The 55205-nt window shown below is 65.2% G+C and carries 55 protein-coding genes (2 of these 55 only partly in view); 32 read left to right on the top strand and 23 right to left on the bottom strand.

Annotated elements, in window-relative coordinates; translation table 11 throughout:
- Positions 1-717 carry the 5' portion of a type III pantothenate kinase gene (locus GO999_RS15175; protein WP_019717456.1) on the bottom strand. It extends 171 nt beyond the left edge of the window, so only the first 717 of its 888 coding nucleotides appear in the window; it begins with the start codon at positions 715-717; its stop codon lies off the left edge, out of view.
- Positions 714-1589 (bottom strand): biotin--[acetyl-CoA-carboxylase] ligase, encoded by an 876-nt coding sequence (locus tag GO999_RS15170; RefSeq protein ID WP_197368818.1) that lies wholly within the window; start codon positions 1587-1589, stop codon positions 714-716. Before GO999_RS15170 ends, GO999_RS15175 begins: the two co-directional genes overlap by 4 nt.
- A gap of 163 nt (positions 1590-1752) precedes the next feature.
- Between GO999_RS15170 and GO999_RS15165 the strand changes: the two genes are divergently transcribed.
- The 8 genes from GO999_RS15165 (at position 1753) to GO999_RS15130 (ending at position 9842) form a co-directional block, all read left to right on the top strand.
- Positions 1753-2877 (top strand): MlaE family ABC transporter permease, encoded by a 1125-nt coding sequence (locus GO999_RS15165; RefSeq protein WP_019717458.1) that lies wholly within the window; start codon positions 1753-1755, stop codon positions 2875-2877.
- Positions 2874-3770 (top strand): ABC transporter ATP-binding protein, encoded by an 897-nt coding sequence (locus tag GO999_RS15160; protein WP_011000278.1) that lies wholly within the window; start codon positions 2874-2876, stop codon positions 3768-3770. The genes GO999_RS15165 and GO999_RS15160 overlap by 4 nt, the downstream gene beginning before the upstream one ends.
- Complete coding sequence (locus GO999_RS15155) at positions 3770-4762, top strand: MlaD family protein (RefSeq protein WP_011000279.1); 993 nt, start codon at positions 3770-3772, stop codon at positions 4760-4762. The genes GO999_RS15160 and GO999_RS15155 overlap by 1 nt, the downstream gene beginning before the upstream one ends.
- A gap of 9 nt (positions 4763-4771) precedes the next feature.
- The gene (locus tag GO999_RS15150; RefSeq protein ID WP_011000280.1) at positions 4772-5407 is read left to right on the top strand and encodes an ABC-type transport auxiliary lipoprotein family protein; all 636 of its coding nucleotides are present in this window, start codon (positions 4772-4774) and stop codon (positions 5405-5407) included.
- Positions 5408-5456: 49 nt separating this feature from the next.
- A complete protein-coding gene (locus GO999_RS15145; protein WP_011000281.1) occupies positions 5457-6683 on the top strand; it encodes a VanZ family protein in 1227 nt (408 codons plus the stop codon).
- Positions 6684-6910: 227 nt separating this feature from the next.
- The gene (locus GO999_RS15140) at positions 6911-7141 is read left to right on the top strand and encodes a hypothetical protein (RefSeq protein WP_019717462.1); all 231 of its coding nucleotides are present in this window, start codon (positions 6911-6913) and stop codon (positions 7139-7141) included.
- Positions 7142-7187: 46 nt separating this feature from the next.
- Positions 7188-9290, top strand: coding sequence for a phosphocholine-specific phospholipase C (locus GO999_RS15135; protein ID WP_211906357.1), 2103 nt, complete (start codon positions 7188-7190; stop codon positions 9288-9290).
- Positions 9291-9527: 237 nt separating this feature from the next.
- Complete coding sequence (locus GO999_RS15130; RefSeq protein ID WP_011000284.1) at positions 9528-9842, top strand: hypothetical protein; 315 nt, start codon at positions 9528-9530, stop codon at positions 9840-9842.
- 151 nt (positions 9843-9993) lie between these two features.
- On the opposite strand, the gene ripAE is transcribed toward GO999_RS15130, so the two are convergent.
- The 4 genes from ripAE to GO999_RS15110 form a co-directional block, all read right to left on the bottom strand.
- The gene (gene ripAE, locus GO999_RS15125) at positions 9994-11925 is read right to left on the bottom strand and encodes a YopJ family acetyltransferase (RefSeq protein ID WP_211906790.1); all 1932 of its coding nucleotides are present in this window, start codon (positions 11923-11925) and stop codon (positions 9994-9996) included.
- Positions 11926-12142: 217 nt separating this feature from the next.
- Positions 12143-13144: a lipoyl synthase gene (lipA, locus tag GO999_RS15120; protein WP_011000286.1), complete on the bottom strand. Its 1002-nt coding sequence runs from the start codon at positions 13142-13144 to the stop codon at positions 12143-12145.
- Positions 13145-13200: 56 nt separating this feature from the next.
- On the bottom strand, positions 13201-13890 hold the full coding sequence (gene lipB, locus GO999_RS15115) for a lipoyl(octanoyl) transferase LipB (protein ID WP_016724220.1): 690 nt from the start codon (positions 13888-13890) through the stop codon (positions 13201-13203).
- A gap of 183 nt (positions 13891-14073) precedes the next feature.
- Positions 14074-14433 carry a DUF2917 domain-containing protein gene (locus GO999_RS15110; RefSeq protein WP_011000288.1) on the bottom strand — a complete coding sequence of 120 codons (360 nt, stop codon included), beginning with the start codon at positions 14431-14433 and terminating at the stop codon, positions 14074-14076.
- Positions 14434-14571: 138 nt separating this feature from the next.
- On the opposite strand from GO999_RS15110, the gene gcvA reads away from it, so the two are divergent.
- Complete coding sequence (gene gcvA / locus GO999_RS15105; protein ID WP_011000289.1) at positions 14572-15534, top strand: transcriptional regulator GcvA; 963 nt, start codon at positions 14572-14574, stop codon at positions 15532-15534.
- Between the two features lie 80 nt (positions 15535-15614).
- Here gcvA and GO999_RS15100 read toward each other — a convergent pair whose 3' ends face one another.
- From GO999_RS15100 to GO999_RS15085, 4 genes are all read right to left on the bottom strand, one after another.
- Positions 15615-15908 (bottom strand): YbeD family protein, encoded by a 294-nt coding sequence (locus tag GO999_RS15100; RefSeq protein ID WP_016724222.1) that lies wholly within the window; start codon positions 15906-15908, stop codon positions 15615-15617.
- A gap of 19 nt (positions 15909-15927) precedes the next feature.
- On the bottom strand, positions 15928-17121 hold the full coding sequence (locus GO999_RS15095; protein WP_211906356.1) for a D-alanyl-D-alanine carboxypeptidase family protein: 1194 nt from the start codon (positions 17119-17121) through the stop codon (positions 15928-15930).
- Positions 17122-17203: 82 nt separating this feature from the next.
- Positions 17204-17851, bottom strand: coding sequence for an alpha/beta hydrolase (locus GO999_RS15090; protein WP_211906355.1), 648 nt, complete (start codon positions 17849-17851; stop codon positions 17204-17206).
- 23 nt (positions 17852-17874) lie between these two features.
- Entirely contained in the window at positions 17875-18201 is a 327-nt protein-coding gene (locus GO999_RS15085; protein ID WP_011000293.1) for a (2Fe-2S) ferredoxin domain-containing protein, read from the bottom strand.
- Between the two features lie 415 nt (positions 18202-18616).
- On the opposite strand from GO999_RS15085, the gene GO999_RS15080 reads away from it, so the two are divergent.
- From GO999_RS15080 to GO999_RS15065, 4 genes are all read left to right on the top strand, one after another.
- Entirely contained in the window at positions 18617-19903 is a 1287-nt protein-coding gene (locus tag GO999_RS15080) for a dicarboxylate/amino acid:cation symporter (RefSeq protein ID WP_011000294.1), read from the top strand.
- Positions 19904-20006: 103 nt separating this feature from the next.
- Positions 20007-22004: a sensor histidine kinase gene (locus tag GO999_RS15075; protein ID WP_019717467.1), complete on the top strand. Its 1998-nt coding sequence runs from the start codon at positions 20007-20009 to the stop codon at positions 22002-22004.
- 25 nt (positions 22005-22029) lie between these two features.
- The gene (locus GO999_RS15070) at positions 22030-23346 is read left to right on the top strand and encodes a sigma-54-dependent transcriptional regulator (protein ID WP_011000296.1); all 1317 of its coding nucleotides are present in this window, start codon (positions 22030-22032) and stop codon (positions 23344-23346) included.
- A gap of 239 nt (positions 23347-23585) precedes the next feature.
- On the top strand, positions 23586-24113 hold the full coding sequence (locus GO999_RS15065) for a hypothetical protein (protein ID WP_211906354.1): 528 nt from the start codon (positions 23586-23588) through the stop codon (positions 24111-24113).
- A gap of 12 nt (positions 24114-24125) precedes the next feature.
- On the opposite strand, the gene GO999_RS15060 is transcribed toward GO999_RS15065, so the two are convergent.
- Positions 24126-25403 carry an IS1595 family transposase gene (locus tag GO999_RS15060; protein WP_211906353.1) on the bottom strand — a complete coding sequence of 426 codons (1278 nt, stop codon included), beginning with the start codon at positions 25401-25403 and terminating at the stop codon, positions 24126-24128.
- A 724-nt stretch (positions 25404-26127) separates the two neighbouring features.
- Between GO999_RS15060 and GO999_RS15055 the strand changes: the two genes are divergently transcribed.
- From GO999_RS15055 to GO999_RS15040, 4 genes are all read left to right on the top strand, one after another.
- Positions 26128-27048 carry a retron St85 family effector protein gene (locus tag GO999_RS15055; protein WP_211906352.1) on the top strand — a complete coding sequence of 307 codons (921 nt, stop codon included), beginning with the start codon at positions 26128-26130 and terminating at the stop codon, positions 27046-27048.
- Complete coding sequence (locus GO999_RS15050; RefSeq protein ID WP_211906351.1) at positions 27041-27979, top strand: retron St85 family RNA-directed DNA polymerase; 939 nt, start codon at positions 27041-27043, stop codon at positions 27977-27979. The genes GO999_RS15055 and GO999_RS15050 overlap by 8 nt, the downstream gene beginning before the upstream one ends.
- A gap of 127 nt (positions 27980-28106) precedes the next feature.
- Positions 28107-29975 carry an ATP-dependent nuclease gene (locus GO999_RS15045; RefSeq protein ID WP_211906350.1) on the top strand — a complete coding sequence of 623 codons (1869 nt, stop codon included), beginning with the start codon at positions 28107-28109 and terminating at the stop codon, positions 29973-29975.
- 110 nt (positions 29976-30085) lie between these two features.
- Positions 30086-30859, top strand: a complete 774-nt coding sequence (locus tag GO999_RS15040) for a hypothetical protein (protein WP_211906349.1) — start codon at positions 30086-30088, stop codon at positions 30857-30859.
- Here GO999_RS15040 and GO999_RS15035 read toward each other — a convergent pair.
- Positions 30849-31145, bottom strand: coding sequence for a hypothetical protein (locus GO999_RS15035; RefSeq protein WP_211906348.1), 297 nt, complete (start codon positions 31143-31145; stop codon positions 30849-30851). The genes GO999_RS15040 and GO999_RS15035 overlap by 11 nt on opposite strands.
- A gap of 23 nt (positions 31146-31168) precedes the next feature.
- On the opposite strand from GO999_RS15035, the gene GO999_RS15030 reads away from it, so the two are divergent.
- Entirely contained in the window at positions 31169-31906 is a 738-nt protein-coding gene (locus GO999_RS15030) for a DUF2971 domain-containing protein (protein WP_211906347.1), read from the top strand.
- 1266 nt (positions 31907-33172) lie between these two features.
- Here the strand turns inward: GO999_RS15030 and GO999_RS15025 are convergent.
- Complete coding sequence (locus tag GO999_RS15025; RefSeq protein WP_211906346.1) at positions 33173-33688, bottom strand: HAD domain-containing protein; 516 nt, start codon at positions 33686-33688, stop codon at positions 33173-33175.
- A gap of 214 nt (positions 33689-33902) precedes the next feature.
- Between GO999_RS15025 and relB the strand changes: the two genes are divergently transcribed.
- Positions 33903-34148 (top strand): type II toxin-antitoxin system RelB family anti-toxin, encoded by a 246-nt coding sequence (gene relB / locus GO999_RS15020; RefSeq protein WP_211906345.1) that lies wholly within the window; start codon positions 33903-33905, stop codon positions 34146-34148.
- A gap of 188 nt (positions 34149-34336) precedes the next feature.
- Here relB and GO999_RS15015 read toward each other — a convergent pair whose 3' ends face one another.
- Both GO999_RS15015 and GO999_RS15010 read right to left on the bottom strand, forming a co-directional pair.
- Positions 34337-34888 carry a TlpA disulfide reductase family protein gene (locus tag GO999_RS15015; protein ID WP_029240201.1) on the bottom strand — a complete coding sequence of 184 codons (552 nt, stop codon included), beginning with the start codon at positions 34886-34888 and terminating at the stop codon, positions 34337-34339.
- A 103-nt stretch (positions 34889-34991) separates the two neighbouring features.
- Positions 34992-35507 (bottom strand): O-acetyl-ADP-ribose deacetylase, encoded by a 516-nt coding sequence (locus tag GO999_RS15010; protein WP_011000298.1) that lies wholly within the window; start codon positions 35505-35507, stop codon positions 34992-34994.
- A 99-nt stretch (positions 35508-35606) separates the two neighbouring features.
- On the opposite strand from GO999_RS15010, the gene GO999_RS15005 reads away from it, so the two are divergent.
- Entirely contained in the window at positions 35607-36167 is a 561-nt protein-coding gene (locus tag GO999_RS15005) for a hypothetical protein (protein WP_020371576.1), read from the top strand.
- A gap of 141 nt (positions 36168-36308) precedes the next feature.
- Here GO999_RS15005 and GO999_RS15000 read toward each other — a convergent pair whose 3' ends face one another.
- From GO999_RS15000 to GO999_RS14980, 5 genes are all read right to left on the bottom strand, one after another.
- Entirely contained in the window at positions 36309-36785 is a 477-nt protein-coding gene (locus GO999_RS15000) for a hypothetical protein (RefSeq protein WP_028860143.1), read from the bottom strand.
- A gap of 46 nt (positions 36786-36831) precedes the next feature.
- Complete coding sequence (locus GO999_RS14995) at positions 36832-38322, bottom strand: tyrosinase family protein (RefSeq protein WP_011000301.1); 1491 nt, start codon at positions 38320-38322, stop codon at positions 36832-36834.
- Between the two features lie 143 nt (positions 38323-38465).
- Positions 38466-39998, bottom strand: coding sequence for a YifB family Mg chelatase-like AAA ATPase (locus GO999_RS14990; RefSeq protein ID WP_011000302.1), 1533 nt, complete (start codon positions 39996-39998; stop codon positions 38466-38468).
- A 209-nt stretch (positions 39999-40207) separates the two neighbouring features.
- A complete protein-coding gene (locus GO999_RS14985) occupies positions 40208-40723 on the bottom strand; it encodes a hypothetical protein (protein WP_011000303.1) in 516 nt (171 codons plus the stop codon).
- A gap of 279 nt (positions 40724-41002) precedes the next feature.
- Complete coding sequence (locus GO999_RS14980; protein ID WP_011000304.1) at positions 41003-41266, bottom strand: accessory factor UbiK family protein; 264 nt, start codon at positions 41264-41266, stop codon at positions 41003-41005.
- A 550-nt stretch (positions 41267-41816) separates the two neighbouring features.
- Between GO999_RS14980 and GO999_RS14975 the strand changes: the two genes are divergently transcribed.
- The 10 genes from GO999_RS14975 (at position 41817) to bfr (ending at position 51045) form a co-directional block, all read left to right on the top strand.
- Positions 41817-42623, top strand: a complete 807-nt coding sequence (locus GO999_RS14975) for a TorF family putative porin (protein ID WP_011000305.1) — start codon at positions 41817-41819, stop codon at positions 42621-42623.
- A 47-nt stretch (positions 42624-42670) separates the two neighbouring features.
- Positions 42671-43009 (top strand): P-II family nitrogen regulator, encoded by a 339-nt coding sequence (locus GO999_RS14970; protein WP_011000306.1) that lies wholly within the window; start codon positions 42671-42673, stop codon positions 43007-43009.
- Positions 43010-43041: 32 nt separating this feature from the next.
- On the top strand, positions 43042-44592 hold the full coding sequence (locus tag GO999_RS14965) for an ammonium transporter (protein ID WP_020831101.1): 1551 nt from the start codon (positions 43042-43044) through the stop codon (positions 44590-44592).
- Between the two features lie 432 nt (positions 44593-45024).
- Positions 45025-46320, top strand: a complete 1296-nt coding sequence (gene gshA / locus GO999_RS14960; protein ID WP_016724233.1) for a glutamate--cysteine ligase — start codon at positions 45025-45027, stop codon at positions 46318-46320.
- A 28-nt stretch (positions 46321-46348) separates the two neighbouring features.
- Positions 46349-47323: a glutathione synthase gene (gshB, locus tag GO999_RS14955; protein WP_011000309.1), complete on the top strand. Its 975-nt coding sequence runs from the start codon at positions 46349-46351 to the stop codon at positions 47321-47323.
- Positions 47324-47433: 110 nt separating this feature from the next.
- Positions 47434-47889, top strand: coding sequence for a PTS sugar transporter subunit IIA (locus GO999_RS14950; RefSeq protein ID WP_016724234.1), 456 nt, complete (start codon positions 47434-47436; stop codon positions 47887-47889).
- Positions 47858-48127: an HPr family phosphocarrier protein gene (locus GO999_RS14945; RefSeq protein ID WP_011000311.1), complete on the top strand. Its 270-nt coding sequence runs from the start codon at positions 47858-47860 to the stop codon at positions 48125-48127. Before GO999_RS14950 ends, GO999_RS14945 begins: the two co-directional genes overlap by 32 nt.
- A gap of 50 nt (positions 48128-48177) precedes the next feature.
- Entirely contained in the window at positions 48178-49938 is a 1761-nt protein-coding gene (gene ptsP / locus GO999_RS14940; protein ID WP_016724235.1) for a phosphoenolpyruvate--protein phosphotransferase, read from the top strand.
- A gap of 212 nt (positions 49939-50150) precedes the next feature.
- Positions 50151-50426 (top strand): (2Fe-2S)-binding protein, encoded by a 276-nt coding sequence (locus tag GO999_RS14935; protein WP_003278631.1) that lies wholly within the window; start codon positions 50151-50153, stop codon positions 50424-50426.
- A gap of 139 nt (positions 50427-50565) precedes the next feature.
- The gene (gene bfr / locus GO999_RS14930) at positions 50566-51045 is read left to right on the top strand and encodes a bacterioferritin (protein WP_019717472.1); all 480 of its coding nucleotides are present in this window, start codon (positions 50566-50568) and stop codon (positions 51043-51045) included.
- A gap of 64 nt (positions 51046-51109) precedes the next feature.
- Here the strand turns inward: bfr and GO999_RS14925 are convergent, their stop codons facing one another.
- The 3 genes from GO999_RS14925 to gpmA form a co-directional block, all read right to left on the bottom strand.
- The gene (locus tag GO999_RS14925; RefSeq protein WP_016724237.1) at positions 51110-51859 is read right to left on the bottom strand and encodes a HesA/MoeB/ThiF family protein; all 750 of its coding nucleotides are present in this window, start codon (positions 51857-51859) and stop codon (positions 51110-51112) included.
- A 70-nt stretch (positions 51860-51929) separates the two neighbouring features.
- The gene (locus GO999_RS14920; protein ID WP_020831106.1) at positions 51930-53537 is read right to left on the bottom strand and encodes a S41 family peptidase; all 1608 of its coding nucleotides are present in this window, start codon (positions 53535-53537) and stop codon (positions 51930-51932) included.
- Positions 53538-53672: 135 nt separating this feature from the next.
- Entirely contained in the window at positions 53673-54419 is a 747-nt protein-coding gene (gpmA, locus tag GO999_RS14915; protein ID WP_028852550.1) for a 2,3-diphosphoglycerate-dependent phosphoglycerate mutase, read from the bottom strand.
- A gap of 177 nt (positions 54420-54596) precedes the next feature.
- On the opposite strand from gpmA, the gene GO999_RS14910 reads away from it, so the two are divergent.
- Positions 54597-55019, top strand: a complete 423-nt coding sequence (locus tag GO999_RS14910; protein ID WP_016724238.1) for a rhodanese-like domain-containing protein — start codon at positions 54597-54599, stop codon at positions 55017-55019.
- 12 nt (positions 55020-55031) lie between these two features.
- On the top strand, positions 55032-55205 hold the 5' portion of the coding sequence (gene grxC / locus GO999_RS14905; protein ID WP_028852551.1) for a glutaredoxin 3. 84 nt of this gene lie beyond the right edge of the window; only the first 174 of its 258 coding nucleotides appear in the window; the start codon lies at positions 55032-55034; its stop codon lies beyond the right edge, outside the window.

Here is a 55205-nt window from a genome sequence, read left to right as displayed (position 1 = left end):
CTGCAGGGCCTGCCAGGTCTGGGCAATGGCGCCCGCCTGGGCGGTCACGCAGCCCAGCGCGATCGCATCCTGTGTGTTGTCGGCCCAGGACGGCACGTCGGTGCGGGCCTGGGCGTCGTCACGCGCGGCCAGGTAGCCGATGTCGATCTCGGGCAGCTGCGCCGTGTTGCGCGACAGCGCGCGCATCATCAGCGTGAGTCCGGGCAGGATGAGCCCGCCGGCGAAGCGGCCGTCGGGCGCGACGATGTCGAGCGTGGTGGCGGTGCCGGCCGTGACCAGCAGCAGCGCCGTGTCCGGCCACGCGTGGCGGGCCCCGACGGCGCCCACCCAGCGGTCGGTGCCGAGCTGGGCGGGGTCCCGATAGCCGTTGCGCAACCCGGCGGCGGCGGCCTCGGAGGCGACGATGCGCAGGCGCGCGCCATCGAAGACGCGGGCGATGCGGGCGCACAGCGCATCGCGCAGGGCCGGGCCGGCGACCACGCTGATCCACACGTCGGGCGGTGCCATGCCCGCGCCGGCGTGGCAGTCGCGCCAGTCTTCCACCAGTTCGGCCAGCTGGTCGTGCGGTCGCGCGCCGGCATGCTGCCAGGGCGTGCCGCCGGGGGCGACGGCCGGCGGGGCGACGTCGGCGGCAGTCCAGGCCCATTTGATGCGCGTATTGCCGGCGTCGATCAGCAGCAGCGGCCGCTCGGGGGTGGGGGCCTTGAGGCGGATCATGGCTGCTCCGCGTCGGCCGCGCGCAAGGACACCTCGCCGCTGTGGATCCACTGCACGCGTCCGCCGGATTCGATGGCCAGGCGTCCCTGGGCATCGATGCCGTGCGCCACGCCTTCGAGCACCACGGCGCCGTCCTGCCACAGCCGCACGGGCCGGCCGGCAAAGGCATCGCGCGCGGCGAACGGCGCGACGAACGGCGCCAGGCCGTGGGAGCCGAAGCGCTGCAGGTGCTCGCCCAGCGCGCTCAGCAGCGCGGCCAGCACCGCGTTCGGCTCGGGCCGCTCGACCAGTTCTTCCACGCCCGACAGCGACCGGCCCAGCGCCGCCTCCAGCGCATGCGGGCGCTCCAGGTTCAGGCCGATGCCGATCACGGCCCAGGTCTGCCCAGGGGCCGCGCGCATCGTCTCGACCAGGATGCCGGCGAGCTTGCGCCCGGCGATCTGCACATCGTTGGGCCATTTGAGCGCCAGGGCCTGCGCGTTGCCGCCGTGCGTCTGCGCATAGGCAGCCACGGCTTCGGCCACGGCCACGCCCACCGCCAGGCTCAGGCCGGCCAGTTGCGCGGGTTCGGCGGCAAAGGCGCAGGCGACGGAAAAGGTCAGGCCGTGATCGCCATCCCACGGGCGGCCCTGGCGGCCGCGGCCGGCGGTCTGCCGCAGCGCCGCCAGCACACGCCCGCCCACCAGCGGCGCCGTGCCGGCCGGCGCGCCGGCGGCCACGGGCCAGGCGGCGTCGCGCACGGCGGCCATCAGGTCCGCATTGGTGGAGCCGGTGGACTCGACCACCTCGACCGGCCAGCCGGCGGCGATGCCGGTTGGCCGGATGCGGTCGCGGGTCAGGCGCCAGCGCGCAGGGATGGGGGCGGAAGACATGAGCTGGGCAAACACATGGGAATGGCTGGATGATGGCGCATTGTAGCGAGGACATCACGGACACCGCGCATGCAGTGGGCGGCCGGTACGTCTCATGGCAGAGAGTGCCACGGCATCCGCGTTGGCTACAATTCGACCAGCGTTCCCCTCAGGAGACCCGCGCTTGATCACCTGCCGTCCCCCTCAGCTCGAGGTCCGCGTCGTCGACGGACGGTCGGTCGCCTACCTGTCAGGCGACTGGACCACGCTCGCGCTGGCCGAACGGGCGGGCGTGCGCAGCGCGCGCCGGCAGATCCGCGCGGGGTTGAACACCGCCAATGCCTGGTGCCTGACGGAAGTGGGACGCATCGACCATTTCGGCGCGCAACTGCTGTGGCGCGCGTGGGGCAACCGCTGGCCCGAGCTGCTGGACGCGCGCCCCGACCAGCGCCGCATGATCGACCGCGTCGCCCGGCTGGACCCGGGCGGCTGGAAGAAGCGCATCGCGCCGCGCATCAACCCGGTGACGGTGCTGGGCAATGCCATGCTGGACTTCGCCCGCCACCTGCGGATCGGCGTGGCGATGGTCGGCCAGCTGATGTTCGACCTGCTGCGCTTCGTGCGCGCGCCGCACCGCGGGCCGTGGCGCGAGATCTCCGCCAACATCTACAGCACCGGCTACAAGGCGCTCGGCATCACCGCGCTGGTGGGCTTCCTGATCGGCATCGTGCTGAGCTACCTGTCGGCCAACCAGTTGCGCGTGTTCGGCGCCAGCATCTTCATCGTCAACATCCTGGGCATGGCCATCATCCGCGAGCTGGGGCCGGTGCTGGCGGCCATCCTGGTGGCCGGGCGCTCGGGCTCTGCCATCACCGCGCAGATCGGCGTGATGCGCGTGACCGAAGAGCTCGACGCGATGCGCGTGATGGGCATCTCGCACGGCTTCCGGCTGATCCTGCCCAAGGTGATCGCGCTGGCGATCGCCATGCCGCTGCTGGTGGCGTGGACGGATCTGCTGGCGCTGGGCGGCGGCATCCTGGCGGCGAAGTTCCAGCTCGACATCAGCCCGACGTATTTCATCACCTCGCTGCCCGATGCGGTGCCGGTGGCCAACCTGTGGCTCGGCATCGGCAAGGGCGTGGTGTTCGGCATGCTGATCGCGCTGACGGCGTGCCACTTCGGCCTGCGCATCCAGCCGAACACGCAGAGCCTGGGCGAGGGCACGACCACCTCGGTGGTGGTGTCGATCACCATCGTGATCCTGGCCGATGCCGTGTTCGCCATCCTCTTCAAGGACGTCGGGATATGACACGGCCGCGCCATCCGCATGTCGAGCCTTCGCGCGCCGGCGTGACCGGCCCCGCGGCCGGGCCGCTCACGCCGGCGCGCGAACGCGTGATCCAGGTGCGCAGCGTCACCAAGCGCTACGGCGACGTGACGGTGCTCGACAACATCGACCTGGACGTGTTCCGGGGCGAGGTGCTGTCGATCGTGGGCGGCTCGGGCAGCGGCAAGACGACCCTGCTGCGGCAGGTGGTCGGGCTGGAGAAGCCGACGTCGGGCACCATCCACATCTTCGGCGAGGAGCTGACCTGCCAGGTGGGCAACGAGCTGCAGTCGATGCGCAACCGCTGGGGCATGCAGTTCCAGCACGGCGCGCTGTTCTCGGCGCTGTCGGTGATCGACAACGTGGCGCTGCCGATGCGCGAGCTGCGCACGCTGCCCGATGCCTTCGTCGCGCGCGTGGCCATGCTCAAGCTGCAGATGGTGGGCCTGAAGGCGAGCGATGCCGACAAGATGCCCGCCGACCTGTCGGGCGGCATGATCAAGCGGGTGGCGCTGGCGCGCGCGCTGTCGCTCGAGCCGGAGCTGGTCTTCCTCGACGAGCCGACCGCCGGGCTGGACCCGCGCGCCTCCGACGACTATGTCGCGCTGATCCGCGAGCTGCGCCGCGAGCTCGGCCTGACCGTGGTGATGGTGACGCACGACCTCGACACGCTGGTGGCGCTGTCCGACCGCATTGCCGTGCTGGCCGACCGCAAGGTGCTGGCCGCCAAGCCGGTCGACCAGATCATCCAGATCGACCACCCGTTCATCAAGGAATACTTCCTGGGCGAGCGGGGCAAGCGGGCCCTGATGGCGCTGGGCCCCGAGATGACGGAAGCGGTGGCCGCGGCCAGCCTTTCGATGCAGGAGGACTGATGGAAAACCGTGCCCACGCGTTCCTCGCCGGGCTGTTCACGATCGGGCTGGCGATCTTCATCGCGCTGGCGGTGGTGTGGTTCAACCGCGACCAGACCGTGCGCGTGCCCTACGAGGTGGTGACGCGCTCCACCGTCAACGGGCTGAGCCCGCAGGCGGCCGTCAAGTACCGCGGGCTGGACGTCGGCAAGGTGGACAGCATCCGCTTTGACGACAGGGTCCCGGGCCAGATCATCGTGCGGGTGCTGGTCGACAAGGACGCGCCCATCACCACCACCACCTACGGCCGGCTGGCCTACCAGGGCGTGACCGGCCTGGCCTACGTGCAGCTCGATGACCGCGGCTACGACGGCGGCAAGCGGGCGGCCAACCCGACCCGTCTCGAAACCTCCGACAGGCGTCCGGCGCGCATCGCCATGGAGGCCGGCTTTCTCGACGAGCTCGACAAGCGCGGCGACCAGATGCTGGCCCGGATCGACCAGACGCTGAGCTCGCTCTCCGCGTTGTTCGACGATGAGCACCGGCAGGCGCTGATGGCGGCGATGCAGTCGTTCCAGGGCACGATGGACAGCTACAACGCGCTCGCCCGCCAGGCCGAGCCGACGATGCGCAGGCTGCCGCAGATCGCCGACAACCTCGACGCCACCCTGTCCGCCACGCGCCGGCTGTCGCAATCGCTGTCCGACCCGAAGGGGCCGCTGATGGGGACGCTGGCCAGCGCCGGCAATGACCTGAGCTCGGCCTCGCAGTCGATGCAGGCGGCCACCAACGTGCTCGCCAACGAGACCCTGCCGCAGCTCAACGGCTTCGCCCGCGAGGCCCGCCAGGCCGTGCGCAGCTTCGACCATGCGGTGACCGATTTCAACACCCGCCCGCAGAGCGTGCTGTTCGGCCCCGCGCCCGCCACGCCCGGCCCCGGCGAGACCGGTTTCGCCGCGCCGCAGGTGTCGGCGGCCCCGTCGGTGGCCGTTCCCGCGACGGCCCGGCCCTGAGGAGATTCCATGCTGATCCTGCCGACCGTGTTGCGCCGCGCGCTGGTGCTGTCCGCCCTGGCCGCGCTGGCGGCCTGTTCCAGTACGCCGACCGCGCCCGCCGCGGTCTACGACTTCGGCCTGGCGCCCGCTGCCGCCGGCGGTCCTCGCCTGCCGACCGCGCTGCGGGTGACCGAGGTGGTCGGCCCGGGCTGGATGGACGGCAACGCCATCTACTACCGCCTGGCCTATGCCCAGGGGCAGCGCACCGAGCTGTATGCCAACAGCCGCTGGGTGGAGTCGCCCGTCAACCTGTTCGATGCGCGCCTGCGCAACGCGGTGGCCGCGCGCGGCCAGGTGGTCGGCTATGGCCTGCCGGAGGTGCCGACACTGCGGGTCGAACTGGTCGACTTTTCGCAGGTGTTCGACCGGCCGGACGCCAGCCGCGGCGTGGTGCGGCTGCGCGCCTCGGTGTTCATGGCGCGCGGGCTGGTCGCACAGCGCGTGGTGCAGGCCGACGTGCCGGCACCGAGCGCTGACGCGGCGGGCGGCGTCAGCGCGCTGGCGCAGGCTTCCGACCGCGCCATCGGCGAGGTGCTGGACTGGGTGGCGGGGCTGGCGCTGCCGGCGGCGGCCCAGTCCGTGGTGCCGACGCGCGCGCCGTGACCGCCCGGCGCCGGCGCCGCAGCCTTTCCATGCGGCGACCGGCAGTATCATGGGCATCCCCTCGGCTTTTCCGCAGCTTCCGCCGGTGACGGACCTCCACGCTCTTCCCGCCGCGCCTTCGACGCATCGCCACTCGCCGCTTGCCCGGGCCGGGCTGGCCTGGTTCGTGCTGCTGGTGGTGTACGCGAGCCTGTACCCGTTCTCGGGCTGGATCGACACCGGCGTGTCGCCGTTCGCTTACCTGAGCGCGCCGCTGCCGCGCTACAACACGCGCTTCGATCTGCTGACCAACATCTGGGGCTACCTGCCGCTGGGCATGCTGGTGGTGCTGTCGCTGCATCCGCGCGTCACCGGCTGGCGCGCGGTGGCGCTCGCGATGCTGGCGGGCTTGCTGCTGTCCGGCGCGATGGAGGCCGCGCAGACCTACCTGCCGACGCGCATCTCGTCCAACGTCGATCTGGCGGCCAACACGGTCGGGGCGCTGCTGGGCGGCATCGTCATGGTGCCGTTCGCGGCCCGGCTGATCGACCGCGGCAGCCTGCGGCGGCTGCGCTGGCGATGGTTCGAGCCGCACGCCACCTTTGCCATCCCGCTGCTGCTGCTGTGGCCGTTCGCGCAGATCTTCCCGCAGGAGTTTCTCTTCAGCATGGGCGGCGTGGTGCGCAGCATCCTGCTGGACCCGTCGCCGGATGCGTTTCTCACCGGCATCATCCACAGCCTGTTTCCGGGGCTGTTCGACTGGCACGACCGCCTGCAGGCTCACCCCGAAGGGCTGCAGCGCCAGGAGTTGCTGGAAGCCCTGATCACCGCGTGCAGCTGGGTCGGCACCGGCCTGCTGGCCACCGTGGCGATGCGGCGCGGCGCCCCGGTGCTGCGCCTGCTGGTGGCGCTGCTCGCGAGCGGGCTGCTGGTCAAGGCCGGGGCGACGCTGCTGCAGTTCCCGGCGGCCGGCGCGTGGGACTGGCTGTCGTCCGGCGGGCGCTTCGGGCTGGTGGTCGGGTCGCTGGTGCTGGTGCTGCTGGTGCGCCTGCCGCGCTGGCTGCGCGGCGCGCTGGCGATGCTGCTGCTGCTGGCCCTGATCGTGCTGTCGAACGTGCTGCCGCCCGGGCCGTATTCGTGGGTGTCGGCGCAGGCCTGGCGGCTCGGGCGCTTCGTGCACTTCAACAGCCTGTCGCAATGGATCGGCTGGGTTTGGCCCTTCCTCGGCGTGGGCTATCTCGCCTGGCGCGCCGAGCTGGCCCAGCTGCAGCGGCGCGCCCGTCGCCGCGACGCCTAGGGCCGGTTCCCATATGGGCGCTCGCTTCCTGCTGGCGCCCGGCTGGCACCTCCCTCTGATGTGTCGATGCGTCCGTCGGCTTTTTGCGGGCGCCTTCATGCCGTCGACACGAAGCCTCCCTAACTTGACGTGACACGCTACGCCGATCGCGACGCCCGCGCTTCGCGATCGGCCGCCTTGGGAGGATTGCCGTGTCCGTAAGCCACCGTCGTGCCCGCGCGTGTCGCTTGCGCGCGCGACATGCCCTGCTGCGCGCCTTGTCGATGCTGGCTCCCGTCGGCATGGGCGCGGGCCTGGGCGCTTGCGGCGAAGCGGCGGACACGCATGTCCCCGCGGTGGTGCGCGGCGCGCAGCCGATCACGGCCGGCCCGGCCACGCTGCCCGCGGCCGCCGCTCCCGATGCCCATCTGCCCGCCCGCGACGGCCTGGCGCCGCCCGTGATGCATACCGTGGACTGATCCCGTCCGCCTGCCGGTTTCCCCCCCCGCACAAGAGGTGCTCAGCATGACGTCAAACAGCCGCCGTGGTTTTCTCCATTCCGCTGCCCAGTTGGCCGCCGCCGCCGCCGCGATGGGCGCGATGCCCGCCGGTATCCGGCAGGCGCTCGCGATTCCGGCCTACAACGCCCGCCGCAGCATTGAAGACGTCCAGCACATCGTGATCCTGATGCAGGAAAACCGCGCGTTCGACCACTACTTCGGCACGCTGCGCGGCGTGCGCGGGTATGGCGACACGCGCACCATCACGCTGCCCTCGGGCAAGCCGGTCTGGCACCAGCCGCTGGCCGGCGGCGTGGGCGAAGTCCTGCCGTTCCGCCCGGGTGCGCCGGACCTCGGCCTGCAGTTCCTGCAAGACCTGCCGCACGGCTGGAACGACACGCACGCCGCCGTCAACGGCGGCCGCTACGACGGCTGGGTGCCGCACAAGGGCACCACCACCATGGCCTACCTGACGCGCCAGGACATCCCGTTCCACTACGCGCTGGCCGACGCCTTCACCCTCTGCGACGCCTACCATTGCTCGACGCCGACCTCGACCGATCCCAACCGCTACTACATGTGGACCGGCTACGTCGGCAACGACGGCGCGGGCGGCGGGCCGGTCATCGACAATGCCGAGCTGGGCTACGGCTGGTCCACCTATCCCGAGGTGCTGGAGCGCGCCGGCATCTCGTGGAAGATCTACCAGGACGTCGGCACCGGCCTCGACGCCAATGGCGTGTGGGGCTGGACCAGCGATGCCTACATCGGCAACTACGGCGACAACTCGCTGCTCTACTTCAAGCAGTACCAGAACGCGCAACCGGGCAACCCGCTGTACGACAAGGCGCGCACCGGCACCAACGTGTCGGCCGGTGACGGCTACTTCGACATCCTCAAGCGCGACGTGCAGAACGGCGCGCTGCCGCAGGTGTCGTGGATCGCCGCGCCCGAGGCCTTCTCCGAGCACCCGAACTGGCCGGCCAACTACGGCGCGTGGTACATCGACCAGGTCCTGCAGATCCTCACGTCCAACCCCGAGGTGTGGAGCAAGACGGTGCTGCTGGTCACCTACGACGAGAACGACGGCTTCTTCGACCATCTCGTTCCGCCGTTTGCCGCGTCGGGCGGCAACGGCCTGTCGACGGTCGATACCGGCGGTGAATCGTTCCCCGGCAGCAGCCAGTACGTGCCGGGCAGCTATGGCCTGGGTCAGCGCGTGCCGATGCTGGTGGTCTCGCCGTGGTCGAAGGGCGGCTGGGTGTGCTCGCAGACCTTCGACCACACCTCGATCATCCGCTTCATCGAGCAGCGCTTTGCCCGCACGCACGACGTGGTCTTACCGAACATCTCGAAGTGGCGGCGCACGGTGTGCGGCGATCTCACCGCCGCGTTCAACTTCGCCGACCCGAACGGCGCGGTGCCCGCGCTGCCGGGCACGTCCGCGTATGCGCCCGGGGACCGCCAGCGCCATCCCGACTACATCCCGCTGCCGCCGCTGGTGCAGTCGGTGCCGAAGCAGGAAGCCGGCGTGCGCCCGGCACGCGCACTGCCGTACGAACTGTTCGTGCGCGGCCGCCATGACGAAGCCGCCGGCCGGTTCCAGATCGACTTCGTCAACACCGGCGAGGCCGGCGCAGCCTTCCTCGTCTACGTGGCCGGCAGCCCGGATGCGCCGCGCAGCTACACGGTCGAGGCCGGCAAGCGCCTGTCCGACAAGCTGCCGGTCAATGCCGGCGGCACGTACGATTTCACCGTGCACGGGCCGAACGGCTTCCTGCGCCGCTTTGTCGGCAAGCTGTCGCTGTCCGGCCTGCTGCATCCGCATGGCCAAGCGCTGGAGGTCAAAGAAAGCTACGACGTCGCCAACGGCAACCTGGAACTGCGCCTGATCAACCACGGGCGCGCGCCGAGCACCGTCACCCTCAAGAGCGCTTACACGGGGGCCGCGGTGCAGCGCGTAGTGCGCGGCGGCGACGATGCATCGGTGTACCTGGACCTGCGCGGCGAGCACGGCTGGTATGACCTGACCGTCACCGCCAGCACCGATGCCGGCTTCCGGCGCCGCCTGGCCGGACACGTCGAGACCGGCCGCGCCAGTATGTCGGACCCCGCACTCGGTGCGTGAGATGGTTTAAAGGGTCGTAGGCGGCACTCGGCAGGTCCGCTGGCGGATGACGTCGGCGGACCTTTCTTTTTTTTCTTGCCGCATCGCTGCAGGGCGCATGCGGCGGATGGGTTATTGTTCTTTTCGGGTGAACAGTCTTTTCGTTGCTCTATCATTTATCTGTAAGTGGCAACGATCTATTCTGGCTTCAAGCGCAAGAACACGAGCGCAACCGGACACCAGGCAAAGGAGCCGATCATGAACACCCGTCTCGCCACCGCTTTCTCCCGTCATACCCTGCTGGCCGCCGTGGCCATGCTGTCCGCCTCGGCCGCGCTGCTGTCGGCCCAGCCGGCCGCCGCCGCGCAAGGCAGCGTCGATCCGTACACGCAAGGGGCAGTTGCCAAGGCCGATCCCTACACCGACGGCGCGGCCAAGTTCGATGTCTACACCCAGGGCGCCGCCGCCAAGGCCGATCCGTACACGCAGGGCGCGGACCGCCAGGCCGATACCTACGGTTATCTGTCGTGGAACGGCGACATGTCCTATCCGGGCGACGCCTCGCGTGCCTGATCTGTTTGCCCGATCCATCAGGGCAAACGCAAAAGGGCCCTGGGTTTGACCCAGGGCCCTTTTTCCATGGGGCATTTGAGGCGTCGGCACTGACCGATGCCTGGCGCCAGCCCGACAGGCCCGGCGCGTCCGCTCGCACGGGCCGGCAGATTCAGTGCCTTTCCGGTGCCGGTTCCTTTGCCCGCTCGAAATGGCGGATGGCATGCTTGTACATCTTGATGTGCTCTTGCCTCAGGATGCCGTCGAGCGAATACCTGTCCGCGCCGCCACCTGTGCCGTACTCGGGGTCGAGCGGAGCCGGTCCGCCGTACTTGCCCAGGGAAACCGCTGTCTGCGCACTGCGAGCCAGGTTCAGCGCGTTCTTGTGCATCTGGTCGATGAGACCGTCGTGCTGCAGACCGCTCTCCTTCATTTCCTTGGTGGCCCGCAGTGCGAACAGGGCGCTGTTGGAGGTAGTCGCCTGGCTGGACGCGTCCACATAGGTCAGCCAGACCTTGCCGGTGCGTCCGTTGCCGGCCGCGTCCAGGCATTTGGCGACCGTGCTGGCCAGGTCTCTCCAGTTCGCCGGTGAGAACGGCGAGCCGGCGCCGTCGAGCACCGCCAGGGAAACGTGCGTCGGATGCGCGGCGTCGTGGCGCGCGGCAACCGCGACATGGTGCCCGTCGCCGATATCGAGCGTCGCATGCCAGTCACCGCCGCCGCGCACCCCGTCGGCCACGACCGGCGCCAGGCTTGCGATCGCACCGGGATCCCGCACCGCCAGTCTCGGAGCATCGATCTTGTGCGCGGACAGCCGCAGTTGCGGATCCAGCTTGTTTTCCACTTCGACCAGCAGGTCGAGAAACTCGGCATCGCGCGGCGCCGGCATGTCGGCTTTGCCCTTGCGGGCGCGTCGTAGCGCGTCCAGGTGGTCGGTCAGGGCCTCCACGCGCGCCGACGCCAGATGCGTGATGGCGCGTTCGTACAACTGCAGCCGCTTGTCCTCGTAGGACGTGCTCGAGGTTTCCCTGACATGCTGCAGCAGCCGATGCGGGCGCAGGTGCTGGGACTGGTATTGGGCCAGCGGCAGTCCGGTCTTCTTGTTGACCGGCGCCGTTCTGAGGTCCGGCCGGTTCGTCAGCATCCGTTCGAGGCCGAATGCGTGCGTCATGTGCTTGAAGAAACGCGGCCCGAGCAGGGGCGTTTCATCAATGACATGGACGTCGACGGCATCCGCATGCTTGCCGGCTTCGGACAGCGCGTGGGCGTGCAGCTTGCCGATGTCCTCGTCGCCCGGCATGGCCTTGACGGCGGACAGCGCGAAGATGGCGCCACCGTGGTTGGTCTTCTGTATCCCGGTGTTCAGGCAGTGCAGCACGATCCTGACCCCCTTGGGATCGCCCGCCTGCTCCAGCTTATGGTTCAGGTGCCCCGCAAGCAGCGTCGCCATCAGATTCCATTCGGGGACCGACAGATGCTCCCCCGCGCTGTTCACCACGATCATCGAGATCTGTTTCGGCTGCTCCGGATGATGCCGGACCGACAGCGCCATCGCGTGCCCGCCGATGTCGACGACGGCGTGCCACGGCTCCCGGCTGCGCATGCTCGTCTCGAGATTGCGTGCGAGACTGGCGACGGCGGCGGGGTTGGTTGTGTTCAGCGCGTTGAGGCTGATGGTGTGTGCGCTGAGCGCGAGCTTCGGATGCCGGGCGTTCTCCACCGCGACGAGCAGATCGAGGAATTCCGCATCGCGGTGGCCGGGGGTCTCCACGCGCAGGTTGGGGTCGGCATGGGCGGCGGTCTTCAGCTCCGCCAGATACTGCCGCATCGACTCCAGGCGCGCGCTCAGCCCGGGCTGGATCGCCGCCGCGGCAAGCGCGCGCGTGTCCACCTTCGACGCCGCCCGGGTCAGCTTGACCGGCTGTTTCAAGGCCCGGGCGCCCGCGTGCCGGGTGGGCAGGTTGGTGAAGTTCCTATCCGCCGTCCGGGCCCGGGGGCCGGAAACCTGGGGGGGCTGCGTCTGGCTTCCCGTCGCGCCATCGGGATGGGCAACGGTGGAGGTGCTGGCCGGTTGCGTGGCCGGCGTAATACGCGTTTTCAGCAAGATCGGCTCCAGTATCGGGGGCGGAGGGGCATCACTGAACCACGCACGTCGGCGCGCCGGCCGGCCGTCGGGCGAAAACATGGCGCGGAAACCGCGCGCTCGCCTGAAAAGCGACGGAGGCCGCGCCGGGCCGTCCGTCCCGGTCACCGGCAAAGAAAAAGGGCCTTGGGTTTGATCCCAAGGCCCTTGCTGTCCGGGGCGGATACCGCTGCGCCGATCAGGCGAAGCCGGCTTCGTGCGCCTGCTGATCCGCGTGGTACGAGCTGCGCACCATGGCGCCGACAGCGGCGTGCGTGAAGCCCATCTCGTAGGCCTTCTCCTCGAACATCTTGAAGGTGTCCGGGTGCACGTAGCGCAGCACCGGCAGATGGTGGCCCGACGGAGCGAGATACTGGCCGATGGTCAGCATGTCGATGTCGTGCTCGCGCATGTCGCGCATCACCTCCAGGATTTCCTCGTCGGTCTCGCCCAGGCCGACCATCAGGCCGGACTTGGTCGGGAGGTTCGGGTTGCGCGCCTTGAAGTCCTTGAGCAGCTTCAGCGAGTGCGCGTAGTCGGCGCCCGGGCGGGCCTGCTTGTACAGGCGCGGCACGGTTTCCATGTTGTGGTTCATCACGTCCGGCGGGCAGGCCTGGAGGATGTCCAGCGCCTTTTCCAGCCGGCCGCGGAAGTCCGGCACCAGCACCTCGATGCGCGTGGCCGGCGACAGCTCGCGCGTGCGCGAGATGCAATCGACATAGTGCTGGGCACCGCCGTCGCGCAGGTCGTCGCGGTCCACGCTGGTGATGACCACGTAGTTCAGCCTGAGCTGGGCGATGGTCTTGGCCAGGTTCTCGGGCTCGTTCGCATCGAGCGGGTCGGGTCGGCCGTGGCCGACGTCGCAGAACGGGCAGCGGCGCGTGCACTTGTCGCCCATGATCATGAAGGTGGCCGTGCCCTTGCCGAAGCACTCGCCGATGTTCGGGCAGCTCGCCTCCTCGCACACCGTCACGAGGTTGTTGGCGCGCAGGATGTCCTTGATCTCGTAGAAGCGCGAGTTGCCGGTGGCGGCCTTGACGCGGATCCACTCCGGCTTCTTCAGCTTCTCGGCCGGCACGATCTTGATGGGGATGCGCGCTGTCTTGTCGAGCGACTTCTGCTTGCGGGTCGCGTCGTACGGCTCGTTCGACGGGGTGGCGATGTTGGCGACTGCGGAGGCGCCGGAGGCGGAATCGGTCATCGTGTTCTCCGCACGGCCTGTGGCACGTGCATTCATTCGGTCCTGCTTGCCGGCTGCTACGCGGTAGCGGCTTCGGCGGGGTGCGCATTTGCGCGGTGCTGCAATTGGGCAACCAGCCGGTCGGCCAGCACGTGCGACACGCGCTGCCAGTCGGCGGCATCGACCGCGCGCCCGCTTGCGTCGCGGGCACCGGCGGTCACCATGTCGACGGTTTCCAGGCCGGCATAGCCGCAGGGGTTGATCTGCGTGAAGGGCGACAGGTCCATCGCCAGGTTCAGGCTGACGCCGTGGTAGCTGCAGCCGTTGCGGATCTTCAGCCCCAGCGCGGCGATCTTGGCGCCCTGGTGCGGCCCGGCCGACAAGTAGATGCCGGGCGCGCCGGCCTTCCGTTCGGAGGCCACATTATACGTGGCGAGCGTATCGATGACGGCCGCCTCGATGGCGTCGACCAGTGCTTTCACGAACAGCCCGCGGCGGCGCAGATCCAGCAGGAGGTAAGCCACCACTTGGCCGGGGCCGTGATAGGTGATCTGTCCACCACGGTCGACCTTTACCAGCGGAATGTTGCCCGGCGCCAACAGGTGGGCCGGATCGCCGGCCAGTCCGAGCGTGAACACCGGCGGGTGCTCGACCAGCCAGATCGTGTCGGGGGTGTCGGGACCGCGCTGGGCGGTGAAGGTCTGCATCGCGTCGAAGCAGGCAGCGTAGTCCTGCTGGCCGCGCTCGACGATGTCGATCGGAATCATGCCCGCGAGTGTAGCGCAGGGCCGGCAACGGCGCGGGCCGCCTTTGTCCTGGAAGGCAGCAGGGTCGGACGTTGCCGCGCGGAAAAGACGATACCGGCGCGGTGAGCATCCGCGCCGGCATCGGGCGCCGCGGCACATGGCGCGGCGCGGGCTGGAAGGGGAGAGCGGCGGGTTACGGCCTGCTCAGGCGGCGGCGACCGGCGTTTCGACGTGCTCGTTCCAGCCGAGCGCGGCGAGCATGTGGCGCCAGCCATCCGCGACGTGCCAGGATTTGCGCGGGATATGGCCATTCTGCGCTTCCACGGCCAGCGAGGCCGGGCCTGCCGCCTTGGGGTCGACCGACACGACGATTTCTTCGCCGCGCTTGACGGCGATGCTGGCGCCGGCGTGCAGCCATTCGTCGGCGGCCTTGTGCTCGTGCGTGACCCACACATCGCGTCCGAAGGCTTCTTCGACGCGCAGATTCTGGTCGGCCGGCATGCGCAGCGCCATCACCTCGCCGGGCTGTAGAGTGAATACAATTTTTGTTAGTACAGTTTTCATGATCGGCTCCTTCACGACATCCGCACGGGCCTGCCGTTGGAACCAGTCTAGGCGCTTGGTATCGGTGCACCAAACGATATATATTGATTTCTTTGATAAAAGAACTCACATAAAACGGCACAAAATCCAGGAGGAAACATGGCGGAAATCCGTGAGCCGATGCGGCTGCCGCCGCTGGGGGCGTTGCGCGTATTCGAGGCGGCCGCGCGTTACGAGAGCTTCTCGCGCGCGGCCATTGAGCTGTTCGTCACGCACGGCGCGGTCAGCCACCAGATGCGCACACTGGAGGAGGAACTGGGCGTGCCGCTGTTCGAGCGGCGCGGCAAGCGCGTCACCCTGACCCACGCCGGGCGCACCTACGCCGAGCGCGTGCGCGACGCGCTCGACCAGATCGCCCAGGCCACGCACCAGCTGCGCGCGGGCAACCGCGACAATCGCCTGACCATCAGCACCATGCCGTCGTTCGCGGCGCGCTGGCTGACCCCGCACATCGGCACCTTCATCGAGCGGCATCCGGAGCTGGAGGTGGAGCTGTTCTCCAGCCCGGCGCTGGTCGACTTCGCGCGCGAGGAGGTGGACGTGGCGCTGCGCATGGGCTCGGGCAACTATCCCGGCCTGTACGTGGAGACGCTGCTCGACGACGTGTTCTTCCCGATCTGCAGCCCGACGTTCAACGGCGGCCGGCTGCCGCGCACGCCTGCCGAGATGGCCGGCATGACGCTGCTGCGCAGCGAGGGCGAGCAATGGAAGCCGTGGTTCGACGCGGCCGGCGTGGAGGGCTTTCCCGAGCCGCGCGCCGGGCTGATGTTCCAGGACTCGTCGCTGCTGCTGCAGGCGGCGGCGGCCGGGCAGGGCATTGCGCTGATCCGCCCGACGCTGGCGTTCAACGACCTGATGGCCGGCCGTGTCGTGCGCCTGTTCGACGTGACGATCCCCTGTCCGTGGAACTACTACTTCGTCTGTCCGCACGGCGCGCTGCAGACGCCCAAGATGCAGGCTTTCCGCGCGTGGCTGCTGCCGGAGATCGCCGCCTTCAAGCTCAAGCTGGACCGGCTGATGAGCGACACCACGGTGAGCCTAGGGCACGTCGCGAAGGGATAAGCCGCCGCGGCCCGCGATAAAAGAAACGCCCCGGTCATGCCGGGGCGTTTGCGTTGGCCGGGTGCCTTGCCGGCGAGCGGCTACAGCACGACCTTGACCATCGGGTGCGCGGTCAGCGCGCGGTACAGCGCGTCGAGCTGCTCGCGGCTGGTGGCGCGCACGATCACGGTCAGGCCGAGGTAGTTGCCTCCGGACGATGGGCGCATCTCCATGCGGCCGGTGTGGAACTCCGGATCGAACTGCTGCACCAGCTGCACGATGGTCTCGGCAAAGTTGTCCTGCATCTTGCCCATCACCTTGATGGGGAAGTCGCTCGGATACTCGATCAGCGATTCGCGCGGCGGGGTGGCGGGGGTGTCGTTGGCGTCGGTCATGGGGTCTGTCGCGGGGGGCTTACTTCTTCTTGAACCACAGCTTGATCGAATCGATGGTGCGGCCGATGAATCCGGCCTCGGGCACGGCTTCCAGCGCCACCACCGGGAACTCCTGCACCACGGTCGCGCCGTCCATCACCTTGACCGTGCCCAGCTGCTGGCCCTGCGTGATCGGGGCGATCAGCGGCTCCTTGCGCTCGAGCACCGGCTTGAGGCGGCCGCCCGAGCCCTTGGGCACCGTGATCCATTTGTCTTCCGCCACGCCGAGCTTGACGGTCTTGGCCTGGCCCTTGTAGACGTCGGGCGTCTGCAGCGCCTGCTTGGCTTCATACAGGCGCAGGGTGTCGAAGAACTGGTAGCCGTAGTTGAGCACCTTCAGGCTCTCCTGCGTGCGGACCTGTTCGCTCTTGGTGCCGATCATCACCGATAGCAGGCGGCGGCTCGCGTTCGGCATGTCGGGCAGTGGGCGCTTGGCCGAGGTGATCAGGCAATAGCCCGCCGACTTGGTGTGGCCGGTCTTGACGCCGTCGACCGTCGGGTCGATCCACAGCAGCCGGTTGCGGTTGGGCTGCTTGATGTTGTTATAGGTGAATTCCTTCTGCGAATAGAACTTGTAGTCCTCGGGGAAATCGCGGATCAGCGCCGCGGTCAGGATCGACAGGTCGCGCGCCGTGGTGTAGTGGTTCGGGTCGGGCAGGCCGGCGGCGTTCATGAAGTGCGTGCCCTTCATGCCCAGGCGTTCGGCCTCGCGGTTCATCAGCATCACGAAGTTGGTCTCGGTGCCGCCCACGGCCTCGGCCAGCACCAGCGCCGCGTCATTGCCCGACTGCACGATCAGGCCCTGCAGCAGGTCGCGTACCGAGACGGGCTTGCCGGGCTGCAGGAACATGCGCGACTCGTCGGTCTTGACGCTGCGCACGGTCTCGGTCGGGGTGAGCACCTGGTCGTACTTGAGCTTGCCGTCGCGCACGGCCTCGACGGCGAGGTACGCGGTCATCAGCTTGGTCAGCGAGGCGGGCTCGATGCGCTCGTCTACGTTGCTGCCGCCCAGCACCTGGCCGCTCGTCACATCGGTCAGCATCCATGCGCGGGCTGCGACCTGCGGCGCCGGGACGGGCTGCGCCAGTGCCGGCGCTGCCGCGGCAAGCACGGCTGCCGCGACGAGCGTCACGGCGGCGGAGGGAAGGGCTCGGGAGGGGATACGGGTCTGCATGGCGGGTCCTGCGATCTGCTTGGTAGACAACGACGCTGCGGCCGGGGGGAGCCCAGCGTCCGGGAAAACGGTAATAACGGGGCTACGGGCGCGGCGTCCAGGCGCCCGCGATCTGCTGCCGGATCAGGTGAAGCTTGCGGTGAAAGAAATGATCCGCGCCGGGTATGACAATCACCGGCAGTTCCTGCGGCCGCGCCCAGTCGAGCACGGCGGCAAGCGGCACCGTATCGTCCAGCTCGCCGTGGATGACGATGGTGTCCGCGGGCACCGGCGCCACATCCCAGCGCGAGGTGGCGGTGCCGACCAGCGCCAGGCGTTCCGCGGGCGTGCCCGCCTCGGCCAGGCGGCGCGCCACCTGCGAGACGACGAAGCTGCCGAACGAGAAGCCGCCGAGCGCCAGCGGCAGCGTGGCGACCTCGGGCGACCATTCGGCCTGCGTGCGCATCCAGTCGAGCACGGCTAGCATGTCGTCCTGCTCGCCGATGCCGTTGTCGTGCGTGCCCTCGGTCTTGCCCACGCTGCGGAAGTTCGGCCGCACCGTCGCATAGCCCAGGCCGACGAAGGTGCGGGCCAGGGTCTGCGCGACCTTGTTGTCCTTGGTGCCGCCGAACAGCGGATGCGGATGGCCGACCAGGGCCAGGCCGCGCGGCGCGGCGTCCGGCAGGTCGACGGAGACGTCGATGTTCCCGACCGGGCCGGGAATCAGGCGTTCTGCGGTATGCACGTTCATGGAAAAGCGATGGGCTGGCGGGTTCAGGCGGCGGGCGGATCGACCATCAGCCGCGCGACCGGCTTGCCTTCGATCAGGTGGCTCTGGATGATCTCGTCGATGTCCTCGCGGTCGACGAAGGTGTACCAGACGGCCTCGGGGTAGACCACCAGCACCGGACCGAGTTCGCAGCGGTCCAGGCAGCCGGCCTTGTTGATGCGCACCCGGCCCTCGCCGTTGATGCCGAGTTCCTTGCAGCGCTTCTTGGCGTATTCCTGCATGGCCTTGGCGCCGAAGTCGGCGCAGCAGCGTGCGCCGTCCTCGCGCTCGTTGAGGCAGAAGAAAACGTGGTGCTGGTAGTGGCTGCTCATGGGTGGGCGCGGTGCCGGGCGCGAGGCGCGGTCTCGGCACGGGTGTGGAGTTGCATGACGAGCCGGCATTATACGGCCCGCCGCCGGGGCGGCCGGGAATGCGATGGCAGTCGTGCTGCGCTGCAGCATGCTTTCCGGATGTCTGGACGCCGGTCTTCGTGAATTCCGGAATTGACGACGTCGGAGCCGGGTGCCATCGTACGCACGTCAAGCTGGCATCAGGGCTGGCGGGCCGTCGCCGTGGCCGTGGGAGCTGGCATGGCCCTTGCAATAGGGAACGCCCTGCCGCGGAAGGACCGCGGGGACCGGCCGTCAGGCCATCCCCGGCGCCGCGGCGGGGAGAGAAACCACATCAGGGCGGGTCGGACCGGGCGGGCAATGAACGCGCGGCCGGTCTGTGACACTCGAGGAAGACATGAAAAAACCGTTCTACAAAATCCTGTACGTACAGGTGCTGGCGGCCATCGTCATCGGTGTGCTGCTGGGCCATTTCGAGCCCAAGCTGGCCGTCAACATGAAGCCGCTGGGCGATGGCTTCATTCAGCTGATCAAGATGGTGATCGGGCCGATCATCTTCTGTACGGTCGTCTCCGGCATCGCCGGCATGCGCGACATGAAGAAGGTGGGCCGCGTGGGCGGCAAGGCGCTGCTCTACTTCGAGGTCGTCTCGACCTTCGCGCTGGTGATTGGTCTGGTTGCCGGCCACATCTTCAACCCGGGCTCGGGCTTCAACGTCGACGTCAACTCGATCGACGCCAAGGCCGTGGCCCAGTACGCCGCCAAGGCGCAATCGTCGAGCACGGTCGACTTCCTGCTGAACATCATCCCGAGCACGGTGGTGGATGCCTTTGCCAAGGGCGACATCCTGCAGATCCTGCTGATTGCGCTGCTGTTCGGCGGGGCGCTCTCCGCAATGGGTGAGCGCGCGCAGATGGTGACGGACTTCATTGACCAGATCGCCCACGTGTTCTTCCGCATCGTGCACGTCATCACGCGCGTGGCCCCGATCGGCGCGTTCGGCGCGATGGCCTTCACCATCGGCAAGTACGGTGTGGTGTCGCTGGTGCCGCTGCTCAAGCTGATCGGCACGTTCTACCTGACGGCCATCATCTTCGTGGTGGTGGTGCTGGGCATCATCGCCCGCCTGACCGGCTTCAGCATCTTCCGCTTCGTGGCGTACATCAAGGAAGAGCTGCTGATCGTGCTGGGCACCAGCTCGTCGGAGTCGGCGCTGCCGCACCTGATGGAAAAGATGGAGAAGCTGGGCTGCTCGAAGTCGGTGGTGGGCCTCGTTGTCCCGACCGGCTATTCGTTCAACCTGGACGGCACCAACATCTACATGACGATGGCGGTGATCTTCATCTCGCAGGCGCTGAACATCGAACTGACCTTGACCCAGCAGCTGACCATCCTGGCGGTGGCGATGCTGACCTCCAAGGGCGCCTCGGGCATCACCGGCGCGGGCTTCATCACGCTGGCCGCCACGCTGGCCGTGGTGCCGACCATTCCGGTGGCGGGCATGGTGCTGATCCTCGGCATCGACCGCTTCATGAGCGAGTGCCGCGCGCTGACCAACATCACCGGCAACGGCGTGGCCTGCGTGGTGATCTCCGCCTGGGAACGCGAGCTCGACCGCACCAAGCTGGCCCGCGTGATGTCGGGCGATCGCGGCGAGACCGTGTCGGCCACCCCGGCAGCCTGATGGGCCAGAGCCGGCGGTGCCCCACCGGGGCGTCGCCGGATGGCAAGCGTATGATGGCGGGGCCGCTCCTTCCGGACGGCCCCGCTTTCTTTTGGAAAGTGTGATGCGCCACGGCACCGAGCGGCTGATGGCCGGCGCGGCCCCGGAAGGCACGGCGAGCCCGTCCGCCGTTCACCACCCGCCGATGTCCGAGCCCGATTTCCCGTTTTCCTCCGCCAGCCCGCGCCGCGGCTTCGGGTGGCTGGTGGCGGCCGCTCTGGTGGCGGTGATGGCGCTGGTGTGCGCGACGACCTTCGTGGTGACCTGGAACCGCGGCCTGTCGCAGGCCCAGCAGGCCGCCGGCGCCCGCGTCGACCGCTACGCCGCCAACCTCAAGAGCACGCTCGACCGCTACGAGTACCTGCCGGCGCTGGTCGCGCTGCATCCGTTCATCCACGACCTGCTGGCCCACCCGACGCCCGACAACGTCGCGCGCGCCAACCGCTACCTGCGCGAGGTCAACGACCGCGCCCGCGCCACCGCCACCTACGTGATCGCCCCGACCGGCCTGGCCCTGGCGGCATCCAACTACAACCTGCCCGACAGCTTCGTCGGCGCCGAATACCTGTTCCGGCCGTATTTCCAGCAGGCGGCCGCCGGACACGTCGGGCGCTTCTACGGCATCGGCATCACGCGCGAGGAACCCGGCTACTACATCTCGCAGCCGGTGATGCAGAATGGCAGCGTGATCGGCGTGACGGTGGTCAAGCTCAACCTGGAGTGGTTCGGCCGCGCCAGCCATGATGCCTCCGAGCCGGTGATGGTGGCAGACGAGAACGGCGTGATCTTCCTGTCGTCGGTGCCGGCGTGGCAGTACCGCACGGTCGAGCCGCTCACGCCTGAGCTGCAGGCGCAGCTGCAGGCGACCCGCCAGTACTTCCGCAAGCAGATCACGCCGCTGCCGCTGCAGCCCGAGATGCCGGCCTTCCTGAAGCTGGTCGGGCGCATGCCCGACGGCGCGCGTCTGGTGCGCGTCGGCGACCGCATCAACGCGCCGCGCTACCTGCTGGTATCGCGCGAGCTGGTCGAGCCCGACTGGCAGCTGATGTACCTGACGCCCATCGATCCGGTGATGGGCGCGGCGCGCAGCGCGACGGTTGCCGCGGCCTTCGCCTTCGCCTTCGTCTGCCTGCTGCTGTTCTATTGGCGCCAGCGCCGGCTGCGCCTGAGGGAGATGCTGCGCGGCCGCCGCCTGCTCGAAGCGGCCTATGACCAGCTGGAGCGCCGCGTCGAAGACCGCACCGCCGACCTGATGGCAACCAACGAGCAACTGCAGCACGAGATCGTCGACCGCACCCGCGCCGAAGCCGAGCTGCGCGCCACGCAGGACGAACTCGTGCAGGCCAGCAAGCTTGCCGCCCTGGGGCAGATGGCGGCCGGCATCACGCACGAGCTCAACCAGCCGCTGGCTGCGCTGCGCACCTTCTCCGACAACACGCGCATCCTGCTGGAGCGTGGCCAGCACGGCGCCGCCGCCGACAACCTGCGCGCCATCGCCGACCTGACCGAACGCATGGGCAAGATCACCGCGCAGCTCAAGCTGTTTGCCGGCCGCTCGCGCCGCAGGCTTGCCGATGTGCAGGTGCGCGTGGCGCTCGACCACGTGCTGGCGCTGCTGCGCCCGCGCTTGGCCGAGGTGGAGACCGCGCTGCACTGGCGCCTGCCCGAGGCCGCATGCGTGGTCCGCGCGGATGAGCTCAAGCTGGAGCAGGTGCTGATCAACCTGATCGGCAACGCGCTCGACGCCATCGCCGCCAACGATCTGCCGCGCCCCGGCCGCATCGACATCGACATCGGCCCGGCCGACGGCGCGCCCGCGCAGCTGTGCATCGTCGTGCGCGACAATGGCCCCGGCATTGCGGCCGATGCCATGCCGCACCTGTTCGAACCGTTCTTCACCACCAAGGAGATCGGCCAGGGCCTCGGCCTGGGGCTGGCGATTTCCACCAGCATCGCGCGCGACTTCGGCGGCTCGCTGTCGGCGGCCAATGTGCCGGGCGGCGGCGCCCAGTTCACGCTGTCGCTGGTCCGCGCCGAGGTGGTGCCGGCCGCGACGTCCTGACCCATTCCTTTCACCCAAACGATCCATGTCCGAAGGCTTGAACGTTCTCTTCATCGAAGACGATCCGCCCGTCCGCCAGGCCACCGCGCAGAGCCTGGAGCTTGCCGGCTTCCAGGTCCAGGCCTACGCCAGCGCCGAGGAGGCGGTCGGCCGGATCGACGCCGATTTCTACGGCGTGGTCGTCAGCGACCTGCGCCTGCCGGGCGCCAGCGGGCTCGACGTGCTGGCGCATTGCCAGTCGTTCGGCACCGGCATTCCGGTGGTGCTCGTGACCGGCCACGGCGATATCACGATGGCCGTGCAGGCGATGCGCGACGGCGCGTTCGATTTTATCGAGAAGCCGTTCCCCGCCGAGCGCCTGACCGAGACCGTGCGCCGCGCCGTCGAGCGCCGCGCGCTGGAGCTGGAAAACCGCGCCCTGCGCCGCGAGCTGGCGGGGCCGGCGGCGGGCACGCGCATCATCGGCCGCTCCCAGGCGATGGCCTCGGTGCGCGCGCTGATCGACAACGTGGCCGCCACCGACGCGCCGGTGCTCATCAACGGCGAGACCGGCACCGGCAAGGAACTGGTCGCGCGCAGCCTGCACACGCTGTCGCCGCGCCACGACAAGCCGTTCATCGCGCTGAACTGCGGCGCGGTGCCCGAGCAGATCTTCGAGAGCGAGATGTTCGGCCATGAGGCCGGCGCTTTCACCGGCGCGGGCAAGCGGCGCATCGGCAAGATCGAGCACGCCTCGGGCGGCACGCTCTTCCTCGACGAGATCGAGAGCATGCCGCTGGCGCTGCAGGTCAAGCTGCTGCGCGTGCTGCAGGAGGGCATGCTCGAGCGCCTGGGCTCCAACGCCTCGGTGCGCATCGACGTGCGCATCGTCGCCGCCGCCAAGGGCGACATGGAGGCGCTGATCGAGGCCGGCGGCTTCCGGCGCGACCTGTACTATCGCCTGAACGTCGTCGCCATCGACCTGCCGCCGCTGCGCGAGCGCCGCGAAGACATCATCCCGCTGTTCGAGCACTTCCTGCTGGAGGCCGCCGTGCGCTATCAGCGTCCGTTGCCGATGCTGTCCGAGCGCCAACGGCACGAACTGATGCAATCGAACTGGCCCGGCAACGTGCGCGAGCTGCGCAATGCCGCCGATCGCCTGGTGCTGGGCGTCGGCCGCACGCCCGTCGTCTCCGATGCGGCGGAAGACGGCATGCCGCTCAAGGAGCGGGTCGAGCGCTACGAGCGCACGGTGATCGCGGAGACGCTGGCGCGCACCGGTGGCTCCGTCCACCAGGCCGCCGACATCCTGCAGGTCGGGCGCGCGACGCTGTACGACAAGATCAAGCGCTACGGCCTCTGACCGGCCGTTGCCGATCCGAATGAAAAACGCCCGGCATCGACCGGGCGTTTCTGTTTCGGCGGCGCCATTATGACGGAGTTACCCCTTGAGCCACGCCCCAGCTTCAGGGGATGATGAAGAGCGCCCTGCGAGGCGCTTTTTCATTACCTAGCAAGGAAAAATCGTAGCCGGTGGCCGCTCGCATCCCGAGCCGGCGGGATAAGTCCCCTGCGTTTACGAAATTTGCGCAGGAGAACGCGATGGGGATTCAAGTATTCAAAGGGGTAGCGCAACAACGGGCGAGGCTGCTTGGTCAAATCAAGCGGCTGGATGAGCGTATGCGAGCTGACCAAGCGAAGCGAGACGAGCTTCAGCGCAAAGTGGCCGCATTCGACGAGGTGCTACGGGAGCAAGGCATCGATATTGACCCGGACATGTATGCGCCAGTTAAGCCGACGCCTCGCAGAACGTACTTCGCCCATGGTGAGCTGCTTGGCCTTTGCTTTGATGCTATGCGGCTCAGGAAATGTCCTGTGACGACGCCAGAGCTTCTGGATTACGTTGTCGCACAGACTGGCGTCCGCTGGAAAACACCAGAAGACCGCTACGAAACTCGGCGCTCTATCAAGAACGCGATGCGTGTGCAGGCCAAGAAGGGGCTTGTTGTGCGTGTTGGTTCGACGGGGCTCCGGCACGATGACATAGCTATTTGGGCGCTACCGGAATACGCGGCTGTCGAGCGTGACGACCTGCAAGTTCACACCACACACGACGTTGAGGCTGCGTGATACCCGGGGACCTCAGGCGGCGAGTGCTAGCGCCGGTGCCGACAATTGAGCGAAGGCGTCTAATGCCTGCGAAACCGGGGCTTCCAGTTTCAGCAGTTTGGACAGGCGCCGGACATCTGACGGTGAGGTCTGGCCCACCGGCCGCAGGTCAATGTGACGGGGCGCGGGCGTGAACGGCTCGCCCATCAATTTCGTGCGTGGCTTCTGATACTTCTGGAGGTCCTTGCAAGGCCCCACAGTTGCCAGACGGCGTAACGAGTCCGCCAGCCGTTGTGCAGGCGAGCGCCGACGAAACGTTTCCCGCCACGCGCATTCGGCAAAGTAGAGGTGCAAACGGGGCTTGCTCATGCGGTGATACGTGCCGATTTCCATTCGGCGCCATCGGGAGAACGCGCTCTCGACGTAGTTTGTATGCCACCCTTCCGGGCTCTTGTAGTGGGTATCGTGGTTGACGCGCCGGACCTCGTAGTGGGCCCGCAGTGCGGCCGTTGCGCCGGCGTTGTCCGAATAGAGGATGGAGCCCTTGGCCACGTACCGGTCCAACGCTTGACGGATGAGCTCGTAGTTTTCCGTGGGGAGCGGGATGCCCATGACAAAGTCGGAGCCGCCACCCTCTGGGTTGCGCCGCACGATACCCAGAATGCACTGCTTCTTGGGATTGCTTCGGCGGGGTTCGCTCGTGAGAGGGTACTCCTTGGCAGCGGCTTTGGTCGCGTCGGCCTCTGCAATGCCTTGAGCCAGAAGTCGCTTGACCATTCGTTCTCGGCGTTTTGTTTGCCGTTCTGCCTTGGCTTCCAGAGTCCGGTCATTGGGCTTGCGCAACCCTTTCAACACCCAGACGACATCAATATCGAATTCGCCGGTCATCGGCTTGGCCGGCGGCGTAGCCCAGAAAGCCCAACGAATCTTGTGAAGCAGCAGGTAGGCCGCGCGGTAGCTGATATTCAGCTTGTGGCTCATTTCGATGGCGGAGCGACCCTTTGCGTTCGTCACGAACAGGTAGATGCCTTTGATGATGGTCCAGAGCGGTAGCTTCGTTCCATCGAACACACTGCCGGACTTCAGAGAGAAGTCGTGACCGCAGCTGCGGCAGCGCCACTGCTTGTGGCGCAGCCGAGGCATGTGACTGCAAACCAAACCACACCGTGGGCAAATCTGTTCGGTGAAGGAGCTCCAGCGGTAAAACATGAACAGGGCATGCGCCAGCGGTTCGTTCCGGGTAATGAGCGAGTTGAACTCGTCGTCCTGTAGCGAACGTGCCATCGGGGATAGCAGGAAGTGCTGCGCCATATCGTGTGCGAGATGGCCTTATAGAAGGCGCAGCGTCCTGACGAACGAAATCAGCCACAGCGGGTTCTGCTTCCCGTTCTTCTTGAAATGGGAACGCGGTACGCGGACAGACGTGATGCCCGCCACATTGGATAGGTTTGCTGATTTCTGGAACACGAATTCCCCCGGGCATCTCGGTGAAGACCGAGGCGCCATTGCTTTTTGAACCTTGTTTTGGGTCAGGCAGAAAGTTGCCTGGTGAGGTCGGAGGGAATTTGTGTTTGGCTGTGGCGATTGCAGATTGCTCTGCGAGTATCTCCGTGGTCTAACGAGCAGCCGACTCGTTTGCCGGACGAGGGGTCCTGGCACGACTACGAAGTCAGTTTGACCTCGAGCGTGAGGCTACCACAGGTCGCGTGGTTTCATTTCCAACGGTGGGCACGATGTCACAAAATTACCACGGGCAAGGTGTGCGCTCCCGCGTTGGAAGCTGACGGCTGATTATCGGGCGCGAGCGTGGAGCAATCCATCGGGGCACATATTTGCCTAGGCATTCATTTGGTTGTGCTTGACAAGGTACGTGGCCTGAATAGAATTTAGCTGCCTAGCATTATTCGGCGAAAGCCGAATCGGGTAGTGAGTCACTATCCGCCTGGGATTTCCTGTCGTCGGCGAGGGATTCGGACACGTCTCCCCGCCAGTCGGCGGGGGTCCGTGTCCGAATCCCTCGCTGCATCCAGTAGGCATGTTAAAAGACTATATAGCGTTGCCGAAACCCAAGCTCGGGGACGCATTGAAACGCTTCTCAACGGCCCTTAATGCGGGCCGTTTTTCTATTCGTCGGGAACTCTCCTTAATTTTCCTGTGCGGTGCAAATCAGTCCGATTTGGTCCCCTCCGCACGGCGACAGTATTTAAAGAAAACGATTGAAGCAGCTCTGCCCCATGCACGAATTGTTTACGCAGAACTCGTCATGGAGGAGCTAGCGAAACACGGGAAAGTAAAAAATCTTCTCGACATTGAACACAAGATATCAAACATTGCAGATTGGATTCTAATCGTTCTGGAGAGCTACAGCTCTTTTTGTGAGTTGGGCGCTTTTGCACATCAGGGCTTGCGGAAAAAGCTTCTTGTCGTTAACGACTCAAAGTTTAGAGCACAACCCTCCTTCATAAATCACGGCCCCCTTCAGGCAATCAAAGAGGACGTGGCCGAAGACCGCATAATATGGTATCCAATGGGCGCGACTGGCATTCAAGAGTTGGACGCCATTGGTCTGACAGTGCCAGGCATACTCAAGCACCTCAGCCCTTTGAGGAAAAGGACTAGCCTAGATAGAGACGCTCTCTTGCCAAGCGCGGGAAATCAAGCCTCATTGTTCTTCTTGCACGATATCATATATTTGTGCGGCCCTATTACTCATCAGGAAACAATCGAAATATACAAAAGCATATTTGGTTCGCAACCATTTGAAGACGTAAAATCCCTTCGGGGAATACTGCACGCATCGAAACTGATAACCCCGATAGCTAACGCAGGGGAGTCTTCATACATATCAACCGCAACCGAGACTTTTATTAGTTTTGGAGGAAGTGCTGATAGTCTTATTTCAGCTTTTCGCCGATTCCATTTGAAGCACAACCCAGGGCGACTGGTTCATGCCTAGTCTAATAACTTTAGCCGCCACGGAGTGCTTCGTTCCAGAAATCTGGGTTCGCGATGTCATCCGTCTAGGGCCCAGCAGAGTTAAGCGTCTCCGCATAAGAAAGAAAAGCTCCGCCTCATATAGAGTAATTAAAAGACCTTCGGCTGAGTTGGAAATTTTGCAGCGCTGGCTCACTCTAAAATTCTTTGAAAATCTTGAGATGCACGACGCAGCCATGGCATTTAGGCGCGGACGCTCAATATTGACAAACGCACAGCACCACGTCGATTCAAAGTATTTTTTGAGAATAGATTTCACCAACTTCTTCCCTTCAATAAAGTATGATGACCTGAAAAAGTCGGTAGATAAGTCAAGCAAAAACAAAGGCACCTTCGATGCATATCATGATGCAGACCTATTCATCAAAAGGGTTTGCTTTGACGAAAATGAGCGGCTGCCGATTGGTTACATATCGTCGCCGGCCATATCCAACGCGGTAATGCTTGAATTTGATGAGAAAGTCCATCGTCTCATTGAAAGTAATGAGGAGAAGTTGGGGGCTGGCAAGTTTACGCGATATGCCGATGATGTTGTTTTCTCCACCGACAAGAAAGGTGGCTGCACCGAGTTTTTGAAAATATTTAGTTCGCTAGTGGATGGCACCACGTCTCCGAAACTTTCCATCAATGAAAAGAAGACTATCTTTTCTAGCAAACTTGGGGGCAGCGCTATTGTCACGGGACTTAGGGTTTGCCGCGACAGCCACATAACGGTCAATAGAGAATACAAAGACCAGATAAGGCTCATGCTTTCCCTTTATGAGAAGGGGAAGTTAGACAAAGAGGAACACAAGAACTTGAAGGGGCACTTGAGCTACGTGAGAAGTGTTGCTCCTGCTTTCTTCTCTCGTCTTTGTGCAAAATACTTCAAGTCGATTGAGGAATTTATGTGACGTGATTCGCGTTAAGCCTGTGGCGAAGGTTTCGTATTATATTGGCCAGTTCGTGCAAGAAATTTGAGCGCATACCAGCTGATTACCATCAAAGAGAAATTCGCTGGTTGCAAAGAAGGGAGATGAGATGCGACTCCGCCGTTTCGAAATTCGCAATTTCAAGGCCATTGCTCATGCCAGCATCGAATGGAGCGACCTTCTCGTTCTGATTGGCGAGAACAATTGCGGGAAGTCGAGCGTGCTGGCAGCGCTTACGTGTTTTTTGAGCGGTAGTGGCATCAAGGATTCGTCGCTGTTTCGCCGGCACCTTACCGATGCACAGAACGCAATTGAACTTACTGGATATTTCGACGAACTTACGCCGGCCGAAGAGCAGCAGGTCGCCGTGCGCGGGCGCATGACGAATGGCGAATGGGTGCTCAAGAAGAAGTACTGGTTTGAGGCGGGAGGTGATGGTGACGATGCTGAACGTGGTGGTTGGAAGGAGCAACTTTTCTCCTATTCGTCCACGGACACGTTCGCCGGATGGCCCGACCCCGACACCGCATGGGGAGCCTTTCCTGCCGATTACGAGCCGCTGATTCAGCAGCTTGCCAATCGAGGAGCGCGTCCCTCCAATGCGTCACGTGAGGCTCTTCGAGAGCTAGTGCGGGCACAAAGGCCGGACCTTGTTGTTGCTGGTGAGCCCGATTGGGTACCAAACCCAGGAGGAGGTGGAAACTGGAAGTCAAACGCGAACTCCATCATTCCGCGAGTCATCTTTGTTCGAGCCGTTCATGAGGCGTCCGATGAGACGAATGCGAAAGATGCCTCGACTTACGGGAAGCTCGTAAATCTCATCGTCGAACGGCAGCTTTCGCAACGACAGGAGATGACGGACCTGAAGCGAGCGCTTGACGCGGTGTTAGAGCTGTTTCGGCCAGATGAGCAGCATCCCGAGCGACAAGCGGACGAGATACGCGACTTGCAAGCACGTATTAATCAAGGGCTTAGCGACGTTATCGGCGGTCAGGCACTCATCAGAACCGAGCCGCCCGAGCTACGTGAGCTTGTAATGCCAAGCACGTCGCTCGTAATTCGAGACCCGCTTGCAGGTATTGAGACGGAAGTTGGGCATCAGGGGCACGGTCTACAAAGAACGTTGGTCATGACGCTGCTGCAATTGCTGGCTGAGGCCCAAACGGAGCCACCGGCAGGAAACGGTGAAGGATTTGCCCGAGCCACGGTCCTGCTGGTTGAGGAGCCCGAACTGTACCTGCATCCGCAGATGGAACGACTCATGCGGGACGTGCTTTACAGGCTGTCCTCGCAGCAGGGCATGCAAGTGGCATGTTGCACGCACTCGCCGGTGTTTCTCGATATAGCTGAGAGGTATAAGAGCATCGTCCGCCTGACCAAGCAAGCCAACGGCGACTCAGCAGGTCATCAGGTCACTCAAGACCTTTTCCCTGCGGTTGGTGACCGAGCGGAAAAAGAGAAGCTGCAAACCGTTGCGCGATTTCACCCTACAGTCAACGAGCTGTTCTTCGCGAAGCAGGTCGTACTGTTCGAGGAATTTAGTGCAATCGCTGCCTTCGAGCGTGCTGCTGACCTTTGTGGGCTGTTCGAAAGGCATCGGCGTTTGCGACGCGAGGTCTCACTCGTGGACTGTGATGGAAAGAAGAATATCACCGCCTTCCAGCGCGTCTTGAACGCATTCCACATCCCATACCGGGTTCTGCACGACGAGGACGCAAACAATCCTGCCGCATTTGCCGAGAATGCGCGTATTGCGGCAGCCCTTCCGCCGGGCGCGGTGAACGCTGTACACGCAATCAGCCCTAACGATTTGGAGGGGCTATTGGGCTATGTCGCCTCCAAGGGTACGAGCAAGCCATTTGCGGCAGTGAAGAAGGTGGAGGAGCTGCACACCACAGCAGCATTTCCTGTGGCGTTTACGGAGGCCATGAATATGGTGTACTTCGGCCAAGCCACCGAGCCGGCTCCAGCAGCATAGGTTGGCACAAAAAAAGGGGCAGTCGCACGCCGCGCCATGCGAGTCACTCAAGTCTTACGACTTTGCTGCCGATAATGAGATTCCCACAATGAATAACAAGGGATGAGCTCATGGCGACCGAACTCGAGCATCCTGAGGCATATTACATTGATGCCAACGGTGTTCAGCAAAAAATCCGCGCTGAGGAATTATTCGACGTATCCAAGCGCGCGCTGGCGGCTGAGCACCACCTGACAGATAAAACTGGCCAAATTGACTTACACCCTCGAGCACGAGATGGCGCGACTCCTCATTTCGTGGCGACCGGTGTGCGAGGAACACGGAGTGTGTTTGAGGGCGAGAAAGACCCCACTCATGACGCGCGTGTCGAAACACTACTTCGCAAACTCGAAGGCGCCCGAACTTGGCGGCTAGGGCTTGGCAATTGGGTAAACAGACCAAATGGCCAGTTCAACTGGGAGGTAAAAAACCCTATCGCCCTACAGTTCTACAAATGGGGGAACGAAGTTTATCGCATCGTCACCCGGAATGCGATTGTCCGTCACGACTTGTTTGGCCAAGCCCTCAGACTAGACATGTCGGTGAATCAGCCGTGGGTTGCCATTGAAGTCATTCACACGCACTTCCCGGAGGAAGAGGCGTTCGCTGCTATGCTCGAGATGAGCGAACGCGTGCCGTTCTACGTGTTGTTCGATTTTACTGTCATGGAGGACAAGTTTGTTCGTGTCGAACCCAAGGCGAACGCCATCATTTACCGGGAATGGACTTACCTCATTCATGACGGACACGTCTGGAGAGGGGAGCAAAAGCAGGACATCAGGACATCCGCTGCACTGAGGACTCACGTCTTGGCTTTGTTCAGAAAATGGAACATCAAATTCTGACGGAGGCTAGCTCCTCTTGCACGATGCTTAGACCAAGATGCCACGGATTGTGATATTGCCCCGGCATAGCTGCTGCGCCGTACCAAAGGGCGTCGACGTCAAGCCGCTCAACCTCTTGGTCGCCCCAGCTCGCTATGCAATGAGCAATGGCGCTGGCATCCTCTTGGAGTTGTAGCGCATTTTGCCTGCAATGGAGCTTCTCTTCATAACCCTGTGCTGCCTCAGCAGCAAGTCCCCACTGTTTGGCCAGTTCAAGCCTGCTTCGATAAATTTCGCCGAGCTTCATCGGATTCCTCCTTTTAGGAAACCTTGTATAGCAAGTCGTCACGAAAGTTACCGAAAGCAGAAAAACATAACGTCGATATCCCTATGTTTTTCTCACCCAAGAAACTCTACAAGTATCTGTCCGCTAAAGGCGCGAACGCAATGCTTTCAAGTCCGGTTCCAGAACTATGGTTCCGTTTGCCCAATCAATTGAATGACCCCTATGACTTGACGCCGGTTGGTTCTTGCGCAGATGAGTTTGGTGGCATTGGGGTGTTCTGCATGAGCGAGTCCGCAACGTCAGCGCCCATGTGGGCGCACTACGCTTCGAATGGCGAGGGAATTGTCCTCGAATTCTCCGTGAACGCCGATTTCTTTCGGACCTACTCTCCGGCCAAGGTGCAGTACAGTGGCCGGAGACCGACAGTCAAAAATCCAATCAAGGCCCTCACCACCAAAAACCGCGAATGGAAGTACGAAAGAGAGTGGCGATGCTTTATCACGCCGCCTTCAACGATGGAGGGCCCAATTCGATTTCTCGGACATGAAGAGGCAATTAGCGTACCTCTGGATTTGAAGTCCGTTACGGCAATCATTCACGGTCACGACAGTCGGGTCGATACGAGCAAGTTCCTTGAGCGAACGGATGCGGCACACATCCGGGAGTTTGTATGTCGGACAAATGCATGGAAATATGGATTCGGTATTCGGGAGATAGGCGACCTCGACTACATGTTTGAGCAAAGGGATGCTGCGCTGTGGGGGCGGCGTCATAGGAAGTAGTAGCGTGAGATGAGCAATAAGGCTGCTCTTATCCCCAACGCTTCCCGTGTAGGTGGTCAGCCACCGTCCGCTCCACCGCGATAGGTTCCCGCCGCCATCGCCAATCGCCTCATCGAACGACCTGCACACGAACACCTTGGACGTACGGAGGAATTCCGCCGTCGCGGAAGACGCAGGTCACCCGCAAATACGTTCCATCCAGCACCATGGTTTGGGTAATGGGTTTAGTCGCATCGCACACGTAGGAGGCGAGCTGCGAATTGAAGTCGGGCGAGGCGGGTCTAATCTGTAGCGTCGCACCGGGTGCGCACGAGTAGAACTGCCCTTGAGTATTTGTGCCACCCGATATCAATATGCCCTCATAGCCTTTCTGGGGATGAACGAAACATTGGTTTCTGTTGCTGCCAATGCTTGGGGGCGTCGGAAGGAATGCGGGCTGTTTGGATTGCGTGACTGCTGCCGTGGGGACGGACATCTTGCCAACATTCGGTGTAACGGCACAACCAGCGCTAAGAGCGGCAACCAAAGCGGCCAACATCAAGTGCTTCATCTACTCCTCCCGGTTTTTCTTCGGAAAATCGTGTGTTACCTGGCAGCGTCAGCGCCAATGTCGCACCGCCGCTCGCAGCAAGGCGCCGGCGAACACCAAGAGCATCCGCGTGAGCGAGACTTCGTGATATGTGTCTGCGGAGCTAATAGGCTGGGACTCCCGCGCAGGCAAGCCTCGGAGAGTTCTCAGCTTGCGACGGACCCAGGCACGGCGGGCTGCTCCACAAAATTGTTCTTCTGCAGAGCCCGGCATGTCCGAGATGACATGAACCTCGCAGCCGTCGACGTAGCCGGAAACCTTGTGGCCACGGGGACTCTGCGAGCACCAGGCGGTATAGCCCCAACAATTGATTTCTAGCGCCATTTCGATACGTGACTACTGTGAGCCTGCAAGGACTTCGTGCGTAATGTCCCGATACGCAGCTATGCGATTGACGTAGCACCAAGCTGCCCAAACGTAATCACCATCACCTTCTGTATCCGGGCCAGGGTCGCCCTCGAGCAGGTATCTCCGTCCGGAGCGCGTTGAACCAACGCGAGCAGGCATATCAAGCTCGACAACGACAGAGCTGACGCGCCCGGTTCCACGGTCAGGGCGAACACCGACAAAGTGCCGGCTACCGTCGCCCGTCTCCATGACTCGCCAGTTGACCAGCACTACTTCCGGAACGTCAGCGACAGGCCGTGAGCGCCAAATCGTCACAAGTACCCTCGGTTCTAAGCCGCGTTGAGCTGACGAAGCTGTTGGACCTCGCGATTCAGTTGGGCAAGCTTGGTGGCAAACTCTTCTTGGACGCGGCATTCTCCGAGGCCGAGGTGTCGATTGGGGCAAACCAGTCGGTTCTCGAATGACTCGGGCCAGCAGTGATTGTTGTCGTCGAGGGCCAACCAGGACTGGATGCCCTTGCCGTTCACGTACCTCACGATTTGGTCGAATCGGCTGAGTTCGTTCCACTCGTAAATGTCAGTGCAGAACTCGTACGTTGTGCCGACGACTCGCTCTTGCAGCGTGGCAGGCAGGTAGCTTTTGGCTTCATCCAGACCGAAAACCCGTGCCCAGAGGGTCGACAGCACAATCCGCACTTCGGAGTACGGCTCGAGCAAGTCAACAAGGAGCTGGACATGCTCGAACAGTTGGTGACCACCCGACAGCAGCAAAGGGGCACCTTTCACGCAACGGACGTTATCGGGATGCAGACAGCCGTCGTAGTCCAAGAAGAAGACAGGAGACATCGTGCAACGCGGCTTGAAAGCCGGAAGTTGTAAAGGGAGGGGGTACGGCTTGTGCCGGAGTTGACGCGTCTGAGCTGTTCTACTTCTGCCCGCGCCACAAAAGAACAATATATTGTGCATAGTAAGGCAGACGACCTTTTTGCACAATATGTTGTGTGGCTTGTTGCCGTGGCTGCCGTGAAACTCCCCGCACGTCTTTGGGCTTGGGGATTGGATGGACCGCATCACCGCGTTTGGGCAGGTTGTTCGAGAAGCGAGGCTCGCGAAGGGCCTTTCGCAGGAACGGCTAGCCGAGATGGCGGACCTTCACCGAAATTTTGTCTCGCTGGTCGAGCGTGGCCAGAGCAAAATTGCCCTCGATTCCCTTTTCTCAATTGCGGATGCCCTTGGCTGCCCCGCTTCCGAACTCCTGAGCCGAACCGAACTAATGGCTCAAAGGCATCCGGACGCTGTCCGGTAATAAGTCACCTCTCGCCGCGCCAAGAACACTCTGTCTTGGCAACCGCAACCCCAGAAAGCCAAAAAAAAATGGCCGCTCCTGTTGGATGGAGCGGCCTCGCGAGCCTGCGCTGGGCCTAAGCTGTACGCCCAGAAAAGTCAAAGGGTAACTCCGTCATAATGCCGTTCGGCGGGGGGCTGGCCTGGCTGTCAGGCCTGCTTGGCGAGCGTGTCCCGCAGCAGCGTCTCGAACGCGGCCCACTCCGGCTCGCCCACGTAGCGCTTGAGGATGCGGCCATCGCGGTCGACCAGGAAGGTGGTGGGCGTGAGCTGCACGTCGCCGAAGGCGCGGGCCGCGGCACCATCGGCGTCCATCGCCACCTTGAAGGGCAGCTGGCGCGTCTGGCTGTAGTTCATCACGTACATCGGCGGGTCATAGCGCATCGCCACCGCGACGAACTCCAGGCCCTGGCCCTTGAACTTGTTGTAGGTCTGGATCATGTTGGGCATTTCCTTGACGCACGTGGCGCAGCTGGTCGCCCAGAAGTTCACCAGGTAAACCTTGCCCTTAAGGTCTCGCGTGGACAGCTTCTGCCCGTCGAGCAGCGTAAAGCTGGCGGCCGGCACCTGCTGCGACGGCGAGAACGCGCGCCAGCCGAACCAGCCGGCGGCGGCCAGCACCAGCACGATCACCGGCAGCAGCCAGCGGCGCGCGCCGACGGCGGGCGGGGTGTCCGGAGAGGAGGTCAGGGACGAGGCCATGTCGGCAACGCTCCGCGAATCAAGGTGGGAAAGGCACCATTGTAGGCCGGTCGAGCCGATGCCGCCGATCGGCTGCGGCGTTTCGTCCATTGAGATGCCGGAGTTACCTCGCCTCGTTCAGCGCCGTCTCGTAGAGCGCAAGGTCGGCCGCGGAGAAGCAGCAGAACACGATGTCGTCTAGGTCGGCGCCGTGCTCCCGCACCGTGCGCACGGCGATCGGCGCGGCCAACTGCGGCGGAAAGCCGTAGACGCCCGTGCTGATGCACGGAAAGGCGATGGTGCGCACGTCATGCTGCTTGGCAAGCGCGAGGCTGTTGCGATAACAGGCCGCCAGCAGGGCCGCTTCGTCCTGCCGGCCGCCGCGCCAGATGGGGCCGACCGTATGGATGATGTAGCGCGCGGGCAGCAGGAAGCCCGGTGTGATCTTGGCCTGGCCGGTGCGGCAGCCGTGCAGGGCACGGCAGGCCTCGAGCAGCTCCGGTCCGGCGGCGCGGTGGATGGCGCCGTCCACGCCCCCGCCGCCCAGCAGGGCACTGTTGGCTGCGTTGACGATGGCGTCGCACGCCAGGGTGGTGATGTCGGCGCGCAGCGCGCGCAGGGTGACGGTAGGGATCGGCATGGCGCTTTCCGGTCACGGACCGGCCGGTTACATGGACTCTGTCCGATAATAGTCCGCTTGCGAACCGGTTGAACCCGCGCGGGAGGCGATGTGGCGGTCATGGCGAGGCGATGGTGGAGCGGTGCCCTGGGCGCGTCGGCATGTGCGCTGTTGCTGGCCTGTTCACCCAGGTACGACTGGCGTACGGTGCAGTCCGCCGAGGGCGGCTACAGCGTCGACTACCCGGGCAAGCCCACCGCCGAGGCCCGCCCTGTCATCATCGCCGGCCAGCGGCTGCCGATGACGATGCAGGCTGCCAGCATCGACGGAACGCTGTTTGCCGTGGGCGTGGTGGAACTGCCCGCGGACGATCCGATCTGGCGCCAGAACGCGGTTGCCGCGCTGCGTGCCGGGCTCGCCGGCAATCTGCGCGGCCACGTCGCCACCCGCGACATCGCCGTCAAGAGCGCGGCACAGCCGCCGGTATCGCTGCCGGCCGTGGAGCTGGTGGCACAGGGCACGGGTGGGGACGATCCGGCGCCGCGCCGGCTGACCGCTCGCATCGTCGCTGCCGGCCGGCATGCCTACCAGGCCGTCGTGCTGGAATCGGGAGAGGCCGCGCGCGACACCCGCCAGCAGGAGCAGGTGGATCAGTTTCTCGCCAGCTTCCACCCGTACTGATGCGCGCTGCGCAAGCTGGGCCGGCTCTCCGGCGCATGCTGACGAGCATCGGCGTGCCGCGCCGTTGTTCGTGAAGCGGCGGACGGCATCGTGCGGGACCGCAGCCGAACCGGTCTCGCCAGGCCAGCGGCGCGAAGACAATCAGCGCGGCGTATCGGCGAGGTCGAGGCCGACGCTGGCCTTGCCGCCGCGCGGGAGCTCGGTTTCGCGGTAGAAGCCGACACTGAGGCAGACGCGGTCGGTCTGGACGGCGCCGGCATATTCGCTCGGGTGCAGCAGGAAGCGTTGCTGCGCGTTGGCTGAAGGCTGGTCGGGGTAGATCCCGATCCGCGCGGTCGCGGCACTCCGGCCGGCGCGGTTGGGGGTGGTGACGTACAGGCCGGCACTGGCGTTGCGCGGCGGCTGGTAATGTTCGACGACGAGCACGAGCTGCTTGTCGCCGGCCTTGAGCCGCTCGATCTGTTCGGCAGGAAACTGCCGGCAGACCACGATGGGCTGTTCCGATGTCAGCGTATGCAAGGGCGGGAGCGAGGACATGTCACCTGCCGCCCATGCGGCGGGCGGCGCGGCAAAGAGTGCCAGGAAGAACCATCGGCGGGCGGTATGGAACATCGGCATCCTCGCATGGCGCGCGGCGAGGCCGCGCGCCTGGGCAATCCATCAATCAAATGACGGCGACCTCGATCGATTCGGGCGTCACGCCGCCGCTGCTCTCCACGGCAACGCCGGGTTGGGGTACGGCCACCAGGTTGATCGAAAAGTTGTCGTCCCTGATGTTGAGCGCCTTCAGCGTGTCGGTCAGGTTCACCATGGTCGACGGCAGGGCATGGTGGTCGTGTCCCGCCGCATGCGTCAGGAAGCTGAGCGAGGTGACGAAGTGCGGGTCGGTTTCCGGCACATCGAGGTTGGCGTTCGGCAGGTTGACGAAGACCCGGATGCTGATCACGTTGTAGGGGATCCTGATGTTCTTGATCAGGGCCACGACTTCGGTGGTACTGCCGGTACCAACATCGGCACCCAGGGCACCCGTCACGGTGCCGGCCTCGAACTGGACGGCGCTGTTGAGCGGTTCGACCGCCGTGGCAACCGGATGTTCCCCCTTCAGCACGCTGCGCAGCCGGATATGATCGGCCAGCTTGACGCTGTCGCCGGTCTTGAACAGGGCCAGCAGATGCTCGGCACGGGCGTTGTTCACCACCTTGTTGTCGGCGCGCGGCATGACGTCATAGCGGTAGCCCAGCGCCTCGGTGCTCAGCAGATCGCTCACGCCTTGCGTGTAGTACCGGCCCTGCGGATCGATGTAGTTGTTGGGGAACTTCATGCCCAGCCACAGCGGGTCGGTCGAGTTCTTGCGGCCCAGCGCGTTCCAGGTGGCCCATACCCGGTCGATATTGCCGTGGTGCATCATGAACACCGGGTCGCGCGGCGAGGCGGCGGTGGGCATGAAGGCGCCGATGTTGTTGTGGACGGTGTTGTGCGGCGTGCGCTCCAGGATGCCCTGGTTGCCGCCTCCCATCGGCACCCATTTGGGGTCGAGGCTGTTCTGTACCAGCGGCGGCCGGACCGAGCGGTCGACCGAACGGCTGGTGCCGAAGACTTCGAAGTTGGTTTCGGCATAGATCTTGTCCATGACCTCCTTCTGGCCGACGATGGCGTCGGTGAGCGCGTAGGGGCCGGTCAGCTCATTCCGGTTGGGCACGTAGAGCGGGTTCGTCTTGCCGTTGTAGGTCTTGGCGGTGAAGGCTTCGGGCAGCAGGCGGTCTTCGGTCCAGTTCCAGTACGGCATGGCGAAGGTCTTGTAGCCGGTGAGCGCGGCCACGGCGCGCTCGTACATCAGCACGAAGCCGCGGTGCCAGGGCAGGAAGTACCAGTCGCCGTGCGGGCAGTACTTGTAGCCGCCGTTGAGCGTACCGTGCTGGTTGGCAAAGCCGAGCCAGCTCAGCGCCTGCGTCTGGTCCTTGCCTTTCATGATGCCGACGAACTCGCGATAGGCCGACAGGTCCGGGTCGTCCATCTTCATGCCATGCAGGTTGCGCCGCACGCGCAGCGGGGCGGCATCGGCCGCAACAGCGGAGAGGCCGGTCAGCTTGCCCGCGAATACCGTGGCGACACTTGTCCCGGCGATTGCCTTCAGCACCGTTCTACGCACGACCATTGCATTTCTCCTGGATGGATTTCTTGGTGTTGTGATGGGGCGGTGCAGGAAGGCTGGCCGCCCGGATGCCCGCCCCTGCAATGTGCAGCGGGCACTTCAATTTAGAAAAGAAATGTCCGACCGCAAGCGGGCTCCCCGGCGCGTCAGTCTGCTTTCACGCCGCGCCGGTATTGGATGGCTTCGCCAACGTGCGCCGTATCGACAGCCGCGTCGCCCGCCAGGTCGGCGATGGTGCGGGCGAGCTTGAGCACGCGCGCATAGGCGCGGGCCGACCACGAGAAGCGCGTCATCGCCTGGCGCAGCAGGCTGTCGGCAGCGTCGGTGCGCGTGCAATGCAGATCGATCTCGTGCCCGGCCAGCAGTGCGTTGCGTTTGCCCTGGCGCGCCCGTTGCCGTGCATGCGCCGCCGCCACGCGCGCGGCCACGGCGGCGGTCGGCTCGCCGGGCGGGCCATCGAGCAATTCCTCCTGCGATGGCGTCGGCACCTCGATCTGCACGTCGATGCGATCGAGCAGCGGGCCGGAGAGGCGGGCCTGATAGCGATCCACCTGGTCCGGCGTGCACCGGCACGCGCGCAATGGATGCCCGCGATAGCCGCACGGGCACGGATTCATGGCCGCGATCAGTTGGAAACTGGCGGGGAAATCCGTCTGGTGCGCCGCGCGGGAGATGGTGATGTGGCCGGTTTCCAGCGGCTCCCGCAGGACCTCCAGCACGCGGCGCTCGAATTCGGGCAATTCATCGAGGAACAGTACGCCCTGATGCGCCAGCGAAATCTCGCCCGGCCGCGGCGTGTTGCCGCCTCCCACCATCGCCACCGCCGACGCCGTGTGGTGCGGCGCGCGGAACGGACGCACCTTCCAGCGCTGCGCATCGAAACCGCGCGTGGTCAGGCTCATCACCGCGGCGGCGGAGAGCGCCTCGTCGTCGCTCATGTCGGGCAGCAAGCCGGGAAAGCGCTGGGCCAGCATGGACTTGCCGGTGCCGGGCGGACCGATCATCAGCATCGAGTGGCCACCGGCCGCTGCCACTTCCAGGGCGCGGCGCGCCTGCGGCTGGCCGCGTACGTCGGCCAGGTCGGGATAGTGGACGCTGGCGCCGATTGGGGCGGGCACGGCGCTCGCCAGCTTGCGGTCGGGCGTGGACAGATGGTCGCAGACCTCGCTCAGCGTGTGCGCCGGCAGCACCCGGGTGCCGCTGACCAGCGCCGCCTCGGCGGCATTCTCGGTGGGCAGGACAAAGGCGCGAGGGCGCGGCGCATCGCCATCGGGCGGCCCCGGCTGGCGCGACAGCGCATATGCCATGGCCAGCGCGCCACGGATCGGCCGCAGGTCGCCCGACAGCGACAGCTCTCCCGCAAACTCGTGCGCGTCCAGGTGCGTGTGCGGAATCTGCCGGCTGGCGGCGAGGATGCCCAGGGCGATCGGCAGGTCGAAGCGGCCCGACTCTTTCGGCAGATCGGCCGGCGCCAGGTTGACGGTGATGCGCCGCGCGGGAAACTCGAAGCGGCTGTTCTGGATGGCCGCGCGCACGCGGTCCTTGCTTTCCTTCACCTCCGTGTCTGGCAGACCGACGATGGTGAAGGAGGGCAGTCCGTTGGCCAGGTGCACCTCCACCGATACCGCCGGCGCGTCGATGCCGGCCAGCGCCCGTGAACGCAGGACGGCAAGACTCATCGGGTGTCCCTCTCGCGGCAGGCAGGGGGACGGCGAACAGCGGTGGACAAAGGCATCGGGCAGCGGCGTGCAACGGTAGCGAACCGTCACTGTGCCAGCCGTTCCCGGTGGGCCGGCATCACGTATTCAAATTTGACGATTGAGTGCGCGGCGCCGGACAACAAAAAAGCCGGGGCGCAGGCCCCGGCTGTTCCAGTCAACAGGCCGGCTCAGGGGAAGGCCGGCATGGCGCCTTCTTCGCCGCTGAAATGGCCTTCCGGATGCGTCTTCTGCAGCAGCGCGCGGAGCTCGCTCACGCGCGAGCGCGGCACATCGACCATCAGCAGGAGCTGCCCCTCTTCCTCCACCGCTTTCTTGAACGGTTTGAGCCGGCTGTTCGGGACCGAGCTGCCGATCATGCTCGATGCCCACGCGCCGAACAGCGCGCCCAGCACGGTCGTGATGCCAATCATGCCCCACTGGGGCCCTTCGCCGATCACCGGGAACAGTGCCGCCACCACCCCGGCGATGATGCCTGCGCCGCCGCCGATCACCAGGCCGTTCTGCGTGGCATGGACGATGTCGGAGGTCTGCAGCAGGTTGGCCTCGTGCAGGCCGGTGAGGTCGGCGCCCTCGCGCGCGACGAAGTGGATATGGCGCTCGGTGATGCGCGCCAGCAGAAGGTCATTCATGACGCGCCGGGCGCTCGCCACGTCCGGCAGCAGAAAGTAGAGGCGATGTCGCATGATCGTTCTCCCATGGCATCGCTCGCGGCCTACGTCAGGCAGCGAGCCGCCAGAGAGCCGCTGGCAAAACCCGCCCGGCTGCGTTGTCCGTACCTGCGCGTGGCCCGGATCGGGCGCACGCAAGTTCGTGTCGGGCCTGACCGCCTACCGGGTTTTGCCAGCGGCCCGTAACGGAGTTCTAGATCAGTTCCGCCAGCCGAACAAGGCGGTTTTCGCTGTGCGCCGCAGCACGGGTGCGGTGGCCGGCACGGCGTGCGGCAACTCGGCGGGCGGCCACGGTCAGCGGTCGGTGGCAGCCGGTTCGCTCGTCTTCAACTGCGCTTCGAGCTGGGCCACGCGGGTTTCCAGCTCTTCCAGCCGGGCGCGCGTACGGGCCAGCACCTGGGACTGGACGTCGAATTCCTCACGGGTGACCAGGTCGAGCTTCGAAAAGCCCTGTGCCATCATCGCGCGGACGTTCTTCTCGATGTCGGCGGCCGGCGAATTGCGCAGCGCCTCGGACACGCGGTTCTGGAAGTCGGTAAAGAGATCGGTGGGTTTCATGAGAGTCTCCGAGGGTCGGCTTTCCGCGCCAAACCGGTGCATGCACCTAAATTGTGCGATGGAATTGCCATGCCATGGTGCGCGCCGCGCCTGCGGTTGCGTGCTTTCGGTGCCGGATTGCGGAAAAGCGGCGACTGTAGCACGCAACGACACGAAAACACGGCCGGTGCTCGCTGCGATGCGGCAATGGCGGCGTGGAAAAAACAGGGTCAGGTTGGGTCTTGCCGCACGTTGCGCCGCGTGCGTCAGAGGGCGCGCAGGATGCAATTCACTCTATCACAGCGCTTCCGGCACGCCCATGCGCACGTACGGCATCGTTGACAAAGCCGCCAGGAATAACCGATGGCGGGGTGCCGGCCTCTCTCGAAGCAGTCCGTCCCCATTTTCCGTGTATTGACGAAGGAGCGGCCTTGCCGGGCTCGGCCGTTCCGGACCCGAGGAGAGCGCCTAGCGCGAATATATGGACATGGCATGACAGTTGCAGAACCCTCGCCGATTTTTTTCTGTTCTTCACGTTCCATTTGCGCCTTTCTAAAGGGGGAGAGTCGTCATGAAGAAGTTCGCTTACGCAGCAGGCCTGTTGCTGCTGACCGGTGCCGCTGCCGGTGTGGGACAAAGCGCATTCGCCCAGACCACGCCTGCCGCCGAAGCGCCGGCCGCCGCTCCGGCGCCCGCGCTGACGGCCAATGTCACGCTGGCCAGCCAGTACCGCTATCGCGGGATCATGCAGTCCAACAACAAGCCGGCGATCCAGGGCGGCTTCGACTATGCGATCCCTGCCGGCCTGCTGCCCGAGGGCTTCTATGTGGGCAACTGGAACTCGTCGATCAGCTGGCTGAGCGACGCCAACTCGAGCGTTTCGGCGCCGATCGAGATGGATTTCTACGGCGGCTACAAGACCGAGATCGTCAAGAATGTGCCGATCGACGTGGGCGTGCTGCAGTACTACTACCCGGGCAGCTATCCCGAGGGCTTCACGCGCCCGCACACCACCGAAGGCTACGCGCAGATCGGCTACGGCCCCGTTACCTTCAAGTACTCGCACGCGTTCTCGAACCTGTTCGGCTTTGCCGATTCGCACCACAGCCAGTACTTCGACCTGTCGGGCAACTTCGACACCGGCTTCTGGGGCCTGACGCTGAACCTGCACGTCGGCTACCAGGACGTGAAGCACCAGAACCCGCGCGCTTCGTACGCCGACTGGAAGATCGGCGTGACGAAGGACTTCGGCAGCGGCTGGACGGCATCGCTCGCGTACATCGACACCAACGCCTCGCGCTTGGCCTATACCAACTCGCACGGCAACTACATGGGTAAGGCGACCGCGTTGCTATCGGTCACCAAGACTTTCCAATAACGATTCGAGGCGGCGCCCCCGCGCTGCTATCCGAGGAGGAATCCAGCATGAAACTCATCATGGCCATCATCAAGCCTTTCAAGCTCGACGAGGTCCGCGAGGCATTGTCCCAGGTGGGCGTGTCGGGTATCACGGTGACCGAGGTCAAGGGCTTTGGGCGCCAGAAGGGCCACACGGAGCTGTACCGCGGCGCCGAGTACATCGTCGACTTCCTGCCTAAAGTGAAGATCGAAGTGGCCGTACCCGACGACGTGCTCGAGCGCGCCGTCGAGGCGATCGAGAAATCCGCGCGCACCGGCAAGATCGGCGATGGCAAGATCTTCGTGACCGACGTCGAGCAGGTCATCCGCATTCGAACCGGCGAGACCGGCGGCGACGCCCTGTAAGCGCCAACCAGCCAAGGAAGAGGTCAACAAACATGAAAACCTGGTTCACTCGATTTCTGACGGCGGGGGCCGTCGCCGTGGCGCTTGCCGGCGCCGTGATGTCCTCGCCGGCCACGGCTCAGGACAAACCGGCCGCATCCGCTCCGGCCGCCGAGGCATCGGCCCCCGCCGCTGCCGCCGCGGCTTCCGAGCCGGCCGCGGCATCGGCTGCTGCTGCCGCTCCGGCCGCCGCCGCACCCGCGGCCGCATCGGCGCCGGCGGCTGCCACGCCGGTGCCCAACAAGGGCGACACGGCGTGGCTGCTGGTTTCGACAGCCTTCGTGATCCTGATGACGCTGCCGGGCCTGGCGCTGTTCTACGGCGGCCTGGTGCGCAAGAAGAACATGCTGTCGGTCCTGATGCAATGTACCGGCATCTTCTCGCTCATCATGATCCTGTGGGCCATCTACGGCTACAGCATCGCCTTCACCGAGGGCAATGCCTTCTTCGGCGGGCTCGACCGGCTGTTCCTGAAGGGCCTGACGCCGGATTCGGTTGCCGCTACGTTCAGCAAGGGCGTGGTAGTGCCGGAGTATGCGTACTTCGCCTTCCAGGGCGCATTTGCCGCGATCACCTGCGCGCTGATCATCGGTGCCTTCGCCGAGCGCGCCAAGTTCTCGGCCGTGCTGGTCTTCGTGGTGCTGTGGTTCACCTTTGCCTACCTGCCGATCGCCCACATGGTCTGGTTCTGGCCGGGGCCGGACGGCTTCACCGACGCCAAGGCGGCCGAAGTGATGACGGCCAAGGGCGGCTGGCTGTTCCAGAAGGGCGCGCTGGACTTCGCCGGCGGCACCGTGGTGCACATCAACGCCGCCGTGGCGGGCCTGGTGGGTGCCTTCCTGTTCGGCAAGCGGATCGGCTTCGGCCGCGAAGCGCTCAAGCCGCATAGCCTGACGCTGACCATGGTCGGTGCCTCGCTGCTGTGGTTCGGCTGGTTCGGCTTCAACGCCGGTTCGGCCCTGGAAGCCAACGGCAGCGCCGCGCTGGCCTTCGTCAACACGCTGCTCGCCACCGCCGCCGCCGTGTTGTCGTGGAGCTTCGGCGAGTGGATCGGCAAGAGCAAGCCGTCGATGCTGGGTGCCGCGTCGGGCGCCGTCGCCGGCTTGGTGGCGATCACCCCGGCAGCCGGCTTCGTCGGCCCGATGGGCGCCATCGCGATGGGCATCCTCGCCGGCGTGCTGTGCCTGTGGGGCGTCAACGGCCTCAAGCGCATGCTGGGCATGGACGACACGCTGGACGTGTTCGGCGTGCACGGCGTGGGCGGCATCATGGGCGCGCTGCTGACCGGCGTGTTCGCCTCGCCGAGCCTGGGCGGCACCGGCATCTACGACTATGTCGCCAACAAGGTGGCCGACGGCTACTCGATCGGCGGCCAGCTGTGGATTCAGCTGCAGGGCGTGCTGACCACCATCGTGTGGTCTGCCGTGGTGGCTTTCGTTGCCTACAAGATCGTGGACGCGATCATCGGTCTGCGCGTGCCGGAAGAAGAGGAGCGCGAAGGTCTGGACATCACGTCCCACGGCGAAACCGCTTACGAAGACTGAGCGTTTTCCACAGCGTTACCGCAAAGGACCCGGCCTTGTGCCGGGTTTTTTGTCGCCGCGCTTCAACCGGGGGAGCGCGGACGGGCGGGCCGATCGGGGCCGGACACCTTAACTCCGATGTTAAAAAGCTTCAATTGCCAGCGGTTATGCGGACGCTTACATTGCAGACGTGGTTTCCTCCACCTGCAGAACGCTCCCCGTATCTGTCAGGCTATTCCCCAAGCGCGGCAGCCCCGCGCTTTTTTTTTTGCTGCGTTTGCCCGAGCATAACCCGGCTTCGCGGTACCCAGGTGTCACATCATGTGACGCCGTCATCCTTTCCCCTTGCAGAACGGCCAGCCGGCCGCATATCGATAGACCTCCGCCGTCTGCAAGCAATTGCCCATTCCTCTACAATCGGAGCGGGCGATAAATTACATCAATAGGAAGGGTATGGTTCCGCACCTGATCACCGCGTTGAAAGGGCCGCTGTTGGAGCTCGAGCAGAAGATTCTCGATGCGACGCCCGCGATCGAACGCTGGTTCCGCCTGGAGTGGCAGGAACATACGCCGCCGTTCTACTGCTCGGTCGACCTGCGCAACGCCGGCTTCAAGCTGGCGCCGGTCGACACCAACCTGTTCCCCGGCGGCTTCAACAACCTCGCGCCCGAGATGCTGCCGCTGGCTGTGCAGGCCGCGATGGCCGCGATTGAGAAGATCTGCCCGGATGCCAAGAACCTGCTGCTGATCCCCGAGCGCCATACGCGCAACATGTTCTATCTGCAGAACGTGGCGCGGCTGTCGCAGATCATGCGCCAGGCCGGGCTGAATGTGCGCCTGGGCTCGCTGTCCGAAGACGTCAAGGAACCCACGCCGATCGACCTGCCCGACGGCCAGCGCCTGCTGGTCGAGCCGATCAAGCGCATCGGCACCAAGGATCGCCGGCTGGGCATGGACGACTTCGATCCGTGCTCGATCCTGCTGAACAACGACCTGTCCGCGGGCGTGCCGCCCATCCTGGAGAACATCAACGAGCAATATCTGCTGCCGCCGCTCCATGCGGGCTGGTCGCAGCGGCGCAAATCGAACCACTTTGCCGCCTACGACGAGGTGGCCAAGAAGTTCGCCAAGCTGATCGACATCGACCCGTGGATGGTCAACCCGTACTTCGCCAAGTGCAACGGCATCGACTTCCACGAGCGCACCGGCGAGGACGAGCTCGCCCACGCCGTCGAGACCGTGCTCAAGAAGACCGCCAAGAAATACAAGGAATACGGCATCCACGAGACACCCTATGCGGTGGTCAAGGCCGATGCCGGCACCTATGGCATGGGCATTATGACCGTGCGCGATCCGTCCGAGGTCCGGGGCCTGAACCGGAAGGAGCGCAACAAGATGAGCGTGGTCAAGGAGGGCCTCGAGGTCTCCGAGGTGATCGTGCAGGAAGGCGTGCACACCTTCGAGAAGATCAACGAGGCGGTGGCCGAGCCGGTCGTCTACATGATCGATCGCTATGTGGTCGGCGGGTTCTACCGGGTACACACCGGCCGCGGCATCGACGAGAATCTGAACGCGCCGGGCATGCATTTCGTGCCGCTGCCGTTCGCGTCGAATTCGCTGCCGGACAGCCACGCCAAGCCGGGCGCCGGCGAGCCGAACCGCTTCTACATGTACGGCGTGGTGGCGCGCCTGGCGCTGCTGGCCGCGTCGCTCGAACTCGAGAAGACCGACCCGAACCCGCTGATCTGATTCCTGTAATACGGTCCCTGGAGCCGCCATGCGCATCCTCTTCATCGTCGATCCGCTGTCAACATTCAAGATTTACAAGGATTCCACCTTCGCGATGATGCGCGAGGCGGCGGCGCGCGGCTATGCCATCTATACCTGCCAGCAGTCGCAGCTGACGCTGTCGGGCAATGTGGTCGAGACGGTCGCCACGCCCCTTGCCCTGACCGGCGACGAGCACGACTGGTACCGCTCCGGCGACCCGCGCCTGCTGCCGCTGACCGGCTTCGACGCCGTGCTGATGCGCAAGGACCCGCCGTTCGACATGGAATACGTCACCAGCACCTGGCTGCTGGAGATCGCCGAGCGGCAGGGCGCGCGCGTGTTCAACAAGCCGCAGGCGATCCGCGACCACTCCGAGAAGCTGGCGATCGCGCAGTTCCGCGAGTTCACCGCACCGACCATCGTCACGCGCGACGCCAAGCGCCTGCGCGAATTCCACGCCGAGCAGGGCGATGTCATCTTCAAGCCGCTGGACGGCATGGGCGGGGCCGGCATCTTCCGGGTCGGCGCGGACGGCATGAACCTCGGCTCGGTGATCGAGACGCTGACCCACAACGGCACGCGCACGGTCATGGCCCAGCAGTACATCCCGGCGATCCGCGATGGCGACAAGCGCATCCTGCTGATCGGCGGTTCCCCGGTGCCGCACGCGCTGGCGCGTGTCCCGATGGCCGGCGAAGTGCGCGGCAACCTGGCGGCGGGCGGCACGGGCCGGGCGCAACTGCTGTCCGAGCGGGATCAGGTGATTGCGCATGCACTGGCGCCGGTGCTGTGGCAGCGTGGCCTGCTGCTGGTCGGCCTGGACGTCATCGGCGACTACCTGACCGAAGTCAACGTCACCAGCCCGACCTGCTTCCAGGAGATCACCCAGCAGACCGGCTTCAACGTCGCCGGCATGTTCATCGATGCCCTGGAGCGCGCGGCCGGCAAGGCGAGCGGCGGACTGGGGCGCAAGCTGGCCTAGCGGACCCCGCGCGCGGTCATCCCCCACCGGAGGGAGGCGGGCCGCATCAGCGCACAATGGCCATAAACGGCCCTGATACAATCGGTCTCACACCGATTCGCTTTTCGATCATGGCAGGGATTCTGATCATCGCCCATGCGCCGCTGGCCAGCGCATTGCGCGATTGCGCCGCGCACGTGTATTGCGGCCAGCCGGAGCGGCTGGCGGCGATCGACGTCCTGCCCGATGCGGAGCCGGCCGGCGTGCTCGCCCAGGCGCGCGCCAAACTCGACGAACTGATCGAGGACAACGGCGCGCTGGTGCTCACCGACATCTTCGGCGCGACGCCCGCCAACATCGCCTCGCGCCTGGCCGACCCGGGACGGGTGCGCGTGCTGGCCGGCGTCAATCTGCCGATGCTGGTGCGTGCCATCTGCTATCGCGCCGAGAAGCTGGATCAGCTTGCCGCCAAGGCCCTGGCCGGCGGCTCGCAAGGCGTGCTGCAGGTCGGCTCGACCGCCGTTCAGAACCAGGTTGCCAACCATCCGGACAAATATGCTGCAGAGGGATATCACCATCATCAATAAGCTCGGGCTGCATGCCCGCGCCTCCGCCAAACTCACGCAGCTCGCCAGCAAGTTCGACAGCCAGATCAAGATGTCGCGCAACGGCCGCCAGGTCGATGCCAAGAGCATCATGGGCGTGATGATGCTGGCTGCGGGCATCGGCTCCACCGTCACGCTGGAGATCGAAGGCCCGGACGAGCAGGCGGCCATGGATGGCCTGGTCGCCCTGATCGGCGACCGCTTCGGCGAAGGCGAGTAACGCGCGCCTCGACGCTCGCTCCTCTTTTCAACGTCCCTCACGCCGCTCCCATGCCCTTTACCCTGCACGGCATCCCGGTCTCGCGTGGTATCGCCATCGGGCGTGCCCACATGCTGGCGCGCGCGGCGCTGGACGTTTCGCACTACCTCGTCGACGAGGACAAGCTCGATGCCGAGGTGGAGCGCCTGCGCGCCGCCCGTACCGCGGTGCGCGCCGAACTGGTCCTGCTCAAGCGCGAACTGCCGGCCGATGCGCCCGAGGAAATGGGCGCCTTCCTCGATGTGCACCGGATGATCCTGGACGATGCGCTGCTGGCTCAGGCGCCCGAGACGCTGATCCACCAGCGCCGGTATAACGCGGAGTGGGCGCTCACGACACAGCTCGAAGAACTGATGCGGCAGTTCGGCGAGATCGAAGACGAGTACCTGCGCGAGCGCAAGGCCGACATCGAGCAGGTGGTCGAGCGGATCCTGAAGGCGCTGGCCGGCACGCCGGTGCTGGCTCCCGCGCCGGTGGCCGCCGGCGGCGATCCGGACGCCGGCATGATCGTCGTCGCCCATGACATCGCCCCGGCCGACATGCTGCAGTTCCGCGGCCAGACCTTCGCAGGCTTCGTGACGGACCTGGGCGGGCGCACCTCGCACACGGCCATTGTCGCGCGCAGCCTCGACATCCCGGCGGCTGTGGGCGTGCACAACGCCAGCACGCTGATCCGCCAGGACGACCGCATCATCATCGACGGCGACAACGGCATCGTCATCGTCGATCCGAGCCTGGCCATCCTCGAGGAATACCGGCATCGCCGCAGCGAGAGCGAACTGCAGAAGAAGCGCCTCGAACGCCTGCGTCATACGCCCACCGTCACGCTCGACGGCACGCAGATCGACCTGCTCGCCAACATCGAGATGCCCGAGGATGCCGCCGCCGCGCTGGCCGCCGGGGCGGTCGGCGTGGGCCTGTTCCGTTCCGAATTCCTGTTCATGAACCGGCGCGGCGCGCTGCCCGACGAGGAGGAGCAGTTCGCCGCCTACCGCACCGCGGTCGAGTCGATGAACGGGCTGCCGGTCACCATCCGCACCATCGACATCGGCGCCGACAAGCCCCTCGACGTGCGCGACGGTCGCGACGACCTGTTCGAGACCGCGCCCAATCCGGCGCTGGGGCTGCGCGCGATCCGCTGGTCTCTGTCCGAGCCGGCGATGTTCCTGACCCAGCTGCGCGCGCTGCTGCGCGCATCGGCGTTCGGGCCGGTGAGGATGCTTGTGCCGATGCTCGCGCACGCCCGCGAGATCGACCAGACGCTGGAGCTGATCGAGCGCGCCAAGGCCTCGCTCGACGCCGACGGCATGGCCTACGATCCGACCATCAAGGTCGGCGCCATGATCGAGATTCCGGCGGCGGTGCTGATCCTGCCGGTGTTTCTGCGCCGCATGGATTTTCTCTCCATCGGCACCAATGACCTGATCCAGTACACGCTTGCCATCGACCGCGCCGACAATGCGGTCGCGCATCTGTACGACCCGCTGCATCCGGCGGTGCTGCAACTGATTGCGCGCACCATCCAGGAAGGCCAGCGCGCCGGCCGGCCGGTATCAGTGTGCGGCGAGATGGCGGGGGACGCCACCATGACGCGGCTGTTGCTCGGCATGGGGCTGACCGAGTTCTCGATGCACCCGTCGCAGCTGCTGAGCGTCAAGCAGCAGATCCTGCGCGCAGACCGTCCGCGCCTGATGCGCGAGGTCGACCGGCTGTTGCACGCCTGCGAGCCCACCGAGGTCCAGGACGTCCTGGGCGCGTTGGCGCGCGCCTGAGCACCCGCCTGGTCTGTTGCGCCGGCACATCGACCGTGCCGGCGTTTCCCCTTTCTAAGTGATTGAAATAGCACGTCTTTTTTCGAAAAGAGGGGCCGCATGCACCCGTATGTCCCTACCCGCTGCATGGGGTCGAACAAGAATTGTTCTCATTTGCGTTCTCTGCTATTCTGGCCTCGCAGTGTGTCCTGAGCGCTGCTGGAGGAACCCCCGTGTACGTCTGCATCTGCAACCAAGTGACCGACCGCGAAATCCACGGTGCCGCCCGCCTGGGCGTCTCGACGCTGGATGAGCTTGCCGACACCCTGGGCGTGGGCACCTGCTGCGGACAGTGCCGGGACTGCGCCAGGCAGGTGCTCGCCGAAGCGGTGAGCTGCATTCCCGTCGATCAAGTGTTGGGCCGCGCAAGCACGCATGCCATAATCGAGCATCGCGACGAGCCCGTCGCCAACGACCAGGCCGTCATGGCCGGCGCGCTGGCTGCCTGACGCTTTCCCGTCTTTTTCATCGCCGCGATCTGCCGCCCGGGCATTGGCCTCGGCGGCATTTGCTGCTTGGTTGGTTCAGGCAGAGGGCTCGTCTTGAACGGACGCGTGTGCGCGTTCTCCACCCGCAGGAGCCCCGAGAATGAAAGGCGACAAGAAGGTCATCCAATATCTGAACGCCCAGCTCAAGAACGAGCTGACTGCCATCAACCAGTACTTCCTCCATGCCCGCATGTATGGCCACTGGGGGCTCAAGCGCATCGGGGCACACGAATACAAGGAATCGATCGGCGAGATGAAGCACGCCGACCGCCTGATCGAGCGCATCCTGATGCTCGACGGCCTGCCCAACCTGCAGGACCTGGGCAAGCTGCTGATCGGCCAGGACACCAAGGAAATGCTCGAGTGCGATCTCAAGCTGGAAAAGGCGGCGCACGCCACGGTGGTCGAAGCGATCGCCTACTGCGAAGAGGTCAAGGACTACGTCAGCCGCGCGCTCTTCGTCGACATCCTGGACGACACCGAAGAGCACATCGACTGGCTGGAGACGCAGCTGGACCTGATCGAGAAGGTTGGCATCCAGAACTACCTGCAGTCGCAGATGGAGCCGGAAGGCGAGTAACGCTGCCCGGCGCGCAAACAAGAAAGGAGGCTACGGCCTCCTTTTCTTTTGCGCCGGTGACCGGTCAGTGGCCGCTGCCGCAGACGGGGCAGGACGGTTGCCGCGCGATGCGCATTGTCGTCCATTCCATGGCCAGGCCGTCGAGCATCAGCAGGCGTCCGGCGAGCGATCGCCCGATGCCCGCTGCCAGCTTGAGCGCCTCCGCTGCCTGCACCGTCCCGACCATGCCGACCAGCGGCGAGAACACGCCCATGGTCGCGCAGGCGACCTCCGGTGCGGGTTCGTCGGGCGGGAACAGGCAGGCGTAGCAGGGGCCGCCGGTGCGGCTGTCGAACACGCTGATCTGCCCATCGAAGCGGATGGCCGCGCCGGATACCAGCGGCACCCGCGCACGCACGCACGCCTGGTTCGTGGCCTGGCGGGTAGCGAAGTTGTCGGAACAGTCCAGCACCACCGTCACGCCGTCCAGCAGCGCGCCGATGCCGTCCGCATCGAGCCGTTGCCGCACCGCGTGGACGCGCACCTCCGGGTTCAGCCGCGCAATGGCCTGCCGCGCCGATTCGACCTTCGGGTGGCCGACCGACTCGGTGGTGTGGATGATCTGGCGCTGCAGGTTGGTCAGGTCGACGCTGTCGTCATCGACGATCGTGAGGGTGCCGATGCCTGCCGCGGCCAGGTAGGGCAGGGCCGCCGCGCCCAGTCCGCCGGCGCCGATCACCAGCGCATGCGCGGCGAGCAGCCGCGATTGTCCCTCGATGCCGATCTCGTCGAGCAGGATATGGCGGGAGTAGCGCAGCAGTTGGTTGTCGTTCATGGCGCGTCGGGAATGAAAAAGGCCGTGCGGTGCACGGCCTTGCCAGTTGCCAGTCCTGGCGGATGCGGGCTTATCGTGCGCCGGTGGGTTCCGGTGCCGGAATCACACCGCTGGCCGGACCCGAGGGCGCGGCCGGTTCGGATGCCGGAGCGGCCTTGCCCTTGGGCAGCTTGGCCGGTGCGCTCGACTCCTTCGCGGCCGGCGATTTCGTCGCCTTGTCCGGGACGGCCGCAGCGGCCTCCAGCACCGACTTGGAGCGCTTGACCGGCTGGCCCTTCAGCTCGGCGACGGCCTGCTGCAACATGAAGTCGTCGGTCGAGCCGAACTCGATCGGCTTCTTGTTGCGTTCCTTCTCGCGCTGCTCGGGCGTCTTCTTGGCGGTTTCTTCTTCCAGGCGGCGCAGCTCTTCGACGCGGCGCTTCTCGCGATCGGTCATCTCGGGTTCTTCCGACTCCTGCTTGTTGTGCAGGTGGCGCTCGGTGTCGATCTCGCGGGTGATCAGCGCGTCGTCCGGATCGCCTTCGGGGCTCTGGTCGACCGGCACGTCGGGGCGGATGCCCTTGGCCTGGATCGATTTGCCCGACGGCGTGTAGTAGTACGCGATGGTCAGCTTGATGCCGGTGTCGTTCGACAGCGGGCGCACCGTCTGCACCGAACCCTTGCCAAAGGTGGTCTTGCCCATCACCTTGGCGCGATGGTGATCCTGCAGCGCGCCGGCCACGATCTCGGAGGCCGAGGCGGTGTAGGCGTTGGTCAGCACCACGATCGGCACGGTCTTGAACTCGGGGTCCAGGCTCACCAGCGGATCGGTGTCGAAATTGCTCAGGCGGTAGTTCGCGAAGCTCGTCTTGTACACGCGCTTGGCGTCCGGCACCTGGCCGTTGGTCGAGACCACCGTCACGTCCGGGGGCAGGAACGCCGCCGATACGCCCACGGCCGCCTGCAACACGCCGCCACCGTTGTTGCGCAGATCGAGGATCACGCCCTTGAGGCGCGCATCTTGGTGTGCCAGGTCATTCAGCTTCTTGGCCAGGTCCGGTACCGTGCGTTCCTGGAAGCTGGTGATGCGCACCCAGGCGATGCCGTCGCCCAGCAGCTTGGCCTTGACCGATTGCACCTGGATTTCGGCGCGCGTGATGGTGAGCGGGAAGGTGCGCTCTTCCTTCTTGCGGTAGATGGTCAGCGTGACCTTGGTGCCCGGGGCGCCGCGCATGCGCTTGACCGCCTGTTCCAGCGGCATGCCGCGCACGGGCTTGTCGTCGATGCGGGTGATCAGGTCGCCCGGCTGGACGCCGGCGCGGAAGGCGGGCGTGTCTTCAATCGGGTTGATGACCTTGACCAGGCCTTCTTCCTGCGAGATTTCGATGCCCAGTCCGGCGAAGCGGCCCTGGGTGCCTTCCTGCAGTTCCTGGAAGTCTTTCTTGTCGAGGTAGGCCGAATGCGGATCGAGGCTGGCGACCATGCCCTTGATGGCTTCGGTCAGCAGCTTGTCGTCGTCCACCGGTTCGACGTATTCGCGCTTGATCTGCCCGAAGATGTCGGCCATCAGCCGGAGCTTTTCCAGCGGCAGCGGCCCGACCGTCGCGTTCTGCGCGGTGGCGGAAAGCTGGAGCGTCGCCAGCACGCCGGTCACGAGGCCGATGGCGATCAGGCTGATGTTCTTGAGCGAAGTTCGCATGAGTCGAGGGCGGACGTTGGGAACGTAGAAATGGATAAACATGGCCCGGGACCGCTGGTGCGTGTCCCGGGCTGGCGTTTCGACAGTATAAAGGCGTTGGAAGTGCCCTGCGCCGTTACGCCTGGCGGTTACGCTTTATTTCGCCTTGCCCTGGCCAGCCACGGCGGCGAGCGACGCGGCGATCGCTTCCTGGTCGCCGAGATAGTAATGGCGGATGGGCTTCAGGTTGGCGTCCAGTTCGTAGACGAGCGGCGTGCCGTTGGGGATGTTCAGGCCGACGATGTCGTCGTCCGAGATGTTGTCGAGGTACTTCACCAGGGCGCGGATGCTGTTGCCGTGCGCGGCGATCACGACGCGCTTGCCGCTCTTGATGTCCGGGGCGATCGACGTTTCCCACAGCGGCAGCACGCGCGCCACGGTGTCCTTCAGGCATTCGGTGAGCGGCACCTGTTCGCGCGGCAGGCCCGCATAGCGCGGGTTGCCATACGCGTCGCGCTCGTCGCCGGCTTCCAGCGCGGGCGGCGGCGTGTCGTAGCTGCGGCGCCAGACCAGCACCTGCTGGTCGCCGTACTGGGCGGCGGTCTCGGCCTTGTTCAGACCCGACAGGCCGCCATAGTGGCGCTCGTTCAGGCGCCATTCGGTGCGGGTCGGGATCCACATCAGGTCCATTTCATCCTGCACGTGCCACAGTGTGCGGATGGCGCGCTTGAGCACCGAGGTGTAGGCCAGGTCGAAGGTGAAGCCGGCTTCGCGCAGCAGGCGGCCGCCCTGGCGGGCCTGGGCGATGCCGGTGTCGGTCAGGTCGACGTCGACCCAGCCGGTGAAGCGGTTTTCGAGGTTCCACGTCGATTCGCCGTGGCGGATGAGGACGAGCTTGTGCATGACTGCCATGATGAGAAGTGAGAAAACCTGCGCGGTGGCCGGGACGCGCTGCGTCATCGAGCGGCCGCCGAAACGCGCTATTTTATAATGCCGCCGGCACCGTGCACCCCGAACTGTTCGGATGACGTCGCGATGCGCGCCGATTTGGCCGCCAGCCTACCTTCCAGGAACCCTACCGTGAAGTTCTTCGCCGATTACAACAATCTCGTCCTGCTTGCCGTTGCCGTCGTTTCGGGTCTGCTGCTGGTGTGGCCAGCGATCCAGCGCCGCATCGCCGGCGGCGGCGGCGCCCAGGTGAGCGCTTCGGCCGCCACCCAGCTGATCAATCGCCGCAACGCGGTGGTGGTCGATGTGCGCGAAGCGGCCGAATATGCCGCCGGCCATCTGCCGCAGGCCAAGCACGCGGCGCTTGGCGATCTGGCGGGCAAGGCCGCCGGCCTTGCAAAGAACAAAGAGACCCCCATCATCCTCGTATGCCAGACCGGCCAGCGCGCCGGGCGGGCCCAAGCAGTGTTGAAGCAGGCCGGTTACAGTGAGGTCTATTCGCTCGAGGGCGGATTGGCCGCCTGGCAGCAGGCCGGCCTGCCGATCGTCAAATAACGAGGTTTTTCCATGGCCCACGTCGTCATGTACAGCACGACCATCTGCCCCTATTGCGTGGCGGCGGAGAAGCTCCTGAAGCAGCGCGGCGTCGCGCATATCGAAAAGATCCTGATCGATCGCGAGCCCGGCAGGCGCGAAGAGATGATGACGCGCACCAACCGCCGGACCGTGCCGCAGATCTAC

The sequence above is a fragment of the Ralstonia nicotianae genome, from assembly GCF_018243235.1.
Taxonomy (GTDB): Bacteria; Pseudomonadota; Gammaproteobacteria; order Burkholderiales; family Burkholderiaceae; genus Ralstonia; species Ralstonia nicotianae.
The sequence above is the reverse complement of the archived record's forward strand: the minus strand, read 5'-3'. Positions and strand labels throughout refer to the sequence as shown.

Excerpts from the sequence above, each read along its gene's own strand:
- GO999_RS15170 (WP_197368818.1), bottom strand. The coding sequence starts at position 1,589 with ATGTCTTCCGCCCCCATCCCTGCGCGCTGGCGCCTGACCCGCGACCGC.
- GO999_RS15160 (WP_011000278.1), top strand. The coding sequence starts at position 2,874 with ATGACACGGCCGCGCCATCCGCATGTCGAGCCTTCGCGCGCCGGCGTG.
- GO999_RS15155 (WP_011000279.1), top strand. The coding sequence starts at position 3,770 with ATGGAAAACCGTGCCCACGCGTTCCTCGCCGGGCTGTTCACGATCGGG.
- GO999_RS15150 (WP_011000280.1), top strand. The coding sequence starts at position 4,772 with ATGCTGATCCTGCCGACCGTGTTGCGCCGCGCGCTGGTGCTGTCCGCC.
- GO999_RS15145 (WP_011000281.1), top strand. The coding sequence starts at position 5,457 with ATGGGCATCCCCTCGGCTTTTCCGCAGCTTCCGCCGGTGACGGACCTC.
- GO999_RS15135 (WP_211906357.1), top strand. The coding sequence starts at position 7,188 with ATGACGTCAAACAGCCGCCGTGGTTTTCTCCATTCCGCTGCCCAGTTG.
- GO999_RS15130 (WP_011000284.1), top strand. The coding sequence starts at position 9,528 with ATGAACACCCGTCTCGCCACCGCTTTCTCCCGTCATACCCTGCTGGCC.
- lipA (WP_011000286.1), bottom strand. The coding sequence starts at position 13,144 with ATGACCGATTCCGCCTCCGGCGCCTCCGCAGTCGCCAACATCGCCACC.
- lipB (WP_016724220.1), bottom strand. The coding sequence starts at position 13,890 with ATGATTCCGATCGACATCGTCGAGCGCGGCCAGCAGGACTACGCTGCC.
- GO999_RS15110 (WP_011000288.1), bottom strand. The coding sequence starts at position 14,433 with ATGAAAACTGTACTAACAAAAATTGTATTCACTCTACAGCCCGGCGAG.
- gcvA (WP_011000289.1), top strand. The coding sequence starts at position 14,572 with ATGGCGGAAATCCGTGAGCCGATGCGGCTGCCGCCGCTGGGGGCGTTG.
- GO999_RS15100 (WP_016724222.1), bottom strand. The coding sequence starts at position 15,908 with ATGACCGACGCCAACGACACCCCCGCCACCCCGCCGCGCGAATCGCTG.
- GO999_RS15095 (WP_211906356.1), bottom strand. The coding sequence starts at position 17,121 with ATGCAGACCCGTATCCCCTCCCGAGCCCTTCCCTCCGCCGCCGTGACG.
- GO999_RS15090 (WP_211906355.1), bottom strand. The coding sequence starts at position 17,851 with ATGAACGTGCATACCGCAGAACGCCTGATTCCCGGCCCGGTCGGGAAC.
- GO999_RS15085 (WP_011000293.1), bottom strand. The coding sequence starts at position 18,201 with ATGAGCAGCCACTACCAGCACCACGTTTTCTTCTGCCTCAACGAGCGC.
- GO999_RS15080 (WP_011000294.1), top strand. The coding sequence starts at position 18,617 with ATGAAAAAACCGTTCTACAAAATCCTGTACGTACAGGTGCTGGCGGCC.
- GO999_RS15075 (WP_019717467.1), top strand. The coding sequence starts at position 20,007 with ATGCGCCACGGCACCGAGCGGCTGATGGCCGGCGCGGCCCCGGAAGGC.
- GO999_RS15070 (WP_011000296.1), top strand. The coding sequence starts at position 22,030 with ATGTCCGAAGGCTTGAACGTTCTCTTCATCGAAGACGATCCGCCCGTC.
- GO999_RS15065 (WP_211906354.1), top strand. The coding sequence starts at position 23,586 with ATGGGGATTCAAGTATTCAAAGGGGTAGCGCAACAACGGGCGAGGCTG.
- GO999_RS15060 (WP_211906353.1), bottom strand. The coding sequence starts at position 25,403 with ATGGCGCAGCACTTCCTGCTATCCCCGATGGCACGTTCGCTACAGGAC.
- GO999_RS15055 (WP_211906352.1), top strand. The coding sequence starts at position 26,128 with ATGTTAAAAGACTATATAGCGTTGCCGAAACCCAAGCTCGGGGACGCA.
- GO999_RS15050 (WP_211906351.1), top strand. The coding sequence starts at position 27,041 with ATGCCTAGTCTAATAACTTTAGCCGCCACGGAGTGCTTCGTTCCAGAA.
- GO999_RS15045 (WP_211906350.1), top strand. The coding sequence starts at position 28,107 with ATGCGACTCCGCCGTTTCGAAATTCGCAATTTCAAGGCCATTGCTCAT.
- GO999_RS15040 (WP_211906349.1), top strand. The coding sequence starts at position 30,086 with ATGGCGACCGAACTCGAGCATCCTGAGGCATATTACATTGATGCCAAC.
- GO999_RS15035 (WP_211906348.1), bottom strand. The coding sequence starts at position 31,145 with ATGAAGCTCGGCGAAATTTATCGAAGCAGGCTTGAACTGGCCAAACAG.
- GO999_RS15025 (WP_211906346.1), bottom strand. The coding sequence starts at position 33,688 with ATGTCTCCTGTCTTCTTCTTGGACTACGACGGCTGTCTGCATCCCGAT.
- relB (WP_211906345.1), top strand. The coding sequence starts at position 33,903 with ATGGACCGCATCACCGCGTTTGGGCAGGTTGTTCGAGAAGCGAGGCTC.
- GO999_RS15015 (WP_029240201.1), bottom strand. The coding sequence starts at position 34,888 with ATGGCCTCGTCCCTGACCTCCTCTCCGGACACCCCGCCCGCCGTCGGC.
- GO999_RS15010 (WP_011000298.1), bottom strand. The coding sequence starts at position 35,507 with ATGCCGATCCCTACCGTCACCCTGCGCGCGCTGCGCGCCGACATCACC.
- GO999_RS15005 (WP_020371576.1), top strand. The coding sequence starts at position 35,607 with ATGGCGAGGCGATGGTGGAGCGGTGCCCTGGGCGCGTCGGCATGTGCG.
- GO999_RS15000 (WP_028860143.1), bottom strand. The coding sequence starts at position 36,785 with ATGCCGATGTTCCATACCGCCCGCCGATGGTTCTTCCTGGCACTCTTT.
- GO999_RS14995 (WP_011000301.1), bottom strand. The coding sequence starts at position 38,322 with ATGGTCGTGCGTAGAACGGTGCTGAAGGCAATCGCCGGGACAAGTGTC.
- GO999_RS14990 (WP_011000302.1), bottom strand. The coding sequence starts at position 39,998 with ATGAGTCTTGCCGTCCTGCGTTCACGGGCGCTGGCCGGCATCGACGCG.
- GO999_RS14985 (WP_011000303.1), bottom strand. The coding sequence starts at position 40,723 with ATGCGACATCGCCTCTACTTTCTGCTGCCGGACGTGGCGAGCGCCCGG.
- GO999_RS14980 (WP_011000304.1), bottom strand. The coding sequence starts at position 41,266 with ATGAAACCCACCGATCTCTTTACCGACTTCCAGAACCGCGTGTCCGAG.
- GO999_RS14975 (WP_011000305.1), top strand. The coding sequence starts at position 41,817 with ATGAAGAAGTTCGCTTACGCAGCAGGCCTGTTGCTGCTGACCGGTGCC.
- GO999_RS14970 (WP_011000306.1), top strand. The coding sequence starts at position 42,671 with ATGAAACTCATCATGGCCATCATCAAGCCTTTCAAGCTCGACGAGGTC.
- GO999_RS14965 (WP_020831101.1), top strand. The coding sequence starts at position 43,042 with ATGAAAACCTGGTTCACTCGATTTCTGACGGCGGGGGCCGTCGCCGTG.
- gshA (WP_016724233.1), top strand. The coding sequence starts at position 45,025 with ATGGTTCCGCACCTGATCACCGCGTTGAAAGGGCCGCTGTTGGAGCTC.
- gshB (WP_011000309.1), top strand. The coding sequence starts at position 46,349 with ATGCGCATCCTCTTCATCGTCGATCCGCTGTCAACATTCAAGATTTAC.
- GO999_RS14950 (WP_016724234.1), top strand. The coding sequence starts at position 47,434 with ATGGCAGGGATTCTGATCATCGCCCATGCGCCGCTGGCCAGCGCATTG.
- GO999_RS14945 (WP_011000311.1), top strand. The coding sequence starts at position 47,858 with ATGCTGCAGAGGGATATCACCATCATCAATAAGCTCGGGCTGCATGCC.
- ptsP (WP_016724235.1), top strand. The coding sequence starts at position 48,178 with ATGCCCTTTACCCTGCACGGCATCCCGGTCTCGCGTGGTATCGCCATC.
- bfr (WP_019717472.1), top strand. The coding sequence starts at position 50,566 with ATGAAAGGCGACAAGAAGGTCATCCAATATCTGAACGCCCAGCTCAAG.
- GO999_RS14925 (WP_016724237.1), bottom strand. The coding sequence starts at position 51,859 with ATGAACGACAACCAACTGCTGCGCTACTCCCGCCATATCCTGCTCGAC.
- GO999_RS14920 (WP_020831106.1), bottom strand. The coding sequence starts at position 53,537 with ATGCGAACTTCGCTCAAGAACATCAGCCTGATCGCCATCGGCCTCGTG.
- gpmA (WP_028852550.1), bottom strand. The coding sequence starts at position 54,419 with ATGCACAAGCTCGTCCTCATCCGCCACGGCGAATCGACGTGGAACCTC.